We start from the raw sequence: 57,671 nt of genomic DNA, 5'->3' as shown, positions 1-57,671 counted from the left end.
GAGTTTCCGGGTATTGAGTTTTGCCCCCCAATCGGTTTCGTGCATCAGCTCAGAAAAGCGGTTCAGGATGTAATAACCCTTGATTTCGATTGGGAAGGTTTTGATTTGAAGGAGGCGGGATGCCGAAAGATGCAGCCCGCTAAACACATGAGCGGTATTTCCTTTGATGTCGAACTGCGTAGCCGCTGCCAGTATGAATCTGTTGAAACCATAGTCTACCTGGCAGGCGTTTTTAATGAAGGTGCCTTCCGAAACGTTGTTTTCGCCTATATCGATATAGGTTTGAACCGTTGCCTGTGCCCGGGAAGTGGTAAACATCCCGGTTAGTGCAAGCACCAAAATCAGTTTATGGGCAGTAGATGACTTCATATTTCAGAAATTTCGATCACGACAGGCTCTTCTGTTGTAACCAGAACCCGTATTGGGTAAGAGATGGCTTCAAGTGAAAGGGGACGAACCGGCAAAGGCGGCGGGTATCCCTCCATGGAAATGGTGCCAAATGAAAAGTTTCGGATACGGGGGAGGTCGGTTCATCGTTCGTTAGGTTTTAAAATGATTTTATAAGTTAGTGATTCCTATGTTTATATAACGAAAAATCATGGAAAAGATTTTCTGTGGCGGATATTAAATCTGATTTTATGGTTTTCGGATCTTTGGCCAAAAGAGGCAACCCGTATCTGATATTCAAATTTCCGTTAGCTTTATAGCACCGAAACGCTTTGCTTATGGAGAACACGCATACACCGGTGATTGAGGTGAAGGAGGTGCACAAATCCTTCAAGACGATTCATGCGGTGCAGGGACTGAACCTGACGATTGAAAAGGGACAGTTTGTGGCGCTGCTGGGACCGAATGGTGCCGGGAAAACCACGCTGGTGGAGATGATTGAAGGCATTCGTCATCCCGACAAGGGGGAAATCCGCATAATGGGGAAGACGTGGAAGCCCAGGTTATTTCAGCCCAATGGCAACGCCTTGGGGCAAGCGCGGAACCATTTGTAAAGCGGGTTCAATGCTACTGCCATGGATTTTGCACGTCATCTCAAGAGGGTGCCATTTTCGGACACCCTCTTAAGGATATACTTTTCTGATACAACCCCGGAGCGGCTTGAATAATTAGAACTCAAACGGACAGGCGCATTACCGGAAGGCAGCGACGCCCTGCGGGTGAATCTTTTTAATGTAACCGTCTTTATCGAAGTTCAGGCTGTCGATACACAGTTGCCTCAATACGTAATCCTTATCCTGCGGATGAATGCGGTGATACAGGATGTAGTATTGTCCGTTTGCTTTGAAAACGGTGTGGTGTCCGGGGCCGATTGTTTTCCCGTCGGGTGTGGTGGACAGGATGGGACTGTTTTTGCCTTCTTTCCACGGGCCGTATGGCGTTTTGCCAACCGAGTAGCGTACCTGATAAGTAGAGTCGATGGCTTTTCCGTGTGAGTACATCAGATAGTAAAGGCCGTTGCGTTTCAGCATGTAAGGTGCTTCGAAATAATGAGGCGGCGTCACATCGCGTGGCTCACCGTCAAACGTGACCATATCCTTTTTCAGTTTAGCGACAAAACAATGCCCGTTCACCCAGTTCAGCCCCGAGCCCCAGTATAAATAAGCCTGTCCGTCGTCGTCGACGAAACACTCAGCATCGATCATATGGTACTCCGGAAACCGGTTACTTTTGATTAACGGCGAGTTGTCGGCTTTGGCATTTTCCCAGGGGCCAAGTGGCGTGTTACTTACTCCCGCCCAGATTTCGCTGCCTACCGAAACATACATGTGATATTTACCGTCGGGGCCTTTAACAACGGAAGGAGCCCAAACCATCGAGTTTTTTGATGTCGGACTGGTGCAGGCTTCCTTGGTGGGCCAGTTGATGTGTTTGATTTGAAAATGTTTGAAGTCTTTCGTTTCCAGGACGCCCAGTTCTTTTCCACCCCAGGGGTCGATGGTTGCGTAGATATAATATGTGCTGTCTGCCTTTACAATGGTTGGGTCGGCGTAATATCCGTTGACAATGGGGTTGGTAATGAAACTTTTTGCTTTCTGTGCCTGGCACAGGGAGGTGATACTTAACAGGATAATTAGTAATGTGTATTTCATAATCGGTATTAACTAGTTGCTGGAGCTTTTTTTAGCAGTTTTACAGTAAAACGGAAAGATAAAAATCTTCAGTTAATTGAACCCCACTTGCGGGCAAATTTAGATGTTTTGTGCTATAATCGGTTTACCTATTGGGCGATTATTTTCCCTTGAAGTCCCTGTCCGGTGAACGTTGGGATTCCGGCCCGTGTTGGCAAAGCAAGGTTTTCTATCCTGTCGGGATGATATAATCGGTCGAAAATGGAAAGGGATTGCAACAACGTCAGATTAGTTATTTTTCACTGCTCATTGTTCCTGATTTCAATTAGTTTTACATCACCGAAACACTTTGCTTATGGAAAACACGCTTACACCGGTGATTGAGGTGAAGGAGGTGCACAAGTCCTTCAAGACGGTTCATGCGGTGCAGGGACTGAATCTGACGATTGGAAAAGGACAGTTTGTGGCGCTGCTTGGGCCGAATGGTGCCGGGAAAACCACGCTGGTGGAGATGATTGAAGGCATTCGTCATCCCGACAAGGGGGAAATCCGTATTATGGGGAAGACGTGGAAGCACCACGAGGATGAACTGCGCCACCTGATTGGCTTGTCGCTGCAGGAAACCCGTTTTACGGATAAACTTCGGGTGTACGAAACGCTACGGTTGTTTGCTAGTTTCTTTGGGCTGGGAAAGGAGCGGGTAGAGGAGATTATCGAACTGGTGGCGCTGGAAGAAAAGCGCAAAGCGTATGTGGTGAATCTATCAGGTGGTCAGCGGCAACGACTGGCACTGGGGATTTCGTTGCTGAATAAGCCGAAGGTATTGTTGTTGGATGAGCCGACCACGGGGCTTGACCCAAACGCCCGGCGCGAAATCTGGGCTATTCTGCGCAAGCTAAAAGAACAGGCCGAAACGTCGATGATTCTGACCACGCATTACATGGAGGAAGCCGAGCAGTTGTGCGATTATATCATTATTGTGGACCATGGGAAAATCCTGCGGGAAGGTACGCTGGAGCAACTGTTGAACGACGAGAAAGGAGAGAAGGTAATAGAATTTACGCTGAAGGATGCTCCGGAAACATTGCCCCGGACGAAAGGAGAAATCAGTGATATCCAATGGAACGGAACACAAGGGAGTGGCAAAGTAACGGTGCAGAACATGAATACGCAACTGCCCGAATTTATGGATTACCTGCAGCAGAACCGGCTTCATCTGCAGGATATGGAGTGCCGCCGTACCACGCTCGACGATTTATTCACCACGTTAACCGGAAGACATTTGCATGAATAACCGACTATCGAACCACCAGCTTTGGCAATTGATCATTTCATACTCAAGGGAGCTAATTCGCGAGCCCGGCGTGCTGTTTTGGGGTATTGTTTTTCCCATCCTGATGTCACTGGGACTGGGCATCGCCTTTACACAGAAAACGGATGTCGTGCGCAAAGTCGCGGTGATCGACGCATCAGGTGACGGTACGTCTGTCCAACATTTTTTGCTCACGGAAGCACAGCCTAATCCGGAAGTGGCAGCGGATTCGTTTCGGTACAGCTACACGATTCCTGATAAGCAGATGGGAAATACAACGTTTCTTTTCCGGGAAACCGACTGGAAAGAGGCGATGGTTTTGCTGAAACGCGGTCAGATAAATGTGATTTTGACGGAGCAAAACGGGAAGCCGGAATATCATTTCGATCCGCGCAACCCCGATGCCCAGCTGAGTTACATCAAGCTGTCGGGCGTCCTGAACGGGAAAGCGGTGAATACGCCGCAGGACAATGGCGAAATCAAACCGTTGACGCTGGCCGGCACCCGATACATCGATTTCCTGGTTCCCGGATTGATAGCGATGAACGCGATGATGTCGTGCATGTGGGGCATTAGCTATGGCATCATCGACCGGCGCTCGAAGAAGTTGCTGCGCCGTATGGTCGCTACCCCCATGAAGAAAACGAATTTTCTCATTGCCTTTATTACCGTGCGTTTTGTGATGAATTTCATCGAATCGGCGCTGTTGGTGCTGGTGACCTGGCTGGTTTTCGGAATTACCATTCAGGGAAGTATTGCCGGATTGCTGGCCATTTTTATGGCGGGAAACCTGGCTTTCGCCGGAATCGCCATCTTCGTGTCGTCACATACGGCCAACACCGAAATTGGCAATGGGCTCATTAACCTGGTGGTGATGCCGATGATGGTGGTATCAGGCATCTTTTTCAGTTACCACAATTTCCCGGATTGGAGTATACCGTTCATCCAAAAGCTACCGCTTACGATGTTGGCCGATGGCATTCGTGGTATTTTCAACGAAGGGTTGGGATTATCGGATATTGCTTTGCCTTTTGTGATTTTATCGGCCATTGGGGTTTTCTTTTTCTCGCTCGGGTTGCGGTTTTTTAAGTGGCACTGAACGGGTTTCAGGTTGAAGAGTTACAGGTTGCGCTTAAAGGTTGTTGTAACTGACATTGTTTCTGTCGTTTCTGTCGTTACTATTGTTAGTGTTGTTGAGGAAAGTTTTTGAGTTGCGCTCCCTATCAGAACATCGTAAAAAAGGCTGCCCGGGATAGCAGACAGCCTTTCAAATCCAACTTAAGAGTGTCCTCCGGCTACGATGCGGAGGATTTTGATGTTCAGTACCACCCAGCGGTACATTTGCCAGGGGATAAAGGCCCGCCAGAATCGGGTTGCCCGTGTGGGAACCGGCGGATAGGATTCCTGCGAGTAAGCGATGGTTTTATTGATGTGTTCTTCCATATCTATTGATTTTTATGTTTCTATTTTTATTCGGGTAGCAGCCACCAGAAAGGATAACCTTTGGCTTTGTGCAGGAACATGTAGTGCATGAACCATTTTAGCCAGTGTCCGGCCAGTCCGGCCTCACCGATGGTGTAGGAAATGTCGCGGCCAAACTCAGGATACTTCTCCCAGTCCTGCACAATAGGATAAACGGTCATGGTCGCAGCGGCACCGTTCATCATACCGTATCCGGCTGATACGATACAGGCAGCGCCCATTTTCGCCATGGAGGCTTTGTGCTTCATCAGCGGTTTTCCGGTTTTCACCCAATCGGCAATGTTTTGAGCAATTACTTTTCCGGTAACACCGGAAGGCATTCCGGTGCGCGGCGGAGCGGGAAAAGCTTTCATTCCGTTTGCAGTGGTCATCGGTTTGGAGATGGCGTGTGGCGGAGCGAAGGCGATTCCGGCAGCAAAAATGTTTCCGTAATCCGGATTCTGATAGGTTGAGGGCCAGTCTTCGGCCGACCATTGCTCGAATGGTTTGGGCGTGTAATCGGCATCGACCTTCATGAAGCCGTTCGGGGCAAATATTTTGTCGGTCATGTCGCTGCCGTCTTTGGCAAACGCCTTAATCCCGTGTCCGGTAAAGGAGGGAATCAACATGGCAAAATCGAAGGTTTCTTCACCGGCTGTGCCGTCGAGTGTTTCGAAGTGCACTTTCCCTTCTTCGATTTTGGTCACGCCGGCCCGTTTGATCCAGCTGATGTTGCGTTCGCGCAGGAACGATTCGGCCAATGTACGGGTTTGTGTAATGTAACCACCCCGTTTGATGTAGGCGCCGCCCATTCCGAAGTCACCCAACTCAAATTCGTTGGTAATCCATTTGATTTCGGCCATGTGCGAGAGTTTCCGTTTCTTGATTTCGAAGGCCACATTGAGAATGTACTCAAACGCCGCTCCCTGGCAGGTCGACATTGGGTGTCCCACGCCGATAAGAATTTTCTGTTTCTCACCGTTTTCCATTTTAGTGATGCAGCCCTGCAACTTTTCCCATGCTTGCGCCGCATGGCCATAAGTACAAACCGACTCGGTGAATTTATCCGGTCCGAGGCCTTCGGTGCCGGCAAAGTTCAGTTTCGGGCCCGTAGCATTCACCAGAAAATCATAATCTACTTTTTCCGTTTGACCAACACGATCCTGTCCGGTGTATTCGATGGTCACAAATCCTTTACTAAGCTCGTTATCACCTTCCGGATGAATGGAGACGGCTTTGGCTTGTTTGAAAATGATACCCGCTTTTTGGTAGCGTTTATCCAGCCTGAAGCGAATCTGGTCGACCGTCATCCGGCCAACGCCTACCCAAATATTGGAAGGAATCCAATGGTAATAGGTGTTTGGCGTTACCACCACCACCTCATGTTTTTTTCCCAATTTCTTTTTCAGGAGGGTAGACGCAGTATGCCCTGATATACCGGCACCCAGCACGACAATTTTTGCCATAATCAATTGGTTTTATTGGTTAATTGTTTTTTCAACGGATGTGCATTGGCGTGATCCTCTCCTCTGTTGTCGTTTCTGCGAAAGCCAAAACCCTTTTAAAACTACAACAAAAATCTGTGATTCGCCTGCTTTTCAGGTGAGTATTTGGGTTGTGGCAGTCTGAAATATTAAGGATTGGGAACGGGATCTTCTTCCAACGAAATAATCAAATTACATGTAGTGAATAATAGCCGGAATACATTTATTTCCTCTTCCCCGATTGGAAAACATTCTAAAAGTCATTTCCATAATCCGGTTATTTTTCCATCTTTAGCACGTTCCAAAAACTGACTATGACGACTACATTGACACAAACGACGACTGAACTTGAAAAATACTTTGAATCGTTTCGCAAGAATATACTGGGTATAGACCATACGTTTGAATCTCCTTACGGTGAACAGCCGCTGGTATATGCCGATTGGATCGCCAGTGGCAGGCTTTACCGGCCCATCGAAGAGAAACTGCAGCGACAGTTCGGCCCCATGGTGGGAAACACCCATTCCGAAGCATCGGAAACAGGTTGCACCATGACGCAGGCATACCATCTGGCTCATTCCATCATTAAGAAGCATGTGCATGCCAATGCCGATGATGTAATTCTTACCACCGGATTTGGAATGACGTCCGGGCTCGCTAAACTGCAGCGTATCCTGGGACTGAAAATTCCTGAAAAACTGATGAAATTCTGCAATATTCCCCGGGAGGAAAGGCCGGTTGTTTTTCTCACTCACATGGAGCATCATTCCAATCAAACTCCCTGGCTGGAGTCGTTGGCCGATGTGGTGGTGCTGGAACCGGATGAGAACCTGATGGTGAATCCGCAATATCTGAGGACTGAAATACAAAAATATGCCGACCGGAAGGTGAAGATTGGTTCTTTCTCGGCTTGCTCCAACGTAAGCGGTGTGATTACCCCTTTTTATGAACTGGCGCAAATTATGCACGAGCACGATGGTTATTGCTTTGTCGATTTCGCCGCTTCGGCACCTTATGTGGATATCGACATGCATCCGGAAAATGAACTGCAACGTCTGGATGCTATCTTCTTTTCTCCGCACAAGTTTTTGGGTGGTCCCGGAAGTTCCGGAGTGCTTATCTTCAATAAGAATTTGTATAAAAACCGTATCCCCGATCATCCGGGTGGTGGTACCGTAAAATGGACCAATCCCTGGGGCGAACATACCTACATAGATGATATCGAAATTCGCGAAGACGGCGGTACTCCGGGATTTATGCAGGCTATCAGGGCGGCTATGTGCATTAAGCTGAAGGAGCAGATGGACGTGAAGAAAATACAGGCCCGCGAAAAAGAGTTGTTGAAAAGAGCTTTCAAGGGCTTTAGCAAGATTGATGGAGTATTCGTACTGGCGCAGGAAGCCCGGGAACGTCTGGGAGTAATTTCTTTCTATGTGGAGGGAATCCATCATAACATGGTGGTTCGTTTGCTGAATGACCGGTTTGGTGTCCAGGTACGCGGTGGTTGTTCTTGTGCCGGAACTTATGGACATTATCTGCTGCATGTGGATCGGGAAATGTCACATCGAATTACACAAAAAATCAATAGCGGAGATCTGTCCGAGAAACCGGGATGGGTGCGTTTATCGTTGCATCCTACCATGACCAATGCTGAGCTTGATTACATCATGGATTCGCTGGAAAAAGTGGTCGCTAGTGCGCATCACTGGAAAGAAGATTACGTGTATAACCGGCACACCGGAGAATTCGATCATAAAGACGGAAATGGGAAATGTGATATGATATCGCAGTGGTTTGAACTGTAGTGTTCGCCTGACATAATCTAAAGCTCTTTATAAATCATTGTGCTTTGACTGTCTTACATTTGATTTAAAATGTTATTTGAATTTTAGCAATAATTGTTAAGTTTACTCGCCATGATTTAACGGCATTGGACATTTTGACCTACTGAACTGGAAATGGCGAGTGAATTAAAAACCGTTAGCAACGAGGAGTTTCGGTCAATCTTTGACCAATATTATCCTATGCTTTTTCATCTGGGGAAAGAATATCTGCAGGATGAAGATGAAGCCAAGGAAGTTGCCCAAAATGCCTTTGTTAAACTCTGGGAGATTCGTGAATCCCTTTCGAGCGAGTCCAATATTCGTAACTTTCTTTATACCATTGCCAAGAATAACTGTCTGAACTGTATAAAGCGCAGAGAAGTACTTGCAGTGCATCACGACCGACTGAAATACCTGGAGATGCATTTCAATTACGAAGCGCTCGACCGGATGGCTCCTAATTATCTTGAGTTTTCCGAATTAAAGGAAAAGATTGAAGAGGCAATTTCCAACCTTTCGGAAAATTGTCGTCGGGTTTTTTACATGAGCCGGTTTGAAGATAAATCCAATAAAGAAATCGCTGAAGAACTAGATGTTACGGTGAAAACCGTCGAAGCACATATGACAAAAGCTTTGAAGTACCTTCGAAAAGAATTGAAAGACTACCTTCCTGTTTTATTGATGATTACCAATTTCCTGAATTAATTCTGAAAAAAAAATCTGAAAACGTAGTTAGGGTTGTCCCTTGCTTAATTGTTTAATAGTTAAAGAATGTGAAATTATTTATTCTTAAGAAGGGATTCAATCAGAATCGGAAAGAATAGAGGCTCATTTCAAAAAGGAATATTGAACTGAAAGAATAAGAAGATAGTTGATGTCAGACGAATTATTATCAAAGATACTGTCGGGAACGGCGAGCGAGGAGGAGAAAAGAGCCTATTACGAAAAGGTGGCTAAGGATGAGTCCTTTCAGGAGGAGTTTTATCAGACCAAAAGTTTATGGGTGAGAGCTACTGCAGACAGAAAAGATTCAAACATTAACCTGGATGAAGAATATAGAAGTCTTAGGGATAAGGTTAATGGTGTGCCGAAAGCAGGAATACGGAATCTGACCCGGATTTGGATTGGTCGTGCAGCGATGATTGTCGTATTATTTTCTGTAGGATGGTTGGCTCATCAGCTTTTGTTGCCAAAACCACAGATGGATTTTACTCAGAAGTTTGCCTCATCGATTGGCAGTATTTCGCAGATGACACTGCCGGATGGAACACAGATTTGGCTGAATTCCGGTAGTGAAGTGGTTTATCACGAAAATTCGACAGAGAGGAGTGTTCAACTTGTGGGGGAAGCTTGTTTTGACGTAGCCCATGACGAAAAACATCCGTTTTATGTTCGAACTGGCAATATGATTGTCCGTGATTTAGGTACCCGTTTTAATGTGCGTGCCTATCCTGATGACGATGTCACTGAAACAACGCTTATTGAGGGGAGCGCTGAAATTCTTTCGGTAAATATGCAGCGAGTTTGTGAATTGAAACCTGGTCATTTGGCTGTTTATGACAAAGAAAAGAAGCAGATGTCACTTCAGGAAATCGATCCGTCAACCATCGTAGCTTGGATGGATGGTAAGTTTGTTTTCCGGAATGAAAAGTTGGTTGATATTTGCGATGAACTCGGAAAATGGTATGGCGTTCGTTTCCGTTTTGGTGATGATGTCATTGAGGACTACCGGTATACTGCCAATATTAAGCGGACCACTTCCATTTCCTATGTTTTGAAAATGCTGAATATCACAACGCATTTGAATTACAGCATCAAGGAAAATAAAATGGAACCTGACATTATTACGATATCGACAGAAAAGAAAAATTAACTAAACAAGAATATTAAATGATTGCCTATGCACTAACTATCAACTAAATCAAAAAAAAACCGGGAGGGTGGCCCCCTTCCCGGTTCATGTGAATTTAATATCCCGAGCAATCTCCATATCAGAGAATCGCAAATGAGATTGCTCTATTGTAAACCAAACAGTTCAAATCTATGAAGAATTTTCGAAGATTCCCGGGCAATTTGCGCCCCGGGGTAAAAAAATTGTACCTAACCATGAAACTAACTGGATTCCTGTTGTTCCTGTCTGCAATGACGTTATCGGCGAAGACATACTCACAGGCTGTTCGTTTAAATCTTCAGGTTGAAAATGCAAACATCGTTCAGGTTTTCGATCAAATAGAAAAGATTTCTGAATTTGGCTTTTTCTTTAAATCCGACCAGATGGACCTGACGAAGCGTTATAACTTATCGATAGAAAATGCCAGCATCGACCAGATTCTTTCCCAGGTACTGGATTTATCGAAATACAAATATCAAATCGTTGATCGCAATATTGTGATTTCCAAAAGAGCTGTAGAAACAGCACAAAGCGGACAACAAGATAAGCACAATGTAAACGGTACGGTGACGGATGAAGACGGGGTTCCGCTTCCAGGCGTAACCATTGTTATTAAAGGAACGACGTCGGGTACGATTACCGATACTAACGGAAATTATACGATATCCGATGTCAGTGATTCTAATGTACTGGTATTTTCTTTTATCGGAATGGTTGCCCAGGACGTGAGTGTTCAGGCACGGCAAACTATTGATGTTACCATGAAGAGAGAGACATACGGAATTCAGGAAGTGGTAGCGATTGGATACGGTACCATGCGTAAGCAGGATGTAACCGGTTCTATTTCCCAGGCAAAAGGTGAGGAGTTGGTACAAGACCAAAGTTTCAGCGCATTGGATAATTTGAGAGGTAAAGTTTCCGGTGTCAATATTTTCTCCAACTCAGGTCAGCCCGGAGCTTATTCAAGTCGTGTTGTTATCAGGGGGGTATCTACCATTAATTCTTCATCTTCTCCGTTATATGTAGTCGATGGTGTTGTGATGGAGGATTTTGGTTTGATCAACCCGAATGATATCGAGAGTATTGAAGTGTTGAAGGATGCTTCCTCTGCTGCTATTTACGGAGCTCGTGGTGCTAACGGTGTTATTCTCGTTACGACGAAACGTGGTAAAGAGCATGGAAAGGGAACTACCATAAGCTATCAGGGCTCAGCCAGTGTGAGTACCATGGCCCGTTATATGGATGTGTTGAATGCACAGGAATGGACCGACGCTTTTATGATAGGACTCGAAAATGAAAACAAATACATGGATTACAATTGGTCGCTTGACAGGACAGATTGGTTTACCGATCCGAACTATTTTGACGCCCAGGGTAATCCCTTGTATGATACGAATTGGCAGAAAGAAGCTACCCGGACCGCTTTTTCTCAAAATCATCAGCTGAATATTCAACAAGCCGGTGAGAAGTCTTCGGCTGGTGCTTTCCTGAATTATACCGATCAGCAAGGTATCGTTAATAATACTTACAGCAAACGTATCAATGCTAAATTGGCGTTTGATGGAGATCCGACGAAATGGTTATCGACTTCCCTTAATTTATCGGTTAACCATACATGGGGACGTTATACTCCGGAAACGGGAGGAGGTCAGGAAGCCCGTCGTACAATGATTGAGATGTTACCCTGGTTACCCGTGAGAGATGCTAACGGTGTTTATACCACTTCCGCCAGCTCATCCATGTCGGACACCTTTGGATTCGAAGGGATGTCAAACCCAGTAATGATACTCGATTTGCAAAGACGGATGAGATATAATACTCAGATTTTTGGAAATACAGCTTTAACCTTCCATTTGATGGACGGTCTTGATCTGAAAACTCAGTTTGGTATCGACAGTCACACTTTGACAAGCAAAGGTTATTCTTCCATTTCATTGAATAATATATCCATGCCGAACGGTTGGGCATATATCAATCATACTAATACATTTTACTGGCAGGAAGAAACTTACTTAACCTATCAGAAAGTATTGGGCGTGCACCGTTTGAATGCAATGGCCGGACTATCCTGGCAGGAAAGAACCTATAACTGGGATGAATCGAGAACCGAAGGATTTAGTGATGACTTTTTCCGATGGTATAACATGGAGGTAGGTACAACTCCTTCGGCACCGAAATCAGATTATAATGCATGGTCAATGAATTCTTACTTCCTGCGTTTGGCCTATACCTATAACGACAAGTATTCGGCAACAGTGACTGGTCGTTACGATGGCTCTTCCAAATTCGGAAAGAACAATAAGTATGCGTTCTTCCCATCGGCCGGTTTAGCCTGGATTGTATCGCAGGAAGACTTTTTAAAGGACAATGCAACCATCAGCACGTTAAAGCTTCACACAAGTTATGGTTTTACCGGTAACTCCGAAATTGATTCATATAAATCACTTGCATCGATTAGCTCCGGTACCTATCTGCTCAATGGTTCCCGGGCGCCCTATTCTTATATCAACTCGATGGCAAATCCCGATTTGAAATGGGAAAAAACAGCACAGTGGGATATGGGCTTCAACCTGGGGTTGTTTAGAAATAAGCTGAACTTCGATATTTCTTACTATCACAAGAAAACAACCGATTTGTTGCTTGACACTCCTTTACCCACTTCTTCAGGTTTTAGTTCTATTTACAAGAATATTGGGTCTGTACAAAACCAGGGACTTGATATTTTGGTTGACGCTACGCCTGTTCGTAGCGGAGATTTTCAGTGGAATGTAACACTGAACCTGAACTACAATAAAAACAAGATTCTTCATCTTGGCGAAAACGATGAGGATATCGAGCTGAACTATTGGGTTGGTGGTTCCGAAAGTATTTTGCGGGTCGGTGAAAACCTGAGTAGCTTCTATGGTTACCGCAGGTTAGGCGTTTACACCATTGAAGATTATGAAGCCGGTAACTGCGATAAGAACCAGATTGGTCGGGCTAAGCGGACTAATGAGAAAGAGATCATCGGTAAAGGAATGCCTGATTGGACCGGTAGTCTCATTAACAATTTCAGGTACAAGAATCTTGATTTAACGGTTGATCTGCAATTTGTTTGGGGAGTAGAAACGATGCAGCAATTTTACCACCCAACCTACGACCGTTTTGGTATCACCAACGGCTTGACAAATATTCTGTATGATGCTTACAACGGAACAAACCCCAATACGATGGAACAAGCCATCTATTTGACGAATTCCGGCCACGCCGGACAGAATACAACGGTGGATTCCGGTTGGATTGCCGATGGTTCTTATTTAAGAGGTAATCTGATACAGCTGGGGTATACCTTTTCCGATACACAATGCAGAGCCATTGGTCTTTCAAAGCTACGTTTATATGCGAGCGTAAACAATGCGTTTTTGATCTGTTCCAGTAAATACAACGGTTTCGACCCGGAATCAACCTCTCACCAGGGTACCGGATTGTCGGATAAGTTCGGACAGAACATGACATTTTACGCATATCCAAGAGCCAGAACATGGACAATGGGACTAAACGTAACATTCTAATTAAAATCCAAAATGAAGACTACTATGAAAAAGATATTAATATGCTTATCAGTCAGCCTTCTGTTTATGACCTCGTGTAATGACTTTCTGGATGAAAGTCCGAAGTCATCTTTGACAGAGGTTGATTATTATAAAACAGAAGCTCAGGCAACGGCAAACGTAAACTACTTATATTGGAACGGTGCACCGAGGCGTATATCCTATGCTTCCAGCGCATATATCGGCTCAAAAGCTTCCATCACGGGGATGTTGACCGGTTATTTCAGTAATAGCTACGAAGGACAGGAAGTGGTGTGTAAATATTCTCGTCTGTTGACTCGTCAGCAGCACACGAATGAAATATCAGATACTTCAGATGATATCTGGGATAACTGTTATAAAGCGATTAACGTGGCCAACAATGCGATAGTAAGCATTCCCAATATCAGTATGGATTCAGGTATCGCTGCACAGCTGACTGCGGAAGCTAAGTTTTTCAGGGCATTCAATTACTTCTACCTGATAAAAACATTCGGCGATGTTCCGTTGCTGTTGGAACCTGCGAACCTGGAGAATCTGTATCCGGAAAGAACGGCATCTGCCCAGGTTTATACGCAGATTGAGTCTGATCTGAAAGCTGCTATTGATGCTCTGCCTGCAAAAACATTTGCTGCTAACGGGCACCGAATTACGAAGTATGTAGCAGCCATGGTTCTTACCGATGTGTATTTCCATCGGGGTGATTATGCCAATGCGAAGACTTATGCAAAAATGGTCATCGATTCACCTCATTCACTCACTGCGAATACTGATATGTCGGGCAGCAGTGCGTACAATCAACTGCGCTCTACCGACGATTTGGATGAAGTTATTTATGCACAGGAGTACGATGAAAGCATCAGCAATAGTAGCTGGTGGCCAACGTATGCCTTTTCATCTTCGGCGACAGCCGTATTCGGAACCTATTCGATTTTTGAGCGGGTATATGGTCCGATTGATCAATTCCTGAATGTATATCCGGCTAATGATCTTCGTATCCAGCCTAACCAGTTCTTTCACTGGAATTATACCAACCCGAATAACGGTAAAACCTGGACGGCTCCGGCAGGACAGGCTGGATGCTGGTATTATTACGACGAAAATGCCGTGTTGAATACCGGTAAGGGAACCAAGGACTGGAATTTTTATCGTTTGGCTGAAGCCTATCTGGATTATGCTGAGTCAATTGCTCAGACGGACGGTGTGACGGATGAAGCTGCTACCTACCTGGCCAAAATACAGGTACGGGCTAACATGAACGGTGACACCGAGGACCAGATCAAAGCTGGTTTGCTGGCCTTGTCAAAGCAGGAGTTCATCGAAACCTGCTGGACAGAGAGAATCCGCGAATTCCCGTTGGAATTCAAAATCTGGGACGACTGTGTCCGTACGATGAAGTTCCCGGTTATCTCGGCAACCACTCCAGGTGAAGTAACTTATATCGACCTGATTGGTGCGCAGAACGCAGCAGGAGCCACGTTTAAAGAAACCGATCTGGTATTCCCGATTTCATTGAACGAATTGCAGCGTAACCCGAATTTGACTCAAAATGCAGGTTATGCAAGCAAATAATTGAATACAGTAAGTAAAAAGAGGATCATACCCCATTTTAGGGGATGGTCCTCTTATATTTAAGCTGAAGTTGTGTGTGGTATTATTTCTTTTCTAACTATAGTTTGATATCCTTACCCGGGATAGTAAGGAATAAAGCTGTATCGCATTTCAGGTATTTACGTATCAGAAAACGGGCGACTTGAAGAATGAGTTTTCAGCGGGTTGCCAGAAAGAATCTGCACACTTAAAATCATCCTATGATTAGAAAACGGTTCATGAAACACTCTCCAATGCACATGAGAAAAATCCATTTATTTCTATCAATTGGAATTCTGCTTTTTATTGGACAGAGCTTTAGCTTTGCCTCATTTCCACCAACATCAACAAAAAAATATACACGGTACGTCAATCCATTTATAGGAACAGGCTCTGTTGATAGCTTAAGCCTTTCGGGAAGTAATTTTCCTGGCGCCTGCGCTCCTTTCGGATTGGTGCAGCTTAGCCCTGATACACGCGAATATCCCGACGATCCCTGCAGTGGCTACGATTACAACGACAAAACCATCGTTGGTTTTAGCCATACGCATTTGAGTGGAACCGGTTGCCCCGATCTTTACGACTTCTTGTTCATGCCTTATGGTGGCGACATTCAATGGCAATGTGGAAGTGATGACGGCAAGACAAAAGGATTTCGTTCGGCATTTCGACACGAGACTGAAAAAGCGTATCCAGGTTACTACAGCGTTGTTCTCGATGACTATCATATTAAGGCAGAACTGACCGCTACCGAGCATTGTGGAATGCATCGCTACACTTTTGCCAATACGTCTCCGGTTCACCTGATGATTGACCTTGATCATTCGCTGGTTCGCAACAGTCCTTATCGCCATTGCAAAATCATCGAAGCCCAGGCCCGCGTTGTCGATTCAAAAACCATCGAAGGCTACCGTATTATTTCAGGCTGGGCTCCGCTTCGGAAAGTGTATTTCCGGGCCGAATTTTCCCGTCCGTTCGATTCGCACGCTTTTAAAGCCGGAAGGAATATCTTTGAGAATATTCCGGTAGCCAATAGTTCCAATTTGAAGTTGGTCCTGAATTTCGATAAGGATAATTCACAACCATTATTGGTGAAAGTCGGACTTTCGTCAGTATCAGCCGAAGGTGCCCGTGAGAATCTGAAAGCTGAGATAAAAGATTTCAATTTTGACGGGATTGTTGAGCAAACCAACGAAACCTGGAATAAGGAACTTTCGTGTGTTGACGTAGAGGGGACGCCAAAACAGAGACGTATTTTCTACACGGGGTTGTACCATTTGTTTATTCAGCCCAATAATATAGCCGATGTTTCGGGTGATTATCTGGCAACTGACAACACTATCCGGCATGCGCCTGATGGAACGCACTACAGCACGTTCTCATTGTGGGACACCTACCGTGCCGCTCATCCGTTTTACACGCTGGTGCAGCAGAAACGAACGGCAGCATTTATTAATTCGATGCTGCGCCAGTACGAGACGTATGGCTATTTGCCTATCTGGCAATTGTGGGGACAAGAGAATTACTGCATGATTGGTAACCACGCCATTCCGGTTATTGTCGATGCATTCTTTAAGGGAATTCCCGGAGTTGATTACCAGAAAGCTTATGAAGCTGTGAAAGCGTCATCGACGACCTCGCACCGGAATTCGCCGTTCAACATACTGGATAGGTACGGTTATTTCCCGGAAGATTTGCAGACCCAATCGGTTTCCTTGACGCTTGAAATTGCTTATGATGACTGGTGTGTGGCGCAAATGGCAAAGAAACTTGGGCACCAAGACGACTATGAGTTTTTCCTGAATCGTTCCAACGATTACAAAAATCTGTTCGATAAATCCATTGGATTTTTTCGGGCAAAAGACAGCAACGGCAATTGGATTGAACCATTTAATCCATTGAAATATGGTGGCAATGGTGGTTTTCCGTTCACCGAAGGAAATGCCTGGCAATATCTGTGGTATGTGCCGCAGGATGTGTATTCGTTTATAGACATGATGGGAGGCGACAAAAAGTTTGTTGACAAGCTCGATACTTTTTTTACCCTCAATGCCAAACCGGGAGATGTCAACGGCAATGCTTCGGGCTTTATCGGGCAGTATGCTCACGGAAATGAGCCCAGTCACCACATTGTTTATCTGTACGATTTTGCCGGTGAACCCTGGAAGGCTCAGTTTTACAGTGCTAAAATTCAGAACGAATTATACACTGATCAACAGTCGGGCTATTCCGGTAACGAGGATTGCGGTCAGATGTCGGCCTGGTACCTGTTCGGTTCAATGGGCTTTTATCCGGTCAATCCAGCCAACAGCGTATTCTGTTTCGGTTCGCCACAGCTTACTAAAGCCACTATCAATTTGGCTAACGGGAAGCAGTTTACCGTCACGACTAAAAATGCGGGAGGAAAGAACATTTATATCCAGTCTGTCCGGTTGAACGGAAGACCATATACCCATTCCTATATTACTTATCAGGATATTATCTCAGGTGGTCAGTTGGAGTTTGTGATGGGGAAACGGCCGAATAAGGAATTTGGAACGGCCCCGAAAGACCGCCCCGTTTCTGTTTTAAGCTATTAAAATGAGCGTGATGAAAATATTGAACGGCTGGCTTATTGGAATTTTCGTTTTACTGGTTGGATGTGTTGCTCAGGTTCAGGAACAGGGATCTGCAGTCAAATCACCGGTTGATTATGTCAATCCGTATATGGGAAATATCAGTCATTTGCTGGTGCCTACGTATCCTACCATACACTTGCCCAATAGCTTGTTGCGTGTTTATCCTGAGAGGGCCGATTATACGAGTGTCCGGCTCCACGGTTTGCCGCTCGAAGTAACGAGTCATCGTGGTGTTTCGGCGTTTAATCTGAGCCCTTTTCAGGGAAACCCGAAAGATGTCCAACCGGTGATTTCCTTTTCTTACGATCAGGAAAAGATTACGCCTTATTCTTATTCGGTTTACCTCGACGAGGCACAGATCGATGTGGATTTTGGCGTGGCGCATCAATCGGCCATGTATGCGTTGAAATTTGAAAAGGAGGACGCACCCGGACTGATTTTAAACTCGCTTAATGGCGGAATGAAATGGGACGGGAAAGCCATTTCCGGCTGGCAGTTGATTGGAAACGATACGCGTGTTTTCCTATATCTAATCCCGGACGAAAAGCCGGAGCAGGTTTCGGTTCTTGACAATGAGAAAATGCTTGCCGCTTCCGAAGCTTCAGGAAGAAATGCTTGTCTGGTGCTGAACTTCCCGAAAGGGACAAGAAAATTGCAGTTGTACTATGGCATTTCTTTCATCAGTGCCAGGCAGGCCGAGAAGAACCAGAAGCGCGAGGTTGCCGGGAAAACTGTAGCTGAAATTCAGGCGGAAGGACGAAAAATTTGGAATGAAGCGCTTGGCAAAATTGAAGTTCAGGGTGGAACGGAAAATGAGCGGACTGTTTTCTACACATCGCTCTACCGTTGTTACGAACGTCCGGTTTGCATTTCGGAAGACGGACGTTATTACAGCGCATTCGATCACCAGGTGCATTCGGATAACGGACGCCCGTTTTACACCGATGACTGGATTTGGGATTCTTACCGGGCATTGCATCCATTACGGATTCTGGTTAATCCCGAAAGGGGAAATGATATTCTGAATTCATTTGTCTGGATGGCGGAACAGATGCCGCATATGTGGATGCCGACTTTCCCTGAAATTACCGGTGATAGCCGCCGCATGAATTCCAATCATGGTGTTGCGTCAGTTTTGGACGCTTACCGGAAAGGCCTGCATGGTTTTGATTTGGAGAAAGCTTACGAAGCATGCAAGAGAGGAATTACGGAGAAAACGTTGGCACCTTGGTCGGGGAAAACGGCTGGTGCATTATCGGCTTTTTACCAGAAACATGGTTATATCCCTGCTTTGAAACCGGGCGAAAAGGAGACCATTCCGGAAGTTAATTTGTTTGAACGAAGACAAGCTGTAGCGGTTACATTGGGCACGTCGTATGACGAATGGTGCTTGTCGCAATTGGCCGATACGCTGGGAGAAGAAGCTGACGCAACTCGTTTTCTGAAGGCTTCATTTAACTACCGGAATCTGTACAATCCTCAAACGCAGTTTTTTCATCCGAAAGATGCTGAAGGAAATTTCATCGAGCCATTTGATTATCGTTTTTCAGGTGGTGTTGGCGTAAGGGATTATTATGACGAGAACAATGGATGGACGTACCGTTGGGATGTTCAGCACAATATTCCGGATTTGATTAATCTGATGGGCGGGAAAAATGCGTTTGCTCAAAATCTCGATGCGTTGTTTACGACGCCTATGGGTAGAGGGAAGCGCGAATTTTATACGCAGCTGCCTGATCAAACCGGAAACGTGGGGCAGTTTACAATGGCCAACGAGCCATCGCTCCATATTCCTTACCTGTACAATTATGCCGGGCAACCCTGGAAAACGCAGAAATTGGTTCGAGCACTGTTGCATGAGTGGTTCCGGAATGATTTGATGGGCGTTCCCGGCGATGAAGACGGCGGCGGCCTATCGTCGTTTGTTGTGTTCTCTTCGATGGGATTTTATCCGGTTACGCCGGGAAAGCCAGTCTACAGCATAGGAAGTCCTTTATTCACTGATGTGAAAATTCATTTGGCGAACGGAAAGACATTTGAGATAGAGGCGAAAAATGCTTCCGAAGAAAACAAATATATCCAGTCGGCAACGCTCAATGGGAAACCGTTGAATGAACCTATTCTAAGTCATTTTGACTTGTTGAACGGCGCTAAACTGGTACTTGTCATGGGCAACCGGGCAAACCGAAGTTGGGGTGCTCACCAAAAGCCATAATTATTTTTCAAGCGAAAGCTTGTCCTAATCACCAAAGCTTGATGAAGGACTGTCTTGACAGGGACAGTCCTTTTCTTTTTGAGAGGTGAGGGAGTGACCGGTAACCAGCATTTCCTGTTTTTTCAACAGTAAGTGCTTTCATCCTTATTCAGACTGAATATAAGCCAGACAAATTCGTTACCTTTAGACAAAATTTTAAATGCTGATTCCATGAAGAAAAATATCTTTCTCCTGTTAATGGCGGGTGCTGCTGTTTTCGCCGGTCCGGCAAAGAGCCTGGCTCAGGATAACTCAAAATCTGGAATGATGTTTTATATCGGAACTTACACTGACGGAAGCGATAGCAAAGGAATATATCGCTGCGAGCTGGACCCGAAAAGCGGTCAGCTGGAGAACTATGCATTGGCCGGAGTTTCGGTTAATCCATCTTTTGTAACGCTAACTCCTGATGGAAATTACTTGCTGGCTGTTCAGGAAAAAAATACGGCTGTAGGTAATACCCAGGGATATATCGAATCGTTTGCCGTAGATAAAAGTACGGGGAATCTGAAAGCCATCAATAAGGAGCCCAGTGGTGGCGCCGATCCTTGTTTTGTGAGTGTGAATCCGGAAGGTTTCGCGTTGACAGCTAACTACTCAAGTGGCAGTGTCGGTTTGTTTCGTCTGAATGGTGACGGAACCATTAGCAAAGCATTGTATGTAAGTCAGCACGAAGGACACGGACCCAATGTTAACCGTCAGAAGGGACCCCATGCGCACAGTTCGTATTTCGGGCCCGGTGGAAAACGCATCTTTGCAGCCGATTTGGGAACCGACGACGTGTATGTTTATCGTCTCGATGCCGATAACGGAAAACTGGTGCCGTGCAAAACTCCTAAAATTCCGATGGCTCCCGGAGCCGGACCGCGTCACATTGCTTTTGGCCCCAACGGACAGAATATGTATGTGATTAGCGAAATGGGGTGTACCGTTACACGAGTGGCAATGAAAGATGATGGAGGATTTGACGTGAAAGAATCGGTTTCTACGCTTCCCAAAGGCTACGACGGAGAAAACACCTGTGCCGAAATAGCTATTTCGCCTGACGGAAAATATCTTTATGCATCTAATCGGGGCCTGGACAACATCGTTATTTTCTCTATCGATCCGCAAAGCGGAAAACTGACAGAGAAAGGAACGGAAGGAGTGAGGGGAAAAACACCCCGGAACTTTACGTTATCTCCTGACGGAAAATTCGTTTTGGTGGCCAATCAGAATAGTAACAACATTGTGGCGTTCCGACGCAATCCGGAAACCGGAATGTTGACCTATACCAGCGAAATAAAAGCACCGAAACCTGTTTGCCTGTTATTCCGGTAAACGGAAAGGAAAAGATACACAAAAGGCTGAACAAATAAATGTTCAGCCTTTTTGTTTTCTAACCTGTCGTTTGTTATTAATCAATAATAGCTGAATGTGTAAACGAATAACTCATTTTCCCACATTCGCTGGCAATATAAGGAAAATCGAATGGAATACAAGGGATACTCAATGAGTTCAACGGTAATTGCCCCTTTGTTCATAACCACCGGTTCGGCGAGGTCTTTCCTTTTTCTCAGTCGCCAGGTTAACAATCACTTTTCGGCCACTAATTTCGGAACCGTTCAATGACTGAATGGCTTGTTCGGCCTCTGTACTATCCGGCATTTCAATAAAACCAAAGCCTTTACTGCGACCGGAAAACTTGTCCATGATAATTTTCACAGAATCAACCGCACCATAAGCTTCAAATATACTTCGTAATTCATCTTCTGTAATATCGTACTGAAGACTGCCAACATAAATATTCATCTGACATTAGTTTTAGTTAGACGTCGTATAAGTTACGGAGTTTTATGCTACTTACCCAAAATATTGAAAATTTATGTAGGAAAAGCAAGCCGCAAGTCCCGCATGCGATAAAAATCATGCTGCATGCTGCCCGAAAAAACTAGCTTTAAAACGGAAAGATTGAAAACGTTTTAGGGTTTGTGGGCATCCTATGCGAATGATGACTTTGGATTACTCATTCGAAGTTGAAACGAACTCTATAGAGGCTAATCTGTTGTAGTTCGTAAAAGTCGTTGATATAAGAACACCGGTTATTTGTTTGGCAAACAGATCCAATGATTACCGGAAATAAGTGAAAAGTCGTATTAAAAAACATACACAAATGAATTTACTGGAACAATTAAAGAAAGTAACAACTGTTGTAGCCGATACAGGCGATTTTGAATCGATGAAGGAGTTCAAGCCTCAGGACACGACGACCAATCCGTCACTGATTTTGGCAGCCACCGAAGATTCGAAGTATGATTCGCTCATTCATGATGCGGTAAAATATGCGAAAGAGCATGGAGGCAGTAAAGCGGAGCAATTGACCATTTGCATGGATAAACTGTCGGTGAATTTTGGACGGGAAATCCTGAAGATCGTTCCCGGTCGTGTTTCCACGGAAGTGGATGCCCGTTTGTCATTCGACACGGCAGCAACCATCGCGAAAGCCCGTACCCTCATTCGTCTGTACGATGAGGTAGGAATTCCCAAAGAAAAAGTGTTGATTAAAATTGCATCGACATGGGAAGGAATTGAGGCGGCAAAAGTACTTGAGCAGGAAGGCGTTCATTGTAATCTGACACTGCTGTTCAGTATGTCGCAGGCCATCGCCTGTGCCGATGCGGGAGTTACCTTGATTTCACCTTTCGTTGGTCGAATTTACGACTGGTACAAAAAGGATCGCGGAGTAGAGGACATCCCGGTGGAAGAAGATCCGGGCGTGGCCAGCGTAACCGATATTTTTACCTACTTCAAGAAATTCGGGTACAAAACGGAAATCATGGGTGCCAGTTTCCGCAAAGCGGAACAGATTATCGAGCTGGCGGGTTGTGACCTGTTAACGATTTCGCCTAAATTACTAAAGGAGTTGGAGAGCAGAGAAGGAAAACTAGAGCGTAAACTTCGTCCGGAAGACGTGAAAGATGCCGATATTGAAAAGCTGATGCTGGACGAGAAGTCTTTCCGTTGGATGCTGAACGAAGATGCGATGGGCACCGAAAAACTATCCGAAGGGATTAGGAAATTCAGTGCCGATATTGTGAAACTGGAGAAGAAGGTGATGGCCTTTCTCTAAAATAGTTCGACGATGAAAACAAAAAACCGGATGGAATTACTGTCCGGTTTTTTGTTTCATTGCCGGAAGTAAAGGAGCCAGAAACGGAAAATGTATGATAAAGAAAACAAACTCGAACAGCAGGTTGCTGCCATGAGCTCGTTCACCTTTGAAACGCGAAAGGAATGCGTCGAAGGTGTTTCCGGATAAATTACCCCAGAAAATGAATCGAATATTGAGCAGGATATCCTCAGCCTTTTCTTTACCGTAGTAGTCATACAGGCGTTTCACGCTTTCCGGATCGGGTTTTCTGTTTGTCTCGGCATAATGCTGTGCAAACAGTAGCGCGACAGTTTCTTCCTCCCGGACAGATTGGCCCAGTTCCTGTTCCAGAATCTCCCTGATTTCGACAGAGGCAGTACCTTGTTTCAATGCTTGCCTGGAATGAAACCATGAACAATACCGACAGCCATTCACACTGGTAACTGCCAGCATGATGCGCGTGGCGAAATCATCGGGAATGCGCTGTGCTTTTTTGGCTTGCTTAAAGGCTGGAAATGCCTTCATCAAACCGGCCACATCTTTACGGTAAGTCTGAAAAGTATAGATTCGCTTTTTGAACTCTTTCATTTATTTATCTTTCGTTGCAGCTGCTCTTATTTAACCGGTTCCGGAAGTCTTTGTGTTTTCCGGAAAGCCGGATAAGATAAGTCTGCTATGCTTTTTGGGCAATGAGTGAAAAGAGTGGGAACTTGCTGGAATGATCATCCCGCTTTCTTTCTAATTCGTAGAAAATCTCATAGTGAAGAGGCTCCAGGCCTTGCTCTTTTAGTAGTTTTGAAAGTTCGGCCTTGTCAAAACCTTTGTGTCCGGTAAATCCACTACCGTGAAAACTGCCGTCTTCTTTCACCAAATCGCCAATGCACAACTTTCCGCCCGGTTTTAGCAAACGATGAAAAACCTTTAGAATTTCCGGTAAGGATTCAATATGGTGCATAGTCATCAGCGTATAAATAGCGTCGAACGGACCGATATCGGGAGTGCTTTCCAGTAAATCTACTTTTAGCGGAACGAAATGGGAGAGTTGCTCTTTCGCTATCTTCTCTTTCAAGACGTCAATCATGCCTTCCGAACTATCGACCAGGACAATGGTGCCGAAATCATCTTTCAGTTGGTAACTGAGCAGGCCGGTTCCGGCTCCGAATTCCAGGGCACTCATTTCAGGCTTCGGTTGTACCTGTTCGGCAATTGTTTTTGCGAAAGCCGTGGCTCTTTCTGTTTTTATCGGGTCATCGTCCCAGGTGCGGGCGCGTTCATCAAACGACATGGTTTTACTTTTTAAGTGTTTTTGACAATTGGTTTACTCAACGATTGCCATTCCGGTTTGTTCAGTAAATACAGGTCCATTTTGCATGAAATATGCCGGAAAGCAAAAGTCCGGTACAAAATATACAGAATATGGAAAAGTTCAGAACCGAAACCGACTCAATGGGCGAAATTCAGGTTCCTGCCGAACATTATTGGGGAGCTCAAACCCAACGCTCGTTTCAGAATTTTCAAATCGGAACCAAACGTTTTCAATGGCCGTCATCGCTTATCCGGGCACTGGGCATTGTGAAGAAAGCAGCAGCGCAGGCAAATGAGGAACTCGGTGAACTGCCGTCGGACATTGCGGGTAATATTATGGCTGCCGCCGAAGAGGTTATTACTGGCCGAATGGACAGCGAATTTCCGTTGGTCGTCTTCCAAACCGGTTCCGGAACACAGTCGAACATGAATGCCAACGAGGTGATTGCTAATCGCGCTATCGAGATGATGGATGGTGAGATGGGCAGCAAGCAACCGGTGCATCCCAACGACCACGTCAACCGCAGTCAATCCTCCAACGACACGTTTCCCACAGCAATGCATATTGCTTTAATAGAAGAGCTGCACAAACGCCTTTTCACGAGTGTTGAGTTGTTGCGAAAAACGCTGGCAGATAAATCGGAACAGTATCAATCGATTGTGAAAACGGGACGTACCCATCTGCAGGATGCCACGCCGCTGACGGTAGGACAGGAGATGAGCGGCTGGGTGGCCCAGCTCGATTTTGCCATGGAAGGCATTCGCGCTTCACTTCCGGGATTATACGACCTAGCCATTGGGGGAACGGCAGTAGGTACCGGATTGAACACCCATCCGCAGTTTGCCATGCGGGCGGTGCATTTTATCTCCGAAATTACCGGACATCCTTTCCGGAGTGCTCCGAATAAGTTCTTTGCCCTCTCTGCCCACGATGCACTGGTGCAGACTTCAGCAGCCCTGCGGACCCTGGCCGGCGCCCTGATGAAGATTGCCAACGATGTCCGCTGGCTGGCGTCCGGCCCGCGTTGCGGCATTGGCGAATACAATATTCCGGCTAACGAGCCGGGGTCGTCCATCATGCCCGGCAAGGTGAACCCAACCCAAAGCGAAGCGCTCACCATGGTTTGTGCCCAGGTGTTTGGTAATGACGCTACTGTCGCTTTCGCGGGAAGCCAGGGAAACTTCCAGCTCAATGTGTACAAACCGGTGATGGCACACAATGTACTGGAAAGCATTACGCTGCTGGCGGATGCCTGTCGCTCGTTCAACGACCACTGTGCGGTGGGTATCGAGCCCAATCTGCCCCGCATTAACGAGAATATTCAAAAGAACCTGATGTTGGTAACTGCCCTGAACCGGCACATTGGCTACGATAAAGCTGCACGAATTGCCAAGAAAGCGCATGTGGAAGGGAAAACCTTGCGGGAAGCAGCGCTGGAACTGAAATATGTTTCAGAAGAAGAGTTCGACCAGTGGGTGGTTCCGTTGGAGATGACGCATCCGCATGAATGAGAGAAAGAAAAAAGCCTCGCCGGGTAATCTCCCGGCGAGGCTTTTTTATGATATTAGTGTAGGGTCAGAACATGTCCTGACTTTTCAAAATCATTAATACAAACGGATAACTTCCCCTGTAACGTATCCTTCTACACTACGAAGATAACCACTCACGGTCCGTTTCATGGTGACCGGCAGATGACCAGGGAAAAGTTGTCCCTGGCGTTCAGCGGCATCTTCCACCAAACCGGGAGCTACCACATTGATGCGCAGTTCTCGTTTCAGTTCCCGGGCTGCGGCTATCACAAAGCTGTGGATTCCTCCGTTTACCATTGAAGCACCTACCGATCCTTTCACCGGGTCTTCGCCCAAAATGCCGGTGGTCAGCGTAAACGAACCGTTATCTTTCAGGTACCGCTGTCCGATGCGCACCAGGTTAACTTGCCCCATCAGTTTGTTGCGGATGCTGATGTAAAAGTCCTCTTCAGTCAAATCTTCAAAATTGCCCCACTTGGTGGCGCCGGCAATGGAAATGACAGCGTCCAGGTTGGGAACATCCTGAAACATCTTCTCGATAGAGCCTTCGGAGGCTAAGTCCACGGTGACATCACCGCTTTTTCGCCCGGCAACAATTACCTCGTGCCGTTTCTTCAATTCTGCTGTTACCTTATTGCCAATGGTGCCGTTCCCACCGATAATCAATATTTTCATCTTGCTGTTTCCTTTTTAAGCCGGATAATATATTCCGGCGTGTGTTTGCAAAAGGTAAACGGTTGATTCGGAATTTGGTTTGATGATTGCGATGATCTTTTCCAAGGCTCCAAACTTTGGAAAAGTTTATTATGCCTAAGGGTTTTTGTAGGAGTAGGACATGTTCTTACCTACGGGGCCACTATCAAAATCTTATGCCATTTTTAGGAGCATATAGAGGAGTTCCAATCTTTCTACGTTTCTCTTTCCATCTTTCTACTGTTCTTTTTTGATCTTTCTACTTAGAAAGGTGGATCACTTCTACTTAGAAGTTTTCAAAAAGAACAGTAGAAGTTTCTGAACTTATACGTAGAAGTTTTGAGTGGCATAAAAACAATCATCCTGTTTGTTAGCAACAATTCCGACTAATGTGTAGTCCATGCTGCTTTCCAGAGGAGTAAATTTATGTTATATTGCGTGAATACCTAACGCTATAATCGACATGAATGGAAGAATACTGGTCCTCCTGGTAGTATTTACTGCTTTTTCCTGTAAGGGACATAAACAAACGAAATCCGAACAGTCAGACGTTGTCGTAAACAAAGCTGATACAGTTCCATTGTCGAGGATAACACCTCTGGAACCCGGAGGAATTCATTTGACCGAAAAGGCTTTTGGACCGGTAATTGACCTGAAAGGAATATCGCACCCGGTAAAGGAGGTTTTCAGGGTAGTCGAAAGCCAAATGCTGGCCGAAGATAGTTTACTATTAGTTAAAACCCGGTATAATGATCACCTGTTTATGGCCTATTCGCTTCCCGGGTTTCGGTTCATCAAATCATTCGGTCGGCTGGGGCAGGGCCCTGATGAATTCCAGTTTCCCAGGATGTTTAAATCCCGGAATTCAAAACGTTTGGCCTATGTTTTTGAGACTACCCGGAACAAACTCTATTCTCTCGACAGGGATTTTGTAACGAAAGAGCTCAAATTAGCCATGCCTGCCTCTTTTCACCAGATGTACTCTGACAAACAGATGCAATGCATCGACGATTCGACCTTTGCCTATGTGGAATCGGTTAAAGGCGGGAAAGGTATTTTTAAGCTAAGCCTGCGTGGCGATTCGGCGACGGCAAAGAAACTGTATAATCTAACTTTTTCAGAAAAGCTGAAAAACTGGGCGGCTTATATTGGCGATTTTGGCTTAAATCCGGATAAAAAGCGCATGGTATTTGCTTACAAGCAGTTTAACCGGCTGGTATTTGTCGATTGTGATTCAATGAAAACCCGGACCCTGATCTTTGATGATTCAAAGGACCACAAGTTCAACACGAAAGACGTCATGAGTCCGGCCAACATAACTTATTTCTGGGGTATTTCGCCGCAAAGGAAGTATGTTTACCTGCTGTATAGTGGGCGGACCCCAATTGACGTCATGAAGGCAAATAACCATGGAAATGAGTTCATATACGTTGAACAATTCGACTGGAACGGAAATCCGGTGCACAAATACAAACTCGATCACTGGGGGTATTTCTGCGTAAGTGAGGACGAAAACACCATCTACCTAAGCTCAACCGTTGACGAGAATCCGTTTTATAGTTACGATATACCCAACGAGAAATAATATAGACCGAGTTTATTGGAATGGAGCAACATTTTGATTCGTCGCTTCCACTTATCATCGTCAGACTTAATCCAAGGCTTTTACGTGCACTTTTCCAAAGTTTGGAGCTTTGGAGAAGTCTATCGTTCCAACGCCTCCTTAATCGCTTCCACTGTCTTTTTTGCATTCCCAACAAACAGTTGACCATCGATTTCGAAGACGGGGCGTTTCAGGAAAGTATAATCCAACAGCAGTAGTTTCTTGTAATCAGCATCGCCGGTAACCGGATGCTCAGCCAGGGCATCTTTTAGTTTTCGGGCCCGTTTGTTGATCAATTCCTCATAGCTGCCGGTTTGTTGGTAAAAATGCTCTACCTGTTCTTCGGTTACGGGATGGAATTTAATGTCCTGCTGTTCAAAGCTGTCGTCGACACCCACTTCTTTCATGATTCGCTTGCTGGTGTCACAGGTTGAGAGATAATATACTTTTCGCTGCATCATTATTCTGGTTTTGGGCGGGAAGATAGGGAAAGTGAAAATAAAACAAAAATCAGGCAACCTTTTGCAAAGGTATAACCGTTTTTATGGCTAACATCGAAGTGGTTTAATAAAAGACAGTTGATCTTTATTTTAACCGCTTTTTGTACTCAACGATGGTAAGCAGATCTTTCAATTGTTCTTTCCCGGTGACGTTGATGACTAGTGGAATCAGTTTTCCGGTTAGTTCCTTTTGGTCGAACTCGCTTTTAATCGCATCGTCGATGTCAAGTTCCATCACACCGGGCTTTGTTTTTTTGGTGAAGTAAAATGCCGTTTTGAAATATTGATTCCACACCGAAAGCCAGAATACCGTTTTCTTCTTGAACTGTACTTTGCACAACCATGCCTTCCCGTCTTTGTAGTAGTTCCATCCGGCTAACAATTCATAAGGCGGCTCAGCAACGGTTTTCATCAACTCATCGAAGGCATCGTAACTGTCACCGAGTACGTTTGCCAATACCTCATCTGATGGGGGAGTGTTCGGGTCTTTTAGTTGTATGGTTTCCATAAAAAAAAGCTTATTGGTTAATGTTTGTATTTAGCTATGGAGCTACCATGAAATTACACATTGCTATTATAATAATCCTGAGAATACGACAAAATATTCTGCTTCTTAATAACAAGAGGACAGCAACTTGATGCGAATTTTGTTGCTGTCCTCTTTGTGTTGTTGGCGGTTAATTTACTTTTACTAAGTGCGATTTCATGTTATCCGGAACATCATTGATATTCATGATTTTCATTTCCGGTTTTACTTCAGCTGTCGTACCTGCTGCCGGACTTAATGTTTCATTTATGAATTTGCTGTCAATTTTCCACATGGCGCCGGTAATTGGGTCGACAATCAGCATGCCGAGCAAACCTCCAATCAGAATATTTCCGAAATACCATCCGTCAATCTTGAAGGTTACCGGAATAACTTTGTCTTCATAGCCTTCGCTGGAAAATCGGACCTGGTACTCAGCTTTGGCAAAGAATCCATCGCCGGCACGTAGTCGTACCGTTGCGGGTGTTCTTCCCATATATACCTGGTATCCGTTTTTGTTGGTAACGGTTACCTTGGCATTGTTGGGGGTACTGTTTATCGAAAGCGGATAAGTGCTCGAACTAACGATTGAAGCACAACTCGTAAACAAAAAGGAAAAGGCCAGTACAATGGCGGTTAATTTGATGAAATTACGTTTCATTTATAAATCATTAAGAAATTAATTAATTGTTTAGGTCTTATATTCTCTTAAACAAACCTGTGTATTGTTCTTACCTGTCACATGGATACTTGATTATATAGCAATGTGGGTAATTGGTTAATTTCTTGTCATTTTGTTATCTGAAGAATAAAGATTGGCAGTTTCTGTTTTTTGTTGGTTCTGCTTTATGGGGCTAAAATAGCAAAAATCCCAATATCTTATTGTTCATAAGCCAATACATACAGTCGCTCATCAATGGCTAATTTCCGTTCATCCCAGATTTTCGCACGTTCGGCACATGAAATCGAACGTTCACCACCAAAATTGCACTATTTGGAATTATTCTAAGTTAAGGGAATTATGCCTCTTCAGCCGGTTCGTAATTTTTCCGGAACGGTCGAAGGAGTTTTTTTGTTCCTGGGAATTGGTTTTTGGTCAGGACCTTCTTAATTCGCTGGCCTTCGAAATCGTCAGGACCAGTGTCGATGATTTCCCGGCCTATGCTGATGAATATCTCAATAGTGCTAACGATTGTTTAGAGGTGCTGACACGGTTTCGTGAACGCGCTCATAATAGGGTTCGATGTGTACCCCGATGTGTGTCTGGCGTCCGTATTTGTCGCGCAATTGCCGCTCTACTTCGGTGGCAATCATGTGGGCCGCTTCCACGGAAAGTTCTTTGTCGACCTTGACATGTACTTCAATGGCAAAATAATTCCCGATTTTTCGGGTCCGTAAATTGTGACAGGCTTTTACACCCGATACTCCCTGGATGATTGCCGTAATTTCATCCTCCACTTTTTTGGGCAATGAATTCTCGAGCAACTCTTTCACACTCGGATTCGCCAGGTCCCAGGCAACTTTTACAATGAAAAAACTAACGATAATGCTGGCAATGGGATCGAGTACCCGCCATTTCTCGCCCAGGAAAATAGCCCCGGAAATTCCGATAGCGGTTCCAACCGACGAAAATGCGTCGGAGCGATGATGCCATGCATTGGCGACCACCGCCGAGCTGTTGATTCTTTTACCTGTTTTGATGGTGTACCAATACAATCCCTCTTTGAAAAGAATGGATACCAGGGCAGCTATAAGTGCAATCATTCCGGGTTGGGTAATGATTTCTCCTTTCAGGGCGCTGATGACCTCTTTTAAGCCGGTCCAGAAAATGCCGAGACCTACCACCATTAATCCGAAACTAATCAACATGGTGGCAAATGTTTCAAATTTTCCATGTCCGTAATGATGATCCCGGTCCCGCTCTTTGCTGGATGCCCGGATGAATACCATGACAATGATGTCGGTAACGAAATCGGAAAGCGAATGAATGCCGTCGGCCAGCATGGCACCACTTTTCCCAATCATCCCGGCCATTATTTTACCGACGGACAACAACAGGTTGGTGAAAAATCCAACCAGTGTCACCTTAGTCACCTGTTTTAACCGTGCAGTGTTCTCAACCATGAATGCTCTTCCGAATGTTATGTTTCCTGCTAAAGGCGCATGGATGTTAAAATTACGCCAAATTCTCTGATCTATACAATTAAATAATGTTTGATTGATTCTATATATGCCGGTTCGGGCAGGGGCGAAGCCAGACGTTTACACCCTATTACCGATGGGATGGTTTCTATTGTTGAAGAGTTACAGGTTATGTTTTGAGGTTCGGCTTTATTGTATTTTTCATTTCTCATTGTTAATTACTCATTGATTTGAGGGTTTCAGGTATTGCTCTCATCTTCCCACTTTCTCACATTCAGTTGACCCGGAGCGTTTCTGTTGTTGGAAATGTTTCTGTGGTTTCTATCGTTAATCCCCGCCAGACCGGAAAACCTTATTCTTTATTTGTCAAACCTTAGTAACCATGCAATTCTTAATAGCCCCCAACCTTATTAACCTTATGGATGTGGCATTGTTGCAACAATCATGAATAAGGTCAATAAGGTTTTTTGTTGTGGGGTGCGTGAATAGTTACTAGGGTTAAAAACTGAAAAATAAGGTTTTAAAAAAACAGCTCCGCCTTCATTACCCTCGAAACAACCGGAGTTTCAATTGACCATAGGGCATGCGATAGTGCACAAACATAGGAGGGGGAATGAAAGGGGGAAGAAAAATTTATGGTGAATTTCAGATCACAGGTTAAATGGGTTCCTATTGTCACCCTGCCAGGCTGAAGGCCTGAAACCTCAAAGCCCGGGGTAAGGCATTTCGACGAACGTCGGGATGACGCCACTCCGGGTTGCATACACGCGATAGCCAGAGGCGCACGTTATGGTCAAAATTGAAATGAACCGCAAAAGGGCACAAAGACCTTCGTCAAAATATCACCACCGATTACCTGCCAACTATGATGACCGTTGCCGGTTATTCCCGGTTTTTACCAATGTGTTTATTTTCCAGTTGTTCGATGATTTCCCTCAGCTCGGCCGTGACGGGACTCTTGGCATTTTTCTCGAAATCAAACATTACCATTACATCCTGGGCATCGGCGGCTATTTCTCCTTTGTCATTTAGTATTTGGTGATAAATGCCGAAGCTTGTTTTCTTGATGAAATTGATACTGGACCTGATGGTGATATCGCCCGGATAGAACAGCGGCTGTATGAAATCGCATTTACAGGACGCGACAATGGGACCCTTTTTCTCGGTGCTGTATGATTCTACCAGGCCAATGTGCTCCATATAATTCACACGTGCCGTTTGGATGTACCGGAAATACGAAATGTTATTCACATGGCCGAAGTAATCAAGGCCACTCCAGTCAATTTTCCGTGATAGTTGTAAGGGGAATTCGGTGTCGGTTATACGCATGTTTTTATTTTTGAGTGAAACTTTCATCAGGTTTTATCAATCTTCACGGAAGTCATCGACAGCGAACCGGCCATTGTCTGGTCGTTGAACAATGTTACCTGCTCATTTTGTTCTTTCAAAGCCAACACGTATAGTAACGGCAGATAATGTTCGGGCGTGGGAATAGCTAGCCGAAAAGCGCTGCCTTGCGAACGGACATTGATTAATTGCTGGTGATTGTCGTCCAGAATATACTGTTTCATTTTCTCATTAGCTTCCAGCGCCCAGTCGAAACCAAAACTCTCATCGAGCTTATCCCAGGCTATCCGACGGAGGTTGTGTACCATGTTTCCGCTTCCGATAATCAGCACACCCTTTCGGCGAAGGGGAGCCAGTTCTTTGGCCAGGTCGTAATGCTCCTTCGGTGACCGGAAGTAATTGAGGCTCATTTCCACTACCGGCACATCAGCTTCGGGGTACAGATGCTTAATCACACTCCAGGCTCCGTGGTCGAGGCCCCATTTCTCGTCCATCCCAACTTCCGTTTGATGAATGAGCTGTTGCGTCTCTTTTGCCAGCTTCGTACTTCCGGGTGCCGGATACTGCACATCGAACAACGCTTTCGGGAAACCGCCAAAGTCGTGAATGGTCATGGGTTTTTCCATGGCCGTCACAAAAGTTCCCCGGGTTTCCCAATGTGCCGATATGCACAAGATGGCTGCCGGCTTGGGAATGGTTTGGCCCATGTCGCGCCATCCGGTTACAAACTCGTTCTCTTCAATGGCGTTCATCGGACTACCGTGACCTAAGAACAGCACAGACATAGGCGCTGTGCTGTCCGGGCGTGTGGTTATATTATTGAATGTATTCAGCTTCATGGCTGCTCCTTCCGTAGGCCAATTGGCCCATCTGTTTCAAAGATACTCTCTTTTCATGACAGACTATCAGCCTGTCTGAACGTTTACGCTTCCTGCCGTACAAACTGTACTTCGGCGCTGATTCTAACCTGGTCGCTCACCAACACGCCACCGGTTTCCAGTGCGGCATTCCAGTTCAGTCCCCAGTCTTTCCGGTTGATTTTTCCTTCGAGCGAAAAACCGGCTTTCTCATTGCCCCACGGGTCTTTGTTCACGCCACCAAATTCGACATCAAGAGTTATCTCTTTGGCAATACCTTTGATCGTCAACATACCGGTGAGTTTGTAGTCATCATCATCAACCTGTTCAAACGAAGTACTTTCGAACACCAGTTCCTTGTGATTTTCCACGTCGAAAAAGTCAGGGCTTTTCAGGTGAGTATCGCGGGTATCTTCATTGGTAAAGATGGATGATGCGTCGATGGTTACCCTGACCGGTGATTTGGTCAAATCTTCACCGTCAATTTCCGCCTGAAATTTCCGGAATTCGCCTTTCACGTTGGTAATCATCATGTGTTTTACTTTAAACATCAATTCGCTGTGCGAAGGGTCGGCGACCCATTTTGTTGTTGCTTTCATTTTTATCGTTTTTAGTTGTGATACATCTTGTTTAAATTCATGATGTAAAAGTACACGCACGACATCAGCAGTGGGTAACAGTATTCGGAAATAGTGTGGTCTTTTTAGGAAATGAAGGAGGGAAGCGTTTGTTAAGGCAATGCAACCTATATCTGTTGCCTCATCTCTTCGCGGAACTCGCCGGGCGTTTGCCCCGATTTCTTTTTGAAAACCCTGGTAAAGTAGGACTTCTCCTGGTAGCCCAGTTCAAAGCCTATCTCGGCAATGGTTTTATCGTTCGTAATCAACAGGTTCTTGGCTTCGATGAGTTTTCGTGTTTCAATGATTTCGGAAACGCTTTGGTTGAGGATGTTCTGACAAATCAGGTTCAGGTTCCGCGAGGACATGAATAGTTTTTCTGCGTAAAACTCCACGCCCTCGGGCCGGCGATAATTCTCTTCCAGTATCTTCAGAAAGTTCTTGAAGGTGATGTTTTGGGTTTTCTGTATGGTCTCGCCAGTCGGGCACAATTTCTTTCGTTCCGATTCAATCATGATAAACAAAGCGCTCAGCAAGTGCTGTATAACGGCATAGTTCGGCTCGGGCTGTTGCTTCTCGTTGTAAATCATTTCACACAAATCGGGCATGCGAAAGAAGCAACCGTTCAGTTCCATCTTTACGTTCGCATGGCCATGATAATAGGAGTAAAGCTGAAAGGTTGTTTCCGGAATAAACTCGCTTTTAAAGCGGATGACCCATATCTTGCATTTGCCATCCTTCAGTTTGGGAACCACCCGGTGCACTTTTCCCTTGGTGACGAAGCTGATGAACGGAGCGTTGATTTCAACGGATTCATAATCGATAAAATGGTCGAGGGAGCCTTCCACACCTACCAGCAGCTCTTCAAAGTCGTGCTGATGAGGTTCATTGTCCGACGCCGCTATTTCCCTAACTCCTTCCTCTGTGAGTTTGTATATATCGAAGAGTTGCTTCATGGTTACCAAAGATAAAGAATCGGACCTTTTTCCATGTATGGCGCCTGCAATTATTTGTAATGTCCTCCTTTTGGTATAACTCATCCAATTGTTCCCGTCTGTAGCCAAACTGAAAAGATGTACAATCATTGTATGCTATTAAAATAGTAAAGTAAGTTTGCTAATATGTAAAGTGAAGTTTACATTTGGTTGTTCATTTTAAACCAACAAATCCATGAAAACTTATTTGCCTTACTATTTTAGAAGAATTGGTATTGCCTTTGTTTTTGTAGCTGTCGTCCTTTCTACTATAGCCAATATAGATGCGGCTGTAAGTGGATTCCAGAGAGGTTACAGAAATGGGCATAACGTGCTAGAGCATAGTTATGTGGAAGGCAAATCGGCTAATCATCAAATCATTTCAGCCGAATTGAAGAAAACACTTACCTGGGTGAGCCTCTCTTTTTCGTTTGCCGGCTTTCTCCTTTATATGTTTTCCAAAGAGAAAGTGGAAGATGAATTTATTGAACGCCTCCGTTACATGAGTCTGGCTAAATCGCTGCTGATAACGTGGTTGATTACATCGGCATTGCTGATTATTCACGGAGAGTTGCAACTGGAGGGATTTTATATTCTGCAATTCCAACTGTTCCTGTATGTGGTGATTTATAATTACTACAAGAAGTGGAAATTTATGGTTGCCTAACCTGATAAAAGATTGTGTTGTGAAAAATACGCTAAAAGTGGAGCGAGCCAAAAAGAATCTTACGCAGGCTGATTTGGCGAAGCTGATTATGGTAAGCCGGCAAACCATTAATGCTATCGAGTCGGGGAAATATGTTCCATCATCGGTGCTTGCATTGAAGATAGCACACATCTTCGAAACAAGCGTTAATGAGATTTTTGAATTGGAAGAGTCTGATTGGGCTAAATAATAAGCCACCCGCGCAGGATGGATAATCATCCTGTTGTGGGTGGCTTTGGCTATTTGGTTCAATTCGGATTTCAATAATCCAATGTCACAATGCGTCCTTTCGTAAAATTGAAGAATTTGTCTTTTTGCGCTACCTGAACGCCTTCCATTAAATCGTCCGGTGTGTAGCCGGCAATCTTCAGACAGGTGGGACAAGCCATTACCGGAACGCCTTTTTTAACCAGTTGCTTCACGTAGGTTTGGAACGATTCGAAGTCAGCGAAGGTCATGTCCTTGGCATCTTTCACCAGCAGTTCCACCGCGTGAATATCCATGTAAACCACTACGTCCTTGTCCATGGCCATCATTACGGCCATTTTCAGCGGCATTAATACCCGGTGCGGGTCGTTGTAGCCCTGGGTGATATGAATGAATACGCCGTCGCGTGGCGCTTCAGCCTGTTCAACCATTGACTTTTGTGCGTCAGTCTCTGTTCCCGATTTGGGGCTCTGATTACAGGAAGCAAGCAGTAATCCAATCAATAAAAGCAATCCCAATTTTTTCATAATTGTTGTTATTTGGTTAATGAAGTGATTGCCTTGCGGCATTGTTAGCTGTTTGAATAATGAATGGTTGGTCACGGTTTCAGGTTTAGAAACTCAAAATACGGAAAACCCGTGAAATGGTGATGAATATGGAATAAGTTATTGGGCAGGAAATAAAAAACTTCGCTGAAAAATTGGCTTCTGCATAGGTTCCGGCACCTTCCGGTTTATCGGTATTGTTCAATTTTCTGCATGACAGTTCTCCATTATGCCCGGGAATCAATCGGGGCAATTAACCGACAAAGGTCAGGATATCTGAAATCTGACTTTCCAATTCGGTTTGGGACATGTGATGATTTTCAGGAATAAAGTCATTGGGCGAGATAATGGGATCAGGAGGGTAGCATTCGTGAAACATGCCCGATTGATTACGTTTGATGGTTTGATGCTGAATCCGATTGAGTTTTATCTCTCCGCGGATGTATTGTTCCCACAATGCCGACCCCGGGTATATGACCAACGGGCCGGTATAAGCATCAACTCCTTTTTCTTTCAGGTTTTTAACGAACCTGGCTGTGCTCCACATACTCTTTTTTGTTTCACCCGGAAACCCAATGATCGTAGACACTTTTATATTGATTTCTTGTTCAGCCAACGCCCCGATGTTTTCGCTTAATTGTTGAATGTACCGTTCCGGGCTCCTGCTTTTTTTCATCAATACCAACGTCTCGTTATCAGTGCTCTCAACGCCCATAAATACTCCGACACATCCGGCTGGTTTTAACTTCTTAATAATTGCCTTGTCGATATTATCGGCCCGGATTAAGCACGACCAGTATATCTTTATTTCACTTTCTGCTAGCAATTCCAAAAATTGCGATATCCATTGTCCCTTCATCGGGAAAAAGTTATCGGCGAAATTGATGTATCCCACATCGTACTTTGTTTTCATGCTCCGGATGTGTTCAACTGCCTGTTGAGGCGTCAGCCGTCGGTATGGAGTGTAATGTAATCCACAAAAAACACATTGATAGATGCATCCTCTGCTGGTTTCGACAAAGAGGGAACGTGTATCGACATTGATAAATTGGTCATAGCTGGGGGTAACCGAAAGACCGGACTCAATGGGTGCCGTTCTTACTAAATCATCCGATGCTTCGGAGTAAACCCCGGTTATTTTTTTTGTTTCGTTTCCACGAATAAAATGATGAAGGAATTTCGGAAAACTATTTTCTGCTTCGCCAACGAAAACATAGTCGATATCTGTCGTCGCGTTCAAAATGTAGTTGGCTGTATAAGTGTCCCTGATTCCACCGGCCATTATTTTCAGTCGGCTTGCTTTCTGTTTCAATTGTTCAGCCAGTTTGAAAGCGAAGGGAATACTTACTCCCCACAACGAAAGACAGACCAAATCTGGTTTGTAGTTCATGACGAGTTCAGTAATCTCCTGCAATATCACCTGGTTGCCTGTGCCATTTTGCTTGTACTTTTCAAACGAAGGCATCAGGTTGCCATCTACACAAATATGATCTATCTGATGCTTTTTCAGGATACCGGACAACGTGGCCAGTGTAAGTGAAGGCAGCGACGGGCTTTTGTCGAAGGAATTAGGAGGGCTGATTAATATTACTTTCATAGTTCCCCCATGTTTACGACCGACAGATAGTTATCATCATTGGCATACAACAGTTTTTCCCTGGTAAGCCTTTCAATGCTGTTCATAGCTGTATGTTTTGAATACCCCTTCTGTGTGGAAAATTGGAGCAACTCTGCGCGATTCATTATCGATGTGTTTGTTAAGGAGAGTATCTCTATTTCGGTTTTCGAGAGCGGAATTTGTTTGACCACTGAGTTGTTCGCGTATTCGGTATAAGTACCTGTCTTTTTGTCTACTGAGTAATGGTACGAAAGCGATTCCATTTCAGTTGCCTTTTCTTTAAATGTAAGCCACAAATGGTGATTCGAAGTTCTGCTTTTGGTATTGAAGAAAAACAGAAACCGTCTTTCACCTGAGATATACCGTTCGGGAACAAAAATGCCGTAACCATCCGGTTCATATTCGTTTTTTTCCTCATCGTTCATCTGTCTATAATAAGAGGAACCTTTCGCAAGTTGAAACTTATTGAAGCATAGCTCTACATTGTTGGGAATATAGAAGCGCAAACAGTACAGGTTGTCGATGGCGTTCTCTACATCTCCCGGCGTTTCGTCGGGGATGCCCATGATGATGCTGTAGGTGATGTGAAAGTTGGAATTCAGCATTGCTACGTTCTTCAGGAAAAGCAGGTTCTCAATAAACCGGTTTTTCTTTCTCATTTTAATTAACAGATCATCAGACGTTGCTTCAAATCCGGCCTTGAGCTTTAAATGACAAACAGAATGTAACGCCCGTAAATGGTCGTAGTTAACAGTAGAAGGAGTCAACCAGGTTTCCATTTCCATTTTTGGGTTGAGCGAATTCTCGTTGAGTATATTGGAAATTTTAAGCAGCCGGTCGGAACCATCTGGATTGAAATCATCATCAGTGGCGTAGAAGGACGATATGTGGTGTTTGTTAAACTGATACGCTATTTCATTGGTAAGACTTGCTGCCGAACGTTCGAAATACTGAATGCCCTGGGTTGCCACGCAAAACCGGCAACGGTTCCAACTACAACCTCTTGTTCCATCGAGCGGCAATCGTATCCCGATGTGTTCCGGCATTTTGACCAACCGGATAGCCTGAAAGAAATCGGAATAATCCGGGAAAATTGTTTCCCGGAAGTCTGGTTTTGGGAGTTTCTGGATGGTGCTTTGCGTAATTTGTGCGCCCTGGCGGTGAAACAAGTTGGGGACCATGTGATAATTTGGTTCCGGGGAATTCATCTCATTCATTAGTTGCCATGAGGAATACTCACCTTCGCCGTACAGGCAAAAATCAATATGCTCACTCATCGAGATAAATTCGCGGGCGCTGTCCTTACGGGTGAATCCTCCTGCAATGGTTTGTACTTCCGGTTTTATTTTCTTCATGAACTTTATAAGCTCAAGGCCGTAAATCCATTCATAGTATTTGGCTGAAATACCAAAAAGAAAGTTGGAGTGCGTATCAGCGATTTGCTCTAGTTTTGATGCTATTAATTCGTCTATCTTATTTTGAATGTTTGTTATTGCGGAGGTTATTATAAAATCGTTGGGTAAATCGTTCTTCCTTAAATAGCCACTGAAATTGTCAAGCAAAAGCTGTTGTTTATGTGCATCGTTTATGTTTAGCCGGTATAAAAAAGGAAGCATTGGTAAAACGGAAATATCGTTCGCTGTCTTGTTGTCCAGCTGAATCGGCAAACTTTTGGTTATGCACTCAAGAATCAACAGGTTCCAGTAAATTATCTTCACGCTGTAGCCCTGATATTCTAAATACGATTTCAGTATGGACAAAGATGCCGACGGCATATCCATATTCCCGGGAGGCAGGCAGTTTAAGATGATCGTATTCATGCGAGGCATTTCACGTACTTTCGTGTGGCTGAATCACTCAGCTTTCACCTTTCTATTGGCTTGTTTTAACCGGTAATACCTTTCAAGTCCGATGAGCTGGTAAATCCGGGGTAGTAGTTCTTTGTAAAGCCCACAATGAGGTGATTTTCCATTAATTCGATATAATGGACAACCACCCGAACAGACATATCGGTAAGAGCAACTTTCACAGTCGTCGTGTAGCTGGGTATGTCTGTGCTGTTTTGTCTGAATATTCTGAATCAAATCTGTTTCATCGAAAACCGACCCGGAATCCTCTCCATTACCCAGTTCCTGTTGGCAGAAATAAATTTTGCCATCGGTGTATAATCCACCACTCATGAAACCGGCGCTGCAAGGGCGGTAGGAGGGAGACAGAAAGCGCAAATCGTCCAGGTGGTGATTTCGGGCGAAAGCATAGGATGAATCTTTGATGTATCGTTCAAATATGTCATAAACCTCAAATAGCTTCTTTTTAAGTTTCGCTTGATCAATTTCTTCGCCGGTAACAATCGAAAATCGGAACGGGATATTTTTCTTTGCCAGGTAGTGAGCCAGTTCGGGAAGCCCGTCAAGGTTCCGGTTTGATATGACGGTCATGATGATTATCCGGCTATGCCCGGCTTCCAGCAACGTGTTGATGTTTTTGTCGACGATATGGAAACTGCCCCGATTGTTTTTAAAATGCCTTGTTTTATCATGAAATACGCCGAATCCGTCGAGTGATATACTTGTGTATAGATTTTCTTGTTGTATGAAGCTCACTATCTCCTGGTTTAGCAGGGTTAGATTGGTCAGGAATCCAATGTTCGTTTTACAATCCCTACTTTTTAGCTCGCTTTTAATCTTTAATATAGCCTCCTTCACCTGGTGGAACCGGAGTAATGGTTCCCCTCCCGAAAACCTCAGTGATATTTCAGCTAAGTTTCGTTTCTCTACCAGCGTGACAATTTTTTGGATAAACTTTTCCAATACATCGTCCCTGATACTTTTATTTTTTGTTTTATCGATATAACAATACGGACAGTTAAAATTGCAGGCATCTGTGGTGTGTACCCAAAAGTCAATATTCCGTGCTTCGGTTGGGAGTTGAGGTTCTGTAAAATCAGGAGAATAACCGATTAGTTCAATTTCGCCGAAAATATCCAGAAGCTGGACGATTACTTCTGTCGGATAGCCTGTTGCGTTCACTATTTCTTCGATACTTGTTTGGCCATCCATTTCTCTCAGCACAGCAACCTGTTGTTCGTTTAATATTTTGATTCCATTATTCACGCCTGGATTGAGGGCCAGATAAAAGTTCTCTTTGACGGGTATAATTTGAGACCGGGGATTTCGGAAGACAGTTTTATTCATAAAACAGGAAGTTAGCTGGTGTCTCAACAGGAATATTTAGGTAAGGGTGATATAAAAATCCCCGCAACGTTTTATCCGCTACGGGGATAAAATCTTAGTTTGACTCTTTAGTGACAATGAACCGTACAATCGGCGTTGCAGTCATCCATTTGACAAACATTTTCTTGATTTTCTAGGAGATCATTAAACAGAATAGAATTCATAAAGCTAAGGTTTAATGGTTTTTAACTTATGTTTATTACGTGCATTAAATGCATGCTTAATAAATTTAACTAAAAAAATCGTTCGTTCGAGTCGAACGGTTTATTTATAGATTCTCTAAATAAACACTCCCAAAATGTACGGCAGATAGATCTATTTAATGTTCCATAAAAAGGGATATTCAGTTTTCACTAAGATAATGGCAAATTGTTTTCCCGGTTTCGTTTGCCTGAAGTAAAGCCAGGGTTTGAAAGGTTTATAGAAAATCCCGGTTGTGCTGAGCAAAAGCAATTTATTTAAACGAGTATTTTTCGAACTGGAGGAATACTAAAGGCGATCAAAAAAATCAGACTGAGCCATCCCAGCCAATCGCCGGTTTTTCCATACAATGTTTTGATTCCCCTGACAGGAACTAAGGCATAAAGAATTCCCGAATCGGTTTCATCTGAATCCATTTGTGCCAATATTCTTCCGTGGTAATCTTCTGCATGGCTAATACCATTATAAGTTGGGCGGATGGTCGAGAATCCAAACTCGATGGAGCGTTGATAGTATCCGGGCGATAAACCTTTGGGATTATCATAGGAAGGATTCAGCATGATATCGACATGCTGTTGTGCAGCTTGCCTGATATATGAAGGGAAATTCATGTCCCGGCACAGCGATACACCGATTTTTCCGTAAGGTGTTTCAACAGTTTGTATGATTTCAGCACCCTTATGAAAGACACGGGTTTCACCGATGTCGCCAATGCCAAGCAAATATCGTTTGGTGTAATCAACCAAAATGTTTCCGTCGTTGTCGATTAACAGGCTTTTGTTGCTCCCTTTTCCTTCATTGGCGAAACAGGCATAGGCAATGCTCAGATATACATTGTTGTTTTTGGCAATCTTTCGACAAGCAGCCTGCAGTTGTTGTTCGCTATCTTCGTTGATGGTTATGGCATATTCCTGGAAAGCCACAATCCGTGCACCGTTTCGTACAGCGGTTGCCGTCAGGTTATTGATTCTGTCGATGGTTTGTTTGAAAGGTGATATGAGTTTCTTTTCATAAACCTCATTCATTGGAATCACTTTTCCGTTTTCCGGAAGTAAAACAACACTGGCCACTTTGACCATTTGGGTTTTCGGAGTCATGAATGATGAGATTTTTAATGCGCCGAATATGATAATTGCTGCAAAAACCGATAGAAATACGAGAACCGGTTTCCGTGCCCTCCGCCAAACGAAGTTGTTTTCCCACGCGTAGTTGACTATTGAAGCTATCCACGAAAAGAGAAAGGTAAATCCCCAAAGTCCGGTTAAGGAGTTGAGTTGCTGGAGAACCAATGGCCCGTAGGCATAAACGGTCTTGGCAACGGTCCCATCGAAAGGACCTTCCAGTGATGACAGGAAGAAGACAGCGGTTAGCGAAACGGGAAAAATGAGTGTCGATAAAAACGGCTTTTTCTGAAATTTTGGATACAGTAGTCTGTCAAGCAGGTATGGCAGGAAATATAAGATGGAAAGCAGCGTACTCCGAATGAGATTCACGACCAGAATCGTTGTCGAGCTACCAAAAAGGCCCCACAAGGCGATATTCATACTCAGTAAAAATCCGACGAAGGTCAACAAGCTGCCTCTTCCGGCAGGTTGTGTCCGGATGAAGCGCAGGATGAAAATGGGTGCAATAACTATGGCTACCGAAATCGTTGGGAAGAACATACTTCTTCGGGTCAGCATGAAAATACCAAAACCGAGAACAAAGATGAGAAGTGCGCGGTAGTTTGCTTTCATGACGGTGATATTTGGTTTCTGGAATGCCTTTGAAAAAAATTGTGAGACGAAGGTATGAGGTAGAATTCTGCTGGTAGTAGAGTATTTGTCGCGTAAAGCAGATTTAAATTACACAAAATGAGTGTAAATCTGAAGGTTAGTTGTTGCTAAGTTTTCGGAAAGTGGAAAATAAAAAAATCCGGTTAGGGAAATAAGTGCCCAAACCGGAATGGTATGTTGTTACGTTTATTACGAAAGAAAAACTCTTACATCAACGGGTCCACAATCATCGCGATAATGAGGACGAGTACAAAGTAATTGATGCTCATGAAGTACCTAAACGGGTTGAAATCGAAATAGGCTTTGCGCAGGAGTCTAGAGAACAAGGCGATTAACCATACCGCGGCGGCGAAAACCATGATTTTGAAGAACGTGGTGATCACCAGTCCCGAAAGAACAATCAGTGCTCCGATGATGGCGGTAGCAACCGTCCAGATGAAGATGGCCCGTTTGATTTGTACCGGTGTCATCACGGAAGTGATGGAAGGAAAGCCGGCCACTTCGTATTCTTTACCATATTTCAGCATGAGCAGCCAAAAGTGAGGCACCTGCGAAATGAAGAAGAAAACGGTGAGGACTATCAACCGGATGTCGAGCAAAGCTCCACCGCCGGCGACCCAACCGACAGCGGGAGGAATGGCGCCAATCACACTTCCCGGGATAACGGCAAACGCTGTCACCCGTTTTAATGGCGTGTAGATGCCGTTGTACCAAATAAACGCCATGAAACCGAGTATGGCGGCTTCCAGGTTACTGCCAATGTAAATAATCCAGGTTCCGGCCAGAATTTCGATGGCGGATATCAGTAAAACATTCCGTTCTGATATGCGTCCGGATGGCAATGGACGGTTTTGAGTGCGTTCCATCAACGCATCTTTGTCCCGATCCTGGTAATGGTTCAGGGCAGCCGAACCGCAGGCCAAGACAAAAATCCCAAGCATGGGTAAGATGACATTCGAATCGATGTGTTTGTTGGCCAGTACATAACCCGCCAGAGTCGTCAGGGTAACCACAAACGTAATCCGCGTCTTGTTCAGTTCAGTCAGTATACTTAAGAAATCTTTCAGTTGTTTCATGTTCTTACAAATGTCTCAATAAAACCAATTGTGCGACAAAAAGTTCTCCCGCCGAAATTGCTCTTAGAATTTTTTATTCCGGCAAATGACGAAATCTTTTCTGTCTTCGTTGTATTATTTAGACAAAATAAAAATAAATTTGCGACTGTTTTGTAAAATATGGAAGGTTATTTAACTTTTCATATTTAAAATTGTTAAATGACTGTATTCATGTTAAGCTCGGAAGGAGAGAAGTGGCGGTAAGTGTTTTAAAAATAGCATGATGTAATCATTTAGTAAAAGTTCATATATTTTAACAATTGATTGTGAGGCGATGATGAAGATGGCCGTAAGCGGGACCATAAGTATGAAGGGTGAGCTACGCTTTCGACCAGCGAAAATTGTTAATTTTATTCGTTTGGGTGCTAGGCGGTTTTAGTTTTGCCCTCCCGAAATTGAAGAAAATGTTAGTTGATACATGGATGTCCTATGAAATTGATTAAATCTGTTATAAATGTTGCGAGGAACTCAATGATGAAAAAAAATCGTTACAAATTTTTAATGGGAGTGGTATTGTTACTAGGCACGGTTTTCCTGAGCAGTTGTAGCAATATGGTGGTGCTCGATCCCAAAGGACCTATTGGTAGCGAGGAAGCATTCCTGATCAAGATCGCGTTTATTCTGATGTTGATCGTTGTACTTCCCGTTTTTGTTATGGTCATTTGGTTTTCGGTACGTTACCGAGCTTCTAACAAAAAGGCGACCTACAAGCCTAACTGGGCCCACTCACACAAAATTGAGCTGGTGGTATGGCTGGTGCCGATTGCCATTGTGGCAGCCCTTTCGTATCTGACCTGGGTCAAAACCCACGAACTTGATCCTTACAAACCGCTTGAGTCGGAAGTGAAGCCGATTCGTATCGAAGTGGTTTCGACCGATTGGAACTGGCTGTTCATTTACCCCGACTACAATATCGCGGTAGTGAACCATTTGGTTTTTCCGGCCAATGCGCCGCTAAACTTTAAGCTGACGTCGGCTTCGGTGATGACATCGTTCTTCATTCCGCAGCTGGGAAGTCAGATTTATGTGATGGCGGGTATGCAAACGAAGTTGCATTTGCTGGCCGATCACGAAGGAACCTATCTGGGACAAAACATCGAGTACAGCGGTAATGGTTATGAAACCATGCACTTCGATGCAGTTGCCACTTCTCAGGAAGAATTTGAAGATTGGGTGGAAAAAGCCAAGCAATCTCCGGATAAGATGACCCTGGCTACGTTTAAGGAGTTCAGCGAGCCCAATATTAATTACCCGGTTACCACGTATTCATCGGTGGCACCCAAGCTCTTTAACCACATCATGATGCAGTTCATGGGATGGATGGGCGGTTCGGACCACAATATGAATATGACGGATGATATGGACGATATGCACCACATGCATAGCATGCAGGATTCAACGAAAATGCATGAAGGACATGGTGCCATGACAATGCCGTCCGATTCGGGAGATGTACATACTAAAACTATGGAGGATAAATAATATGTTTGGAAAGTTGACCTTATCGGATATACCGTACAACGATCCGATCATCATGGGGGCCGTAGTCAGTGCTTCGCTGGCGGGCCTGGTAATAATAGCCCTGATAACTTACTTTAAAAAGTGGCCGTACCTGTGGCACGAATGGCTCACAAGTGTCGATCACAAGCGTATTGGTGTGATGTACATCGTACTGGCGCTGGTGATGATGCTGCGTGGATTTGCTGATGCGCTGATGATGCGTGGCCAGCAGGCGATGGCAGCAGGTGCCGATCACGGATACCTCACTGCTCACCACTACGACCAGATATTTGGTTCGCACGGTACCATCATGATCATCTTTGTGGCGATGCCGTTTGTGATTGGTTTGATGAACCTGGTGATTCCCCACCAGATTGGTGCGCGCGATGTTGCCTTCCCGGTGTTGAACTCGGTTAGTTTCTGGCTCACCGTTGCCGGTGCCGGACTGATTATGATTTCACTTGGTGTAGGTGAGTTTACCAACGCCGGCTGGTTCGGAATTGCTCCTCTGTTTGAGAAAACATATAATCCCGGTGTGGGGGTCGACTATTGGATGTGGGCCTTCCAGATAGCGGGGGTTGGGTCGCTCCTTAGCGGGGTGAACTTCCTGGTGACCATTGTCAAGATGCGGGCACCGGGCATGACCTGGATGAAATTACCGCTGTTCACCTGGACTACCGTGACCACCAACGTATTGATGATTCTGTCGTTCCCGGTGATTACCGGTGCTCTGTTCCTGCTGACGCTCGACCGTTACCTGGGCATGCACTTCTTCACCAACGATATGGGTGGTAACATGATGATGTGGAACAACCTGTTCTGGATGTGGGGTCACCCGGAAGTATACATTGTAGTTCTTCCGTCCTTCGGTATTTTCTCCGAAGTGGTGGCTACTTTCTCACGGAAAAAACTTTTTGGTTATGTATCGCTGGTTTGGGCGACCGCAGCCATCATGATTCTATCTTTCACCGTATGGTTGCACCACTTCTTCACGATGGGTAATACCGTTAATGTGAATATCTTCTTTGGAATTGCAACCATGCTGATTGCGATACCCACCGGGGTAAAAGTTTACGACTGGCTCTTTACCATGTACCGGGGGCGTATTACGTTTACCACACCAATGTATTGGGTGCTGGGCTTCCTCACCATCTTTGTGATTGGAGGAATGACCGGAGTTTTGATGGCGATTCCGCCGGCTGACTTCGTGGTGCACAACAGTCTGTTCCTGATTGCTCACTTCCATAATATGCTTATTCCGGGTGCTCTGTTTGGTTACTTTGCCGGCTTTGCGTACTGGTTCCCGAAAGTATTCGGCTTTAAGCTCGACGAAAAATGGGGTAAACGTGCCTTCTGGGGTTGGTCCATTGGCTTCCTCGTAGCATTTATGCCGCTGTATGTACTCGGGTTCATGGGTATGCCGCGTCGTATGGCACACTACGATACCATGGCCTGGCAGCCCTGGCTGATTGCCGCTGCTGTTGGTGCTCTCATCATTGGTTTGGGTATACTGGCGCAAGGCATGCAGATCTTTGTTAGTATCCGCGACCGTAAGAAAAATGTTGACCTTACCGGTGACTCCTGGGGCGACGGACGTACCCTGGAGTGGATGAGTTCTTCACCACCTCCTGTCTATAACTTCGCGGTTATCCCGAAAGTGAACGAGCTCGACGAATGGTGGGCCATGAAAGAAAATGGTACTGCATACCAGCGTCCGGCTGAATACCACGACATCCATATGCCGAAAAATGTGGCACGCGGACCGATTATCGGCGGTTTGGTACTGGCCTTTGGATTTGCGATGGTTTGGTACATCTGGTGGTTGGCTATTGCCGCTATGATTGGCATCATTGCTACCGTGATTATCGGTTCGTCGCACGACGACGAAGAATATATCATTCCGGCTGCCGAAGTGAAAAGGATTGAGGATGAGCGTTTCGAGCAATTGGCCGCTGCTCTGGAAGAAAAGAAGAATAATTAAAAATCTGACAGTAATGAATACTAACGTTTCACAAAACGCTTCAGTACATACCGCAGACGCGGAACATCACGATCATGGTGAGATTCGGACCTTCGGGTTCTGGATTTACCTCATGAGTGACCTGGTTCTGTTCTCTGTGCTCTTCGCTACCTATGCGGTGATTGGCTTTAACAGTGCCGGTGGCCCCACAGGAAAGGATTTGTTCGACCTACCTTACCTGTTCGTCGAAACCATGTTCCTGCTGGTAAGTAGCGTTGCCTTCGGTCTGACCATGATTGCCATGCACAACGGCAAACAAAAACAGGTCATCATTGGGTTAATCATAACGGCCTTGCTGGGACTCGGATTCATCGGCATGGAGATTAACGAATTTGTTAATATGATTCACGATGGTGCCGGTCCCGATCGCAGTGGATTCCTTTCGGCTTTCTTTACGCTGGTAGGAACACACGGTGCCCACGTTACCTTTGGTATAATCTGGATTGCTACCATGATTGGGCAAATTGCCAAATCAGGAATCACCGAAGGAATCAGCTCCCGTATGATGCGCCTCAGCCTTTTCTGGCACTTCCTTGACATTGTCTGGATTGGCGTATTCAGCTTTGTTTACCTGATGCACGTTATTTAAAACGGCTTACGGAAATTTGATTGTTGAAAATTTAAAAAGACAAAATATGAGTCAATCACATAGCGAAGAGATGGGAGCTGGCAAAATCACCACGAAAGCCTACGTTACAGGCTTCATCCTGGCGCTTCTGCTTACCATCGTATCATTCGGAATGGTTATGAGTCATGCATTCAGTCGCACTACGGCGATGGCCGGTTTGTTTGTGGCAGCTTTTGCCCAGATGGTGGTGCACCTGCACTACTTCCTGCACCTCGACAAATCGTCGGCACAGCGCTGGAACGTGATTGCCCTGCTGTTTACCGCCCTGTTGCTGTTTATCTTCGTGGGAGGAACGCTTTGGGTAATGTACACGCTCAACTCGCGGATGATGTAAGAATATAAAAGTACAACGGGCACTGTTCCAGAGATGGATACGGCGCCCGCTGCTTTCCATTGATTATTGTTCGAATCAAATGTAAGGACCGCTTTCTTGAAGGCGGTCCTTTTTTGCATTATGCTTTTTGGGAAAAAGTAAGTGAATCTTTTGCTGCTAGACATCCTAATCAACTGCTTTTCGATTAAAAACAGTCATTCACCGAATAGTTAGGGCCACTTATCGATTGTTTTTGCTTTCAGGCAAGAGAACCATCAATTTTACGAAAACCAAACTGCATAGCAATGAACCTGACCGCATTATCTTTGCTTTTAAAAAGCATCCTGTTCGTGTCTTTTTTTATTTCAACGGCTGTTTGTCATGCCGCTACGGAAGAGACCCGGGGAGAGGTCAAGGGTGTAATCAAAGACACATTAAACAACAGACAGGGGCTCGAGTATGCTACCGTTGCCTTATACAATCAGAACGATTCGGTCCTGGTAACAGGCACAATCACCGATAAAGAGGGATATTTTATTATCAGGAATATTCCTCGGGGGATTTATTTTCTAAAGATTACCTGTTTAGGGTACAGCGAAAAGACCATTCCTGATATTAAAACCAATGATAATGAGCAGAGGCTTGATCTGGGTGAGATCAAGTTGCATACGGTCGCAGAAGAAATAGGAGAGGTGGTGGTCAGTGCCGAAAGGAGGCCATTTGAATATCATATGGACAAAGACGTCATTAATGTCGCGCAAAGTCATAATCGGGCCGGGAGTATGACTGCTGATATTCTGGAAGATCATCCTGCCGTTGAAAAGGGATTAGACGGAGCTATAAAACTTCGGGGAAGCACTGATTTTATTGTTCTAATAAATGGCAAACCCACTGTCGACGAAAGTACTGATATCCTTAATCAGATACCGGCAGCCAGTTTGAGCAGAATCGAGATTATTACCAATCCTTCGGCTAAGTATGGAGCGAATCATGCTGCCGGTATTATTAACCTAATTACCAAATCGAACGAATTAAACGGCTTTTCGGGTAGTGTCGATGGTTCGCAATCAACAGCTGACAATCATAATGTGAGTCTGTCGCTCAGCTACCGAAACAAAAAAATGAATATCTCGACGGCAGCGAATGTCTACCGGAATCCCATATTTCAGGATCGTACTTCGGTCGAAGAACGGATGATTGATGGAGAAAACGGATTTCAGAACTTTCACTCCAACAATGTTCTTTTGTGGACCGGAAAAAGCCTAAATGCCGGAATCGATTATTTCGTGAGCGATAGAAATACCGCTTCTGTTTATGTCAGCCGGAGTTTATCGGTATTTGGATGGAGTCCGCAGAAAACCATCACCGAAGGGATTGTTCCGGATACCAGTTTTTATATTCTCGATGATTTTATGCGGAACAACCGGTATGGCTGGCATTTCAATGTGGGCGATGTTCATCGTTTTAATGAAGATGGACATCAGCTTCGTTTCGACGCTCACCTTATTGTCGTCAACATGGCGCGGATGAATAATCAGTATTTGTACAATAGTAATCAAGTGTGGGAAAATGACGGTCTGGCCGAATCGTATGATTTGAAAAGGCATCAGGACATTACCCGGCAGCAATACCAAATGGATTACTCGTTACCTCTTCGTAACAGTGGTAAACTGGAATCCGGTGTGTTGATGACACTGGATAAAAGACAGATCAAAAACAACATTGTTACCCATACGTTTTCCGGTAATCAGGTATCTCGGAATAACGACGAATATCGAAGTTTTAATAATCTTTGGGCAGCTTATGCAACTGTAACACGTGACATTTTGGGGAATCAAATACAGGCAGGTTTGCGCGCCGAGTACGAGAGCCGAAATACCACCTTACTCAACGGGGATTTTGATAACAGGTACCGGCAATTGAGTTTGTTTCCAAACCTGAATATTAGTCGTTCATTCGCGGACCATCAACGAATCGGGGTTGGCTATAGCAGAAGTATCTGGCGTCCGACCGATTTGCAGCTAAACCCAACGGTGTATTTCCGGGATATTTCGGGAGAGTTTGCCGGTAATGCCAATGTAAAACCTTCTTATACCAATTCATTAGAATTTAAGTATAACCGGTCATTCGGTGAAAGTTCGGTTTCAGTAACAGGTTTTTACAACCGGATGAAAGATAAGATCATGACTATCCGGTCCCTGACCGAAGATTCGGTTTACCGGAATAGTCCGGAAAATTTGCGTGGCAAACAACGGGATATCGGTGTCGAGCTGGCGGGGAGCTTTAGCTTGCTCAAATGGCTGTCGGTAAATGCGAATGGCAAAGTTTACAATGGCTACATAAAAGGAGAGGTTACCAATCAACAGATTGAGCGACATAAAAATGTTTGGTCGGCACGTGTTATTACCAACATCAAACCGTTTGATAATATGCGTATACAAGCGAATGCCTATTACAATGGTCCCAGCCTGGGTGACCAGGTTCTTATGAAGGAAATTTATGGTTTGAGTATCTCGGTAAGTCAGCAATTGTTTCAGAAGAGGCTATCTGTAAATATTTCCGGTAACGATGTTTTGCATACCGAAAAGCGAAAATTCATTTTGAGTGGCAGTAGTTTTAACCAACGAATAACTGACCGTTTTCCCAAACATCCGGTTTATACCCTGAGTGTGGCGTACAAATTCAATAATTATAATAAAAAGCAGCGGGATAATGTAGAACAGGGGATCGGTTTCTTTTGATGGGTTTGTTCTTCTTCAGGTAATTAGTTTTTTCGATTTTAGCAGACCAAAAAAATTCTTGCTGTAGGTTCCGCTGACCGAAATCACTTCATCACCCACTTTAATTCTGTTTCGTTCGATGGAATCGATATGCCGGATAGCCACAACGTACGATTTGTGTACCCTGACGAATTCATCAGCGGGTAACAATTCCTGCAGATTCCTAAAACTCAGTAATGTCATTATTTTCTTTTGATGCGTGACAATCCGGAGGTAATCTCCTTCTCCCTTGATGTATAAAATGTCGCGGTACCTGATTCTTTGGTGATGAAATCCAGTCTTAACAAAAATGAAGTCTTCGTGATTGGCCTCTTGATGACGAGTCATTTCTTTTTCACCCTCATTCGCTGGCATCATTTTCCGGTAAACTCTATCTGCAGCCTTCACAAAGCGCTCAAAGAAAATGGGCTTTAGCAGGTAGTCGATGGCTTCCAGTTCATAGCCAGTCAGTGCATAATCTTCGTAGGCGGTCGTGAAAATTACATAAGGACGATTGTTCAGCAATTTTAGAAACTGAATTCCGTTGATATCGTCCATCTGTATATCCAGGAAGATGAGATCAACCTGTTTTTTTTTCATGAAATCAATCGATTCCAACGGGTTTTCGAAAACAGCCATCAGATTTAAAAAAGGTATTTTCGATGCGAAATTACGGATGATATCCAAAGCTAACGGCTCATCATCTATGGCTATGCAATTGATGCTCATCTTTAAAGTTCTATGGTTAACCTGACTTCAAACTTTTTCTCATCCCGCTTTTTATTAATCTCCAAACGGTACTTGTTTTTGTAAAGCAGTTCCAACCTTTTTTTCACATTATCCAGTCCGATTCCGTTCAACCCGTTATTGGTCGGTGTGTCGCTTTTTTCTTTGTAATCATTTGTTACCTGGAGGAGGAATGTCTGCTGTTCAATTCCCAGTTTGATAATAATTCCCGGCGACGGGGCGTCTTTATTCCCGTGTTTAAACGCATTCTCGATGAACGGAATGAGTAACATGGGGGCGATGACTTTTCCTGAAAAATCCCCGCTAATCTCAACGGCAACAAAACCGGGGTCACGGAAACGTAGCTTTTGTAATTCGATGAAGCTTTGGAGGTAGTTGATTTCCCGGTCGAGAGATACTTTATCTGTGTCCGATTCCTTTAGCATGTAGCGCATAATTTCGGACAGGCGGGCCAGACCAACAGCTACCTTATCGGAACTTTGCAGCGCCAGCGAGTACAGGTTATTCAATGTGTTGAACAGAAAATGGGGGTTAACCTGGGCGCGCAATAAGGCTAATTCGCCGGCTCGCTTTTCGTTCATTAGTTCCATCTTTAATTGCTGGTCGTGGAACCAGAAAATGGTAAACCGCACCAAAAACGACAGACCAGTGTAAGTGAATACAAAGAGGGTTTGCAACCAGATGGATGTGTATTTATCAAGCCAGCTTTCTGTTTCGACAAATGAGAATATATAGCGGGAAACGCCTACCCTGAACGCGATATTGATTACGATGTAAATACCGATTAGTGTGAATAACCTTAATTTGGAATAATCAAAAATCCGGGTGAAGATGAGGAAGTAGGAACCATAAAATGTAATGAGGTTGATCAGAATCTGTACACCAACCATCAGGTAAAAAGCCTGCGATATGTCGCCATAATTCAGTGCAACGTACCGGGCATATTGCAGTACGTTAAAAATTAACCAGAAGGCAATGTGTAGCAGTATTTGATACGAGCGCTTCATTCGAGTAGTTAGATAAGTTCGGTACGCACCTGGCCTGTTTTTAATGATTGGACTTTTGAGCCGAATGCAGTCAGGCATTGTAAATATAAGCTAATTCGAAGTAAATTGTAGAATTGGTTCCTGCGAAAGCTTGCCCGGAATTAGGTGAATAACAAGATCGTCTTTTGCGGGGTGTCGCTTATCCTCAATTGTCACGAGTGGAAATTTCCAATGGTTTCGGAAAGGTATGTCATTCTTCCTTCTTTCGACGTAACACCCTTGTATCATGAATGACCTTAATCAGCCAGGCAAATAGGGAGAGTATCCATACATAGAAAGCAATAGTCGTTAGTTCGCTCGTGTCACTGATAGAAATCTTGATGTAATAGGATACGGTCATAAAAATGGAGACTAAAAACATGAAAATGGACATTATCCATTGATGCTTCATTCGGTTTCGTTTCGTCATCGTGAGTATTGTTCGTTGGTTTCTTTTGGAAAGTTAGTGCTTTTACTTTGTGAGGCTCAGGCTTGCCGTATCTTTTTCGGGTACTTTTGTTCTATTTTTCCCGGTTCTTGATATCCTTCTTCTTGTAGTTCTTCAGGAATTTCCCGAACTGTTTGTCTCTTTTTCGTCGCTCGGCTACCGTCGATTCAAAATGGCTTTTCTCCCGTTCCATTTTCATGTAATTCTCGTAAGCTTGCTCGTCGATTTCTCCTTTTTCGACGGCTTCCAGAATAGCGCATCCTGCTTCGGTGGTGTGCGTGCAATCCTTGAAGCGGCATTGTTGCGCCAGGCTGATAATCTCGTCGAAGGTGGTTTCCAGTCCGCTGGCGGTGTCGGCGATACCCACTTCGCGCATACCGGGATTATCGATGAGAATGCCGCCGTTCTCGAGGATGGTTAATTCGCGGTGACTGGTCACATGCCTCCCTTTGTGCGTGCTTTCGCTGATGACATCGGTCTTCATCCGGTTTTGCCCCGACAGGTTGTTTAACAGCGTCGATTTGCCCACGCCCGACGAACCCAGCAGACAGTAGGTCTTTCCTTTCTCGATGACGTTGTTCAGGGCTTCGTAGCCGTCATGGGTCTCGTTGCTGATAGCCAGCACGGGAACCTCTTTGATGCGATGTGTGATGCTGTCCTGTATTTCGGTTATTCGTTGCTCATCGATGAGGTCGGTTTTGGTGAGTACGATAATGGGACTGACGTTCGACGAATAACAGATGGTCAGATAACGCTCCAGGCGGTTAAGATTGAAGTCGCGGTCGACGGCCTGCACCAGGAAGGCGTAGTCGATGTTGGCGGCGATGATCTGCACTTCGCCGGAGTGCGAGACGGCCTGTCGCTTCAGGACGGAGGAGCGCGGCAGTATCTGGTGAATGATGGCGAAATCGGCGTCGTAAGGGGTCAGGGCCACCCAATCGCCCACGGCGGGGAAATCCTCACGGCCTTGAGCTGTAAAACGCATGTTCCCGGTTATCTCGGCCTCATATTCACCGTCGGCAGTGCGGACGATGTAGCGCTCTTTGTGTTCAGCTACAATCCGGCCAATCCCGAATTGCTCAAGTTGCAGTTCTTTTCTGGTTGCTTCAATCTGGTCAGTATAACCCAGGTCTGTTAGGTTCATTGCGGTTTGGTGTTTTCGTACGGGATGAAAAGATACGGATTTTTCAAGTTTTGCTTCCCGGGAATTGGGGAATTTTCCATTCAGCATCTACTCATCCCACCCCTTCTCTAACATAGAGAAGGGCTAATGCCGCTGCAGGATTGTATGGTTCGATTCCCAGATAAGAAGTTCTTCCGGCAAAGTCATAGGATACAAACATTGATTTGCTCACCGGCCCAGCCCCTCTTTACAATTGTAGAGAGGGGCAATCCGAATGCCATTCGGATGGGGTGAGTAGATTTTTTCGATCAAAAGAATAGCATCTAATCCGTATTTGTAGTTGTCCTTTTTTCTTGAAAACGTTGGTTGTGCTAATCATGAGATTGCCACGGTCGCTCATGCTTCGCTTCCTCGCAATGACGGAAAGAAGGGACTTTTGCCGAACAATAGTAACGACAGAAACAACTGCAACAACAGAAACCTCGAAGCGCAACCTGAAACTTGTAACTCTCTAACAACAGTAACAACAGAAACCATAGTAACCTCTAAGTGCAACCTGAAACCAAATCCGGATGGATGCTCTATACACTCAGCAAATCAATCGGTACATCCTTCAGCCGGGCAATGTCCATCACTTTGTTGCGGACATCGAAGCGGGAAGCGCAATTGACGTTGCAGACGTCGCACAGGTGACAGGGATTGTTCGACAGGTCGACCTCGGCCAGCGTGTGCCAGGCCTGCTCCAGGTTTTTGTAGCCATAGGCGTACATGTAGCTGCGCATGATGGTCGGGATGTCGAGGTGGTGCGGACACTGCGGTACGCACTGCTGACATTGCTGGCAATACAACCCTAAACCGTTTTCGGAAGTCATGCCCAACTCCTTCAGTTCCTGTTCGGTCATCTTCAGGTTCTGAATCATCTTCAGATTTTTCTGCACCAGTTCCACCGAGGTCATTCCCGATACGATGGACGAGATATTTTCATTCTGAAGCACCCATTTCAGCGCTGCATCGGTGTTGATGGACGGACCAGACTTGCTTCGGGCAGCGCCGGCCGTGGTTTTCATGGCCACGATACCCATTCCGGCTTTCGCCGCACGATGAATGGCGGTGTTCAGTTCTTCTAAATTCTGTGTCTTGTAGTTGTAACCTATCATCGCCACGTCGTACACGCCCGTTTCGGCAGCTGCGTTCAGCGCTTCGACGGTGCCGCCGTGCGAGGCAATGCCCACATACTTCACCTTGCCTTGTTTCTTCAGTTGCTCAAATGTCTTCAGCACGGCCTCGTTCTGGATGGTCTCTTTCTTCGAGGCAAACGGCAACAGTACGAAGTCGATGGTCTCCAGCCCGAAACGTTTGAGGCTGGCCTCGGCGGTTTTCATGTACTTTTCGACGGTAAAGCCGCTCATTAAGGTACCGGCGCCCTTGTTCATGTCATCGGGGATGGCAGCGGTGCCTACCAGGAAGCTGTCGCGGGGCAGGCCTTTCAACCCTTCGCCCACGACGATTTCATTGTTTCCGCGGCCATAGTAGTTGGCCGAGAAAAACAGCTTGACGCCGGATTCGTAGGCAGCCTTCACCAGTCCCGGTGAGGTGACGCCACTGGCTCCCATACTGATGAGCGGCGTGTGGATGCCGGTTTTGCCCAACGGGCGGGTAGGTAAGGTAGCAGGTGTGTTCTCTATGGCTTTTCCGGATGCATCGAGGCTGGTGCCCGAAGCGAGCAGGGCTGTTCCGGAGAGGCCCATGATACTTTTTTTCAGGAAATCACGACGGTTGTTCGTTTTCATAGCTTGGTTTTTTGGTGTCTTGCCGATTCAATGGTTCATTGGTTTGTCTGAAATAGTCGGGCTCCCATGCCGGAAGCAGGTAGTTTGGTTTGGGCTCATCTGTTTTGGTGGGGTAGGTGAGCGCACCTATTTGGTTTACTATTGTTAGCTGGCGGAAACCGTTCTTCCCGAAGCGATGTTCCAACGTTCAGGAAAAGACGATATTAAAGATAAGAATAATTGGAGCGCTATACACTTCAAGGGCATTTAAATCACCCCTTGGTTGTTTAAAGAGATATAGTTCGCGACGTGTGTATCGTCCTAAAAAAAGTTTACAGGTTAGACATTTAAATTTACTTGTTTTTTATAATAGGTTTTCCATCTTTTTTTGAGTGTACCTGATCTGAGATGTGCCTGTTCTGGTGTGAGCATATTACAGCTCAGATGTGGACGCTTATTGTTATACTTGTTTATTGTTTTTTCTAACTGACTGTTTGTGAAAATGATGTTCTTGCTTACTTCGAGATGAAGATATTCATCTTTAAGAATACCGTTAATTCTCTCGGCAATGGCATTGTCCCGTGGATTACTGTTCTCTGTCATGCTAACCTGAATTTGGTAATCCTGAAGCAGGT

49 protein-coding genes (1 of these 49 running past the window's edge) are annotated in these 57,671 nt (G+C 44.9%); 21 read left to right on the top strand and 28 right to left on the bottom strand.

The features are described from left to right. Positions 1-369: the 5' end (the start) of a hypothetical protein gene (locus T426_RS25940; RefSeq protein WP_025866222.1), read on the bottom strand. The gene continues 375 nt to the left of window position 1, outside the view; the window shows 369 of its 744 coding nt (coding positions 1-369); the start codon lies at positions 367-369; the stop codon falls past the left edge of the window. A gap of 356 nt (positions 370-725) precedes the next feature. On the opposite strand from T426_RS25940, the gene T426_RS0116600 reads away from it, so the two are divergent. Beyond that, positions 726-1,001 carry an ATP-binding cassette domain-containing protein gene (locus T426_RS0116600; protein ID WP_027585988.1) on the top strand — a complete coding sequence of 92 codons (276 nt, stop codon included), beginning with the start codon at positions 726-728 and terminating at the stop codon, positions 999-1,001. 138 nt (positions 1,002-1,139) lie between these two features. On the opposite strand, the gene T426_RS24080 is transcribed toward T426_RS0116600, so the two are convergent. Next, positions 1,140-2,099 (bottom strand): family 43 glycosylhydrolase, encoded by a 960-nt coding sequence (locus T426_RS24080; protein WP_025866224.1) that lies wholly within the window; start codon positions 2,097-2,099, stop codon positions 1,140-1,142. Between the two features lie 334 nt (positions 2,100-2,433). Between T426_RS24080 and T426_RS0116590 the strand changes: the two genes are divergently transcribed. Further along, positions 2,434-3,372 (top strand): ABC transporter ATP-binding protein, encoded by a 939-nt coding sequence (locus T426_RS0116590; RefSeq protein ID WP_025866225.1) that lies wholly within the window; start codon positions 2,434-2,436, stop codon positions 3,370-3,372. Further along, on the top strand, positions 3,365-4,489 hold the full coding sequence (locus tag T426_RS0116585) for an ABC transporter permease (RefSeq protein WP_025866226.1): 1,125 nt from the start codon (positions 3,365-3,367) through the stop codon (positions 4,487-4,489). The genes T426_RS0116590 and T426_RS0116585 overlap by 8 nt, the downstream gene beginning before the upstream one ends. 179 nt (positions 4,490-4,668) lie before the next feature. Here T426_RS0116585 and T426_RS25935 read toward each other — a convergent pair whose 3' ends face one another. Together T426_RS25935 and T426_RS0116575 are read right to left on the bottom strand one after the other, a co-directional pair. Then, the gene (locus T426_RS25935; RefSeq protein ID WP_169737693.1) at positions 4,669-4,833 is read right to left on the bottom strand and encodes a hypothetical protein; all 165 of its coding nucleotides are present in this window, start codon (positions 4,831-4,833) and stop codon (positions 4,669-4,671) included. Positions 4,834-4,859: 26 nt separating this feature from the next. Next, positions 4,860-6,317: an NAD(P)/FAD-dependent oxidoreductase gene (locus tag T426_RS0116575; protein WP_027585986.1), complete on the bottom strand. Its 1,458-nt coding sequence runs from the start codon at positions 6,315-6,317 to the stop codon at positions 4,860-4,862. Between the two features lie 332 nt (positions 6,318-6,649). Here T426_RS0116575 and T426_RS0116570 point away from each other — a divergent pair, with 332 nt between their 5' ends. The 8 genes from T426_RS0116570 (at position 6,650) to T426_RS0116535 (ending at position 21,400) form a co-directional block, all read left to right on the top strand. Next, on the top strand, positions 6,650-8,140 hold the full coding sequence (locus T426_RS0116570) for an aminotransferase class V-fold PLP-dependent enzyme (protein WP_025866227.1): 1,491 nt from the start codon (positions 6,650-6,652) through the stop codon (positions 8,138-8,140). Positions 8,141-8,293: 153 nt separating this feature from the next. Beyond that, complete coding sequence (locus T426_RS24075; protein WP_025866228.1) at positions 8,294-8,863, top strand: RNA polymerase sigma-70 factor; 570 nt, start codon at positions 8,294-8,296, stop codon at positions 8,861-8,863. 169 nt (positions 8,864-9,032) lie between these two features. Then, entirely contained in the window at positions 9,033-10,031 is a 999-nt protein-coding gene (locus T426_RS25260) for a FecR family protein (RefSeq protein ID WP_025866229.1), read from the top strand. A 233-nt stretch (positions 10,032-10,264) separates the two neighbouring features. Next, on the top strand, positions 10,265-13,600 hold the full coding sequence (locus T426_RS0116555) for a TonB-dependent receptor (protein ID WP_036985491.1): 3,336 nt from the start codon (positions 10,265-10,267) through the stop codon (positions 13,598-13,600). 24 nt (positions 13,601-13,624) lie between these two features. After that, a complete protein-coding gene (locus T426_RS0116550) occupies positions 13,625-15,190 on the top strand; it encodes a RagB/SusD family nutrient uptake outer membrane protein (protein ID WP_025865701.1) in 1,566 nt (521 codons plus the stop codon). Positions 15,191-15,468: 278 nt separating this feature from the next. Next, positions 15,469-17,787 carry a GH92 family glycosyl hydrolase gene (locus T426_RS0116545; RefSeq protein ID WP_027585983.1) on the top strand — a complete coding sequence of 773 codons (2,319 nt, stop codon included), beginning with the start codon at positions 15,469-15,471 and terminating at the stop codon, positions 17,785-17,787. A 10-nt stretch (positions 17,788-17,797) separates the two neighbouring features. Beyond that, on the top strand, positions 17,798-20,041 hold the full coding sequence (locus T426_RS0116540; RefSeq protein ID WP_082229560.1) for a GH92 family glycosyl hydrolase: 2,244 nt from the start codon (positions 17,798-17,800) through the stop codon (positions 20,039-20,041). Positions 20,042-20,251: 210 nt separating this feature from the next. Next, positions 20,252-21,400 carry a lactonase family protein gene (locus T426_RS0116535; RefSeq protein WP_025865702.1) on the top strand — a complete coding sequence of 383 codons (1,149 nt, stop codon included), beginning with the start codon at positions 20,252-20,254 and terminating at the stop codon, positions 21,398-21,400. 177 nt (positions 21,401-21,577) lie between these two features. Here the strand turns inward: T426_RS0116535 and T426_RS24065 are convergent, their stop codons facing one another. Then, positions 21,578-21,871, bottom strand: a complete 294-nt coding sequence (locus T426_RS24065; RefSeq protein WP_025865703.1) for an RNA-binding regulator — start codon at positions 21,869-21,871, stop codon at positions 21,578-21,580. A gap of 361 nt (positions 21,872-22,232) precedes the next feature. Here T426_RS24065 and tal point away from each other — a divergent pair, with 361 nt between their 5' ends. Further along, positions 22,233-23,189, top strand: coding sequence for a transaldolase (gene tal / locus T426_RS0116525; protein ID WP_025865704.1), 957 nt, complete (start codon positions 22,233-22,235; stop codon positions 23,187-23,189). A 36-nt stretch (positions 23,190-23,225) separates the two neighbouring features. Here the strand turns inward: tal and T426_RS24060 are convergent, their stop codons facing one another. Beyond that, positions 23,226-23,798 carry a carboxymuconolactone decarboxylase family protein gene (locus tag T426_RS24060; RefSeq protein WP_025865705.1) on the bottom strand — a complete coding sequence of 191 codons (573 nt, stop codon included), beginning with the start codon at positions 23,796-23,798 and terminating at the stop codon, positions 23,226-23,228. A gap of 85 nt (positions 23,799-23,883) precedes the next feature. After that, the gene (locus T426_RS0116515; protein ID WP_025865706.1) at positions 23,884-24,495 is read right to left on the bottom strand and encodes a class I SAM-dependent methyltransferase; all 612 of its coding nucleotides are present in this window, start codon (positions 24,493-24,495) and stop codon (positions 23,884-23,886) included. Between the two features lie 131 nt (positions 24,496-24,626). Between T426_RS0116515 and fumC the strand changes: the two genes are divergently transcribed. Continuing rightward, positions 24,627-26,027, top strand: a complete 1,401-nt coding sequence (gene fumC / locus T426_RS0116510) for a class II fumarate hydratase (RefSeq protein WP_027585981.1) — start codon at positions 24,627-24,629, stop codon at positions 26,025-26,027. Positions 26,028-26,120: 93 nt separating this feature from the next. On the opposite strand, the gene T426_RS0116505 is transcribed toward fumC, so the two are convergent. Further along, a complete protein-coding gene (locus T426_RS0116505; protein ID WP_025865707.1) occupies positions 26,121-26,720 on the bottom strand; it encodes a short chain dehydrogenase in 600 nt (199 codons plus the stop codon). Between the two features lie 481 nt (positions 26,721-27,201). Here T426_RS0116505 and T426_RS25255 point away from each other — a divergent pair, with 481 nt between their 5' ends. Then, a complete protein-coding gene (locus T426_RS25255) occupies positions 27,202-28,323 on the top strand; it encodes a BF3164 family lipoprotein (protein ID WP_025865708.1) in 1,122 nt (373 codons plus the stop codon). Between the two features lie 119 nt (positions 28,324-28,442). Here T426_RS25255 and T426_RS0116495 read toward each other — a convergent pair whose 3' ends face one another. The 8 genes from T426_RS0116495 to T426_RS0116460 form a co-directional block, all read right to left on the bottom strand. Next, entirely contained in the window at positions 28,443-28,802 is a 360-nt protein-coding gene (locus tag T426_RS0116495) for an arsenate reductase family protein (RefSeq protein WP_199898686.1), read from the bottom strand. Between the two features lie 124 nt (positions 28,803-28,926). Next, complete coding sequence (locus T426_RS0116490) at positions 28,927-29,349, bottom strand: DUF3788 family protein (protein WP_025865710.1); 423 nt, start codon at positions 29,347-29,349, stop codon at positions 28,927-28,929. 169 nt (positions 29,350-29,518) lie between these two features. Further along, entirely contained in the window at positions 29,519-30,028 is a 510-nt protein-coding gene (locus T426_RS0116485; RefSeq protein ID WP_025865711.1) for a PEGA domain-containing protein, read from the bottom strand. Positions 30,029-30,552: 524 nt separating this feature from the next. Next, entirely contained in the window at positions 30,553-31,491 is a 939-nt protein-coding gene (locus tag T426_RS0116480; RefSeq protein ID WP_025865712.1) for a cation diffusion facilitator family transporter, read from the bottom strand. 900 nt (positions 31,492-32,391) lie between these two features. Further along, a complete protein-coding gene (locus T426_RS24050; RefSeq protein ID WP_169737692.1) occupies positions 32,392-32,838 on the bottom strand; it encodes an acyl-CoA thioesterase in 447 nt (148 codons plus the stop codon). A 26-nt stretch (positions 32,839-32,864) separates the two neighbouring features. Next, positions 32,865-33,695 carry a 4,5-DOPA-extradiol-dioxygenase gene (ygiD, locus tag T426_RS0116470; protein ID WP_025865714.1) on the bottom strand — a complete coding sequence of 277 codons (831 nt, stop codon included), beginning with the start codon at positions 33,693-33,695 and terminating at the stop codon, positions 32,865-32,867. A gap of 83 nt (positions 33,696-33,778) precedes the next feature. Then, positions 33,779-34,312 carry a YceI family protein gene (locus T426_RS0116465; RefSeq protein ID WP_025865715.1) on the bottom strand — a complete coding sequence of 178 codons (534 nt, stop codon included), beginning with the start codon at positions 34,310-34,312 and terminating at the stop codon, positions 33,779-33,781. A 146-nt stretch (positions 34,313-34,458) separates the two neighbouring features. Further along, a complete protein-coding gene (locus tag T426_RS0116460; protein ID WP_025865716.1) occupies positions 34,459-35,286 on the bottom strand; it encodes a helix-turn-helix domain-containing protein in 828 nt (275 codons plus the stop codon). A 214-nt stretch (positions 35,287-35,500) separates the two neighbouring features. Here T426_RS0116460 and T426_RS0116455 point away from each other — a divergent pair, with 214 nt between their 5' ends. Then, positions 35,501-35,971, top strand: a complete 471-nt coding sequence (locus T426_RS0116455) for a hypothetical protein (RefSeq protein WP_025865717.1) — start codon at positions 35,501-35,503, stop codon at positions 35,969-35,971. A gap of 19 nt (positions 35,972-35,990) precedes the next feature. Further along, entirely contained in the window at positions 35,991-36,200 is a 210-nt protein-coding gene (locus T426_RS0116450; protein WP_025865718.1) for a helix-turn-helix transcriptional regulator, read from the top strand. 70 nt (positions 36,201-36,270) lie between these two features. On the opposite strand, the gene T426_RS0116445 is transcribed toward T426_RS0116450, so the two are convergent. The 6 genes from T426_RS0116445 to T426_RS0116415 all read right to left on the bottom strand — a co-directional run bounded on the left by T426_RS0116445 (position 36,271) and on the right by T426_RS0116415 (position 44,665). Beyond that, complete coding sequence (locus T426_RS0116445; protein ID WP_199898687.1) at positions 36,271-36,744, bottom strand: DsrE family protein; 474 nt, start codon at positions 36,742-36,744, stop codon at positions 36,271-36,273. A 271-nt stretch (positions 36,745-37,015) separates the two neighbouring features. Next, a complete protein-coding gene (locus T426_RS0116435) occupies positions 37,016-38,359 on the bottom strand; it encodes a B12-binding domain-containing radical SAM protein (RefSeq protein WP_025865721.1) in 1,344 nt (447 codons plus the stop codon). Beyond that, positions 38,356-40,200 (bottom strand): B12-binding domain-containing radical SAM protein, encoded by a 1,845-nt coding sequence (locus tag T426_RS0116430; RefSeq protein WP_036984923.1) that lies wholly within the window; start codon positions 40,198-40,200, stop codon positions 38,356-38,358. Before T426_RS0116430 ends, T426_RS0116435 begins: the two co-directional genes overlap by 4 nt. A gap of 33 nt (positions 40,201-40,233) precedes the next feature. Then, the gene (locus T426_RS0116425; RefSeq protein WP_025865723.1) at positions 40,234-41,574 is read right to left on the bottom strand and encodes a radical SAM/SPASM domain-containing protein; all 1,341 of its coding nucleotides are present in this window, start codon (positions 41,572-41,574) and stop codon (positions 40,234-40,236) included. A gap of 497 nt (positions 41,575-42,071) precedes the next feature. Next, on the bottom strand, positions 42,072-43,550 hold the full coding sequence (locus T426_RS0116420) for a nitrilase-related carbon-nitrogen hydrolase (protein ID WP_025865724.1): 1,479 nt from the start codon (positions 43,548-43,550) through the stop codon (positions 42,072-42,074). Positions 43,551-43,795: 245 nt separating this feature from the next. Further along, positions 43,796-44,665 (bottom strand): protoheme IX farnesyltransferase, encoded by an 870-nt coding sequence (locus tag T426_RS0116415; RefSeq protein WP_025865725.1) that lies wholly within the window; start codon positions 44,663-44,665, stop codon positions 43,796-43,798. Positions 44,666-45,175: 510 nt separating this feature from the next. Between T426_RS0116415 and cyoA the strand changes: the two genes are divergently transcribed. The 5 genes from cyoA to T426_RS0116390 all read left to right on the top strand — a co-directional run bounded on the left by cyoA (position 45,176) and on the right by T426_RS0116390 (position 51,906). After that, the gene (gene cyoA, locus T426_RS24045) at positions 45,176-46,186 is read left to right on the top strand and encodes a ubiquinol oxidase subunit II (RefSeq protein ID WP_234406859.1); all 1,011 of its coding nucleotides are present in this window, start codon (positions 45,176-45,178) and stop codon (positions 46,184-46,186) included. A gap of 1 nt (position 46,187) precedes the next feature. Continuing rightward, the gene (cyoB, locus tag T426_RS0116405; RefSeq protein ID WP_027585978.1) at positions 46,188-48,185 is read left to right on the top strand and encodes a cytochrome o ubiquinol oxidase subunit I; all 1,998 of its coding nucleotides are present in this window, start codon (positions 46,188-46,190) and stop codon (positions 48,183-48,185) included. A gap of 13 nt (positions 48,186-48,198) precedes the next feature. Then, entirely contained in the window at positions 48,199-48,813 is a 615-nt protein-coding gene (cyoC, locus tag T426_RS0116400) for a cytochrome o ubiquinol oxidase subunit III (protein WP_025865727.1), read from the top strand. 46 nt (positions 48,814-48,859) lie between these two features. Continuing rightward, on the top strand, positions 48,860-49,186 hold the full coding sequence (gene cyoD, locus T426_RS0116395; protein WP_025865728.1) for a cytochrome o ubiquinol oxidase subunit IV: 327 nt from the start codon (positions 48,860-48,862) through the stop codon (positions 49,184-49,186). 329 nt (positions 49,187-49,515) lie between these two features. Continuing rightward, a complete protein-coding gene (locus tag T426_RS0116390) occupies positions 49,516-51,906 on the top strand; it encodes a TonB-dependent receptor (RefSeq protein ID WP_169737691.1) in 2,391 nt (796 codons plus the stop codon). Positions 51,907-51,921: 15 nt separating this feature from the next. On the opposite strand, the gene T426_RS0116385 is transcribed toward T426_RS0116390, so the two are convergent. The 6 genes from T426_RS0116385 to T426_RS0116355 form a co-directional block, all read right to left on the bottom strand. Then, on the bottom strand, positions 51,922-52,653 hold the full coding sequence (locus tag T426_RS0116385) for a LytR/AlgR family response regulator transcription factor (protein ID WP_025865730.1): 732 nt from the start codon (positions 52,651-52,653) through the stop codon (positions 51,922-51,924). A 2-nt stretch (positions 52,654-52,655) separates the two neighbouring features. Then, positions 52,656-53,678: a sensor histidine kinase gene (locus tag T426_RS0116380; RefSeq protein ID WP_025865731.1), complete on the bottom strand. Its 1,023-nt coding sequence runs from the start codon at positions 53,676-53,678 to the stop codon at positions 52,656-52,658. A 229-nt stretch (positions 53,679-53,907) separates the two neighbouring features. Then, positions 53,908-54,126, bottom strand: coding sequence for a hypothetical protein (locus tag T426_RS0116375; RefSeq protein ID WP_148303832.1), 219 nt, complete (start codon positions 54,124-54,126; stop codon positions 53,908-53,910). Between the two features lie 91 nt (positions 54,127-54,217). Next, positions 54,218-55,288, bottom strand: coding sequence for a ribosome small subunit-dependent GTPase A (gene rsgA, locus T426_RS0116370; protein ID WP_025865732.1), 1,071 nt, complete (start codon positions 55,286-55,288; stop codon positions 54,218-54,220). A gap of 560 nt (positions 55,289-55,848) precedes the next feature. Beyond that, positions 55,849-57,057, bottom strand: coding sequence for an aldo/keto reductase (locus T426_RS0116365; protein ID WP_027585976.1), 1,209 nt, complete (start codon positions 57,055-57,057; stop codon positions 55,849-55,851). A gap of 318 nt (positions 57,058-57,375) precedes the next feature. Further along, the coding region (locus tag T426_RS0116355) for an integrase core domain-containing protein (RefSeq protein WP_027585975.1) at positions 57,376-57,671 on the bottom strand (296 nt) is incomplete at its 5' end.

This window comes from Prolixibacter bellariivorans ATCC BAA-1284, assembly GCF_000621705.1.
In the GTDB taxonomy this organism is placed as follows: Bacteria; Bacteroidota; Bacteroidia; order Bacteroidales; family Prolixibacteraceae; genus Prolixibacter; species Prolixibacter bellariivorans.
This window is presented reverse-complemented; position numbering and strand designations above follow the sequence as displayed.

Coding starts and splice junctions, on each gene's coding strand:
- T426_RS0116485 (WP_025865711.1), bottom strand. CDS start 30,028: ATGAAACGTAATTTCATCAAATTAACCGCCATTGTACTGGCCTTTTCC.
- T426_RS0116435 (WP_025865721.1), bottom strand. CDS start 38,359: ATGAAAGTAATATTAATCAGCCCTCCTAATTCCTTCGACAAAAGCCCG.
- T426_RS0116570 (WP_025866227.1), top strand. CDS start 6,650: ATGACGACTACATTGACACAAACGACGACTGAACTTGAAAAATACTTT.
- T426_RS0116545 (WP_027585983.1), top strand. CDS start 15,469: ATGAGAAAAATCCATTTATTTCTATCAATTGGAATTCTGCTTTTTATT.
- cyoB (WP_027585978.1), top strand. CDS start 46,188: ATGTTTGGAAAGTTGACCTTATCGGATATACCGTACAACGATCCGATC.
- T426_RS0116590 (WP_025866225.1), top strand. CDS start 2,434: ATGGAAAACACGCTTACACCGGTGATTGAGGTGAAGGAGGTGCACAAG.
- T426_RS0116445 (WP_199898687.1), bottom strand. CDS start 36,744: ATGAAAAAATTGGGATTGCTTTTATTGATTGGATTACTGCTTGCTTCC.
- T426_RS0116460 (WP_025865716.1), bottom strand. CDS start 35,286: ATGAAGCAACTCTTCGATATATACAAACTCACAGAGGAAGGAGTTAGG.
- T426_RS0116420 (WP_025865724.1), bottom strand. CDS start 43,550: ATGAAAGCAAACTACCGCGCACTTCTCATCTTTGTTCTCGGTTTTGGT.
- rsgA (WP_025865732.1), bottom strand. CDS start 55,288: ATGAACCTAACAGACCTGGGTTATACTGACCAGATTGAAGCAACCAGA.
- T426_RS24080 (WP_025866224.1), bottom strand. CDS start 2,099: ATGAAATACACATTACTAATTATCCTGTTAAGTATCACCTCCCTGTGC.
- T426_RS0116540 (WP_082229560.1), top strand. CDS start 17,798: ATGAAAATATTGAACGGCTGGCTTATTGGAATTTTCGTTTTACTGGTT.
- T426_RS0116480 (WP_025865712.1), bottom strand. CDS start 31,491: ATGGTTGAGAACACTGCACGGTTAAAACAGGTGACTAAGGTGACACTG.
- T426_RS24075 (WP_025866228.1), top strand. CDS start 8,294: ATGGCGAGTGAATTAAAAACCGTTAGCAACGAGGAGTTTCGGTCAATC.
- T426_RS0116430 (WP_036984923.1), bottom strand. CDS start 40,200: ATGAATACGATCATCTTAAACTGCCTGCCTCCCGGGAATATGGATATG.
- T426_RS25255 (WP_025865708.1), top strand. CDS start 27,202: ATGAATGGAAGAATACTGGTCCTCCTGGTAGTATTTACTGCTTTTTCC.
- T426_RS24060 (WP_025865705.1), bottom strand. CDS start 23,798: ATGAAAGAGTTCAAAAAGCGAATCTATACTTTTCAGACTTACCGTAAA.
- fumC (WP_027585981.1), top strand. CDS start 24,627: ATGGAAAAGTTCAGAACCGAAACCGACTCAATGGGCGAAATTCAGGTT.
- T426_RS0116415 (WP_025865725.1), bottom strand. CDS start 44,665: ATGAAACAACTGAAAGATTTCTTAAGTATACTGACTGAACTGAACAAG.
- T426_RS0116575 (WP_027585986.1), bottom strand. CDS start 6,317: ATGGCAAAAATTGTCGTGCTGGGTGCCGGTATATCAGGGCATACTGCG.
- T426_RS0116535 (WP_025865702.1), top strand. CDS start 20,252: ATGAAGAAAAATATCTTTCTCCTGTTAATGGCGGGTGCTGCTGTTTTC.
- T426_RS0116515 (WP_025865706.1), bottom strand. CDS start 24,495: ATGTCGTTTGATGAACGCGCCCGCACCTGGGACGATGACCCGATAAAA.
- T426_RS0116505 (WP_025865707.1), bottom strand. CDS start 26,720: ATGAAAATATTGATTATCGGTGGGAACGGCACCATTGGCAATAAGGTA.
- T426_RS24065 (WP_025865703.1), bottom strand. CDS start 21,871: ATGAATATTTATGTTGGCAGTCTTCAGTACGATATTACAGAAGATGAA.
- T426_RS0116425 (WP_025865723.1), bottom strand. CDS start 41,574: ATGAATAAAACTGTCTTCCGAAATCCCCGGTCTCAAATTATACCCGTC.
- cyoA (WP_234406859.1), top strand. CDS start 45,176: ATGATGAAAAAAAATCGTTACAAATTTTTAATGGGAGTGGTATTGTTA.
- T426_RS0116490 (WP_025865710.1), bottom strand. CDS start 29,349: ATGGAAACCATACAACTAAAAGACCCGAACACTCCCCCATCAGATGAG.
- T426_RS0116495 (WP_199898686.1), bottom strand. CDS start 28,802: ATGATGCAGCGAAAAGTATATTATCTCTCAACCTGTGACACCAGCAAG.
- T426_RS0116550 (WP_025865701.1), top strand. CDS start 13,625: ATGAAAAAGATATTAATATGCTTATCAGTCAGCCTTCTGTTTATGACC.
- T426_RS0116385 (WP_025865730.1), bottom strand. CDS start 52,653: ATGAGCATCAATTGCATAGCCATAGATGATGAGCCGTTAGCTTTGGAT.
- T426_RS0116555 (WP_036985491.1), top strand. CDS start 10,265: ATGAAACTAACTGGATTCCTGTTGTTCCTGTCTGCAATGACGTTATCG.
- ygiD (WP_025865714.1), bottom strand. CDS start 33,695: ATGAAGCTGAATACATTCAATAATATAACCACACGCCCGGACAGCACA.
- T426_RS0116465 (WP_025865715.1), bottom strand. CDS start 34,312: ATGAAAGCAACAACAAAATGGGTCGCCGACCCTTCGCACAGCGAATTG.
- T426_RS24050 (WP_169737692.1), bottom strand. CDS start 32,838: ATGCGTATAACCGACACCGAATTCCCCTTACAACTATCACGGAAAATT.
- T426_RS0116455 (WP_025865717.1), top strand. CDS start 35,501: ATGAAAACTTATTTGCCTTACTATTTTAGAAGAATTGGTATTGCCTTT.
- T426_RS0116380 (WP_025865731.1), bottom strand. CDS start 53,678: ATGAAGCGCTCGTATCAAATACTGCTACACATTGCCTTCTGGTTAATT.
- cyoD (WP_025865728.1), top strand. CDS start 48,860: ATGAGTCAATCACATAGCGAAGAGATGGGAGCTGGCAAAATCACCACG.
- T426_RS0116600 (WP_027585988.1), top strand. CDS start 726: ATGGAGAACACGCATACACCGGTGATTGAGGTGAAGGAGGTGCACAAA.
- T426_RS0116585 (WP_025866226.1), top strand. CDS start 3,365: ATGAATAACCGACTATCGAACCACCAGCTTTGGCAATTGATCATTTCA.
- tal (WP_025865704.1), top strand. CDS start 22,233: ATGAATTTACTGGAACAATTAAAGAAAGTAACAACTGTTGTAGCCGAT.
- T426_RS0116375 (WP_148303832.1), bottom strand. CDS start 54,126: ATGACGAAACGAAACCGAATGAAGCATCAATGGATAATGTCCATTTTC.
- T426_RS25260 (WP_025866229.1), top strand. CDS start 9,033: ATGTCAGACGAATTATTATCAAAGATACTGTCGGGAACGGCGAGCGAG.
- cyoC (WP_025865727.1), top strand. CDS start 48,199: ATGAATACTAACGTTTCACAAAACGCTTCAGTACATACCGCAGACGCG.
- T426_RS25935 (WP_169737693.1), bottom strand. CDS start 4,833: ATGGAAGAACACATCAATAAAACCATCGCTTACTCGCAGGAATCCTAT.
- T426_RS0116365 (WP_027585976.1), bottom strand. CDS start 57,057: ATGAAAACGAACAACCGTCGTGATTTCCTGAAAAAAAGTATCATGGGC.